We start from the raw sequence: 57671 nt of genomic DNA, 5'->3' as shown, positions 1-57671 counted from the left end.
GGCGCAAAGCATATCGACGCGCTGCGCGAGAACTACGCGGCAGCCGGTCTGCAAACGGGCGCGGACGTGCAACTCGTGCCGTTCATCGACGACATGACGAGCGCTTACTCAAAAGCCGATCTCGTGATCTGCCGCTCGGGCGCGATGACGGTGTCGGAGATTTCAGCAGTAGGCGTGGCTGCGTTGTTCGTGCCGTTCCCGTATGCAGTAGACGATCACCAGACCACTAATGCAGCGTTTCTCGCCGACAACGGCGCGGCGCTGGTCGTGCAGCAACGCGATCTGTCGGCGGAAAAACTCGCCGGCTGGTTGCGCAGCCAGACGCGGGAAAGTCTCGCGGAAATGGCGGAGCGTTCGCGCTCGCTCGCGAAACCCGACGCCACGGAGCAGGTCGCGCAGATTTGCGCGACCGTGGCGGGTTCGATTTCGGGCGCGAGCCCAGAAGGAAAGCAATGAAACACATCGTCAAACACATTCACTTTGTCGGCATTGGCGGTGTCGGCATGAGCGGCATCGCGGAGGTGCTGGTCAACCTCGGCTATCAGGTAAGCGGCTCGGACCTATCGAGCAATGCCATCACCGATCGACTCGCCGCGCTCGGCGCGCGCATTGCGATCGGCCATGCGGCGGAGAACATCGAAGGCGCGAACGCCGTGGTCGTCTCCACTGCGGTGCGCAGCGACAACCCGGAAGTGCTGGCCGCGCGTCATCGCCGCATTCCGATCGTGCCGCGCGCGGTGATGCTCGCTGAGTTGATGCGCCTTAAGCAGGGCATCGCGATTGCCGGCACGCACGGCAAGACCACGACGACGTCGCTGGTGGCGAGCGTGCTCGCCGCGGGCGGGCTCGATCCGACCTTCGTGATCGGCGGCCGGCTGATCAGCGCGGGCGCGAATGCAAGGCTCGGCACCGGCGACTTTATCGTTGCCGAAGCAGACGAGTCGGATGCTTCGTTCCTGAATCTGTTTCCTGTGATCGAAGTCATTACGAACATCGACGCCGATCACATGGATACCTACGGCCACGACTTCGCGCGCCTGAAGCAGGCGTTCATCGAATTCACGCACCGTCTGCCGTTTTACGGCATCGCGGTGCTGTGCGTCGACGATCCGAACGTGAAGGAGATTCTGCCGTTCGTGTCGAAGCCGATCATCCGCTACGGCCTGGCGCCCGATGCGCAGGTACGTGCGGTCAACGTCGAAGCACGCGACGGCAAGATGCATTTCACCGCCATGCGCGAAGACGCGGCGCCGCTCGACATCGTGTTGAACCTGCCGGGCGAGCACAACGTACAGAACGCGTTGGCTGCAATCGCGATTGCGACTGAACTCGAGGTGAAAGATGCCGATATCCAGCGGGCACTCGCGGATTTCAACGGCGTAGGCCGGCGTTTTCAGCGCTACGGCGAAGTGCCGGTTGTGAGCGAGGGCAAGACGAGCGGCGCTTACACACTGGTCGACGACTACGGTCATCACCCTGTCGAAATGGCGGCAACGGTCGCGGCGGCTCGCGGTGCGTTCCCCGGGCGACGTCTCGTGCTCGCGTTCCAGCCGCACCGCTTCACGCGGACACGCGATTGCTTCGAGGATTTCGTCAAGGTGCTGTCGACGGTGGATGCGCTCGTGCTGACCGAAGTCTATTCAGCCGGCGAAGCGCCGATCGTCGCAGCGGACGGCCGTGCGCTCGCGCGCGCATTGCGCGTGGCGGGCAAGGTCGAGCCCGTGTTCGTCGATACGGTGGATGAAGTGCCGGACGCGCTCTCAGCAGTGGTGCGCGACGGCGATGTGGTGATCACGATGGGCGCGGGTTCGATCGGCGGTGTGCCGGGTCGTCTCGCTCTCGAAACGAAGGTGTGAGATGAGCAGCATCCAGTCAGATCAACTCGCCAAACAATTCGGCAAAGTGGCCGTGCTGCTCGGTGGAAATTCCGCTGAGCGCGAGGTGTCGCTCAATTCGGGGCGCCTCGTACTGCAAGGTCTGCGCGACGCCGGCATCGACGCGCATCCGTTCGACCCGGCCGAGCGTCCGCTCGCCGCGTTGAAGGAAGAAGGCTTCGTGCGCGCGTTCAATGCGCTGCACGGCGGTTATGGCGAGAACGGCCAGATTCAGGGCGCGCTCGATTTTTACGGCATCAAGTACACGGGCAGCGGCGTGCTCGGTTCGGCGCTCGGGCTCGATAAATTCCGCACCAAGCTCGTGTGGCAGCAACTCGGTATTCCGACGCCGCCGTTCGAAGCCGTGCTGCGCGGCGACGACTACGAAGCGCGCGCAAAAGATATCGTCGCGAAGCTCGGTTTGCCGCTTTTCGTGAAGCCGGCAAGCGAAGGGTCGAGCGTCGCGGTCATCAAGGTAAAGAGCGCAGACGCACTGCCGGCCGCGCTCGTCGAAGCGGTCAAGTACGACAGGATTGTCGTGGTCGAGAAGAGCATCGAGGGCGGCGGCGAATACACCGCGTGCATCGCGGGCGATCTCGATTTGCCGGTGATCCGCATCGTGCCGGTTGGCGAGTTTTACGACTATCACGCGAAGTACATCGCGAACGACACGCAGTATCTGATTCCTTGCGGTCTGACGCCGGCGGAAGAAGCGCGTCTGAAAGTGCTGGCGCGCACTGCGTTCGACGTGCTCGGCTGCACCGATTGGGGTCGCGCCGATTTCATGCTCGACGCCGACGGCAACCCGTACTTTCTGGAAGTGAATACGGCGCCCGGCATGACCGATCACTCGCTGCCGCCGAAAGCGGCGCGCGCGGTGGGCATCAGCTATCAGGAACTGGTTGTCGGCGTGTTGGCGCTGACGCTCAAGGATTAACCAGCAGCACTAACCGAAGCATTAACCGGGGCAACCCGAAAGCAACACCATGTGGAACAACGTTCGCCAGCTCAATCTCGCCGCCAACGCATTGCATGCGTTGCTGGTGCTCGTGCTGCTGGCGGCAGGCGGTTACTGGCTGATTCAGCGTCCGAACTTTGCGCTGCGCGAAATTCAGATCGACGGGGATACGGAGCACATCAATTCCCCGACTGTCCGCGCAAGCGTAGTGGGGCGGCTGAAGGGCAACTTCTTCACGGTCGATCTCGATGTCGCGCGTCAGGCATTCGAGCAGATGCCGTGGGTGCGCCACGCGAGCGTGCGGCGAGTCTGGCCGAATGCGCTGGCTGTCACGCTCGAAGAGTACAAACCGCTTGGCACGTGGGGCAGCGATCAACTGGTGAGCGTCGACGGCGATCTGTTCACCGCGAACCAGGGTGAGCTCGAAGAAGAATTACCCGCGTTCGACGGCCCCGACGGTACGGCGAAAGAAGTGGTCGCGCGTTATCACGACTTTCAGAAATGGTTTGCGCCGCTGAACGCAACGCCCGAAGAAGTGACGCTGTCGCCGCGTTACGCATGGACGGTGAAGCTGTCGAACGGCATGCAGGTGGAGTTGGGGCGCGAACGCAATCAGGACACGCTGCTCGATCGGAGTAAGCGCCTGACCGCGGCCTGGAACGCGGTGACGCAACGTTGGGGAAAGGATATCGAGTATGCGGACTTGCGCTATCCGAACGGTTTCGCGATTCGTGCCGCTGGCATGCGCTTTATCAGCGAACCCGACAAGGGCAAGAAGTAAACGGACATCACACGCAATGAGCACGCTATGAGTAAAGACTATAAAGATCTGCTGGTCGCCCTCGACATCGGGACGTCGAAGGTGGTGGCCATCGTCGCCGAGCTGAAGGGCGAGGGTCACTACGAGGTGATCGGCCTCGGCCAGAGCGAATCGAAGGGGCTCAAGAAGGGTGTGGTGGTGAATATCGAAGCCACCGTGCAGTCGATTCAGCGCGCGCTCGAAGAAGCCGAACTGATGGCCGACTGCAAGATCACGAACGTCTTCACCGGCATCGCCGGCAGCCATATCCGCAGCTTCAATTCGAGCGGCATGGTGGCGATCAAGGAGAAGGAAGTCACGCAAGCGGATGTCGCGCGCGTGATCGAAACAGCGAAAGCGATCAACATTCCCACCGATCAACAGGTGCTGCATATCCTCACGCAGGAATTCATCATCGACGGTCAGGAAGATGTGCGCGAGCCGATCGGCATGAGCGGCATTCGGCTCGAAGTGAAGGTGCATATCGTCACCGGCGCGGTAAGCGCGGCGCAGAACATCGTCAAGTGCGTGCGCCGTTGCGGGCTCGAAGTGAACGATCTGATCCTGCAGCCGCTCGCGTCGTCGCTCGCGGTGCTGACGGAAGACGAAAAGGAACTGGGCGTGGTGCTGGTCGATATCGGCGGCGGCACGACTGATATTGCGATTTTCAGCGAAGGCGCGATTCGCCATACGGCGGTGATTCCTATTGCCGGCGACCAGATCACGAGCGATATCGCAATGGCGCTTCGCACGCCGACGCCGGACGCGGAAGACATCAAGGTGGATTACGGCATCGCGAAGCAGGCACTCGCCGACCCGGACGAAATGATCGAAGTGCCGGGTCTCGGCGAGCGCGGCCCGCGCACGCTGTCGCGCCAGGCGCTGGCGGCGGTGATCGAGCCACGCGTCGAAGAACTGTTTTCGCTCGTGCAGCAGGTGGTGCGCGAGTCGGGTTACGAGGAACTGCTGAGCTCCGGCGTCGTGCTGACCGGCGGCGCGTCGATGATGCTCGGCATGGTCGAACTGGGTGAGGACATTTTCCTGAAGCCGGTGCGTATCGGCGTGCCCGAATACGCGGGCGGTCTTGCCGACGTGGTGCGCAACCCGCGCTATTCGACCGCGATGGGCCTGCTCGTCGAAGGACGCTCGCAACGCATGCGCGGCCGCAAGGTCGCGGTGCAGTCAGGGTCGATGGGGCAGGTGTTCACGCGCATGAAGGACTGGTTCCTCGGCAACTTCTAACGAATTTGTTTTACCGAGCAAGTTTCAACGGGTTTCAAAGGTTTCGACAGGTTCAGAAATACGCGCTGGTGCCGGCGGCTGGCGCGCGACAGGAGGTTGCCCGATCTCTTGCCGAATAACGGCCGAGTGGCTGAATTTTTTATCTTGACGGAGGCAACATGGAATTCCAGATGCTGGAAACCGAAACGAACGGCACCATCATCAAGGTGGTCGGAGTAGGTGGCGCTGGCGGCAATGCCGTTCAGCACATGATTAACAAGGGCGTCCAAGGCGTCGACTTCATCGTGATGAACACGGACGCGCAGGCTTTGTCGCGTTCGCGCGCCACCGCGGTGATCCAGTTGGGCAATACGGGTTTGGGCGCTGGCGCCAAGCCGGAGATGGGCCACGCCGCAGCGCAGGAAGCACGTGAACGCATCGCCGACGCACTGCGCGGCGCGCACATGGTCTTCATCACGGCCGGCATGGGCGGCGGTACGGGCACGGGCGCAGCACCCGTGGTCGCGCAGATCGCGAAGGAAATGGGTATCTTGACCGTTGGCGTGGTCAGCAAGCCGTTCGAATTCGAAGGCGGCAAGCGCATGCGTGTGGCAGAAGCCGGTTCGCAGCAACTGGAGGATCACGTCGACTCGCTGATCGTCGTTCTGAACGACAAGCTGTTCGAGGTGATGGGCGATGACGCCGAGATGGACAAGTGCTTCCAGTGCGCAGACGACGTTCTGAACAACGCAGTTGCCGGCATCGCGGAAATCATCAACGTCGACGGTCTGGTGAACGTCGACTTCGAAGACGTGAAGACGGTGATGGGCGAACAGGGCAAGGCGATGATGGGCACGGCGACGGTTGCCGGCGTCGATCGCGCACGTCTTGCTGCCGAGCAGGCTGTTGCAAGCCCGCTGCTGGAAGGCGTGGATCTGTCGGGCGCGCGTGGCGTGCTGGTGAACATCACGTCGAGCCGTTCGCTGCGTCTGTCGGAAACGCGCGAAGTGATGAACACCATCAAGAGCTACGCAGCTGAAGACGCCACCGTGATTTTCGGCGCAGTGTACGACGATGCAATGGGCGACGCGCTGCGCGTGACGGTCGTGGCAACGGGTCTGGGCCGCGCAGCGAAGAAGCAGCAATCGGCACCGATGACGCTGTTGCGCACCGGCACCGATAATCAGCCGATCGCCGCGCAACACTCAGCGTACGCAACGCCGTCGCACGCAAGCACGGCCGACTACGGCGCGCTGGATACGCCGGCTGTGTGGCGCACGTCGCGCGACACCGCGGCCTCGCACGTGCAGGCGCTGCAGGAAAAAGGCGTCGATACGTACGACATTCCGGCGTTCCTGCGCAAGCAGGCGGACTGAGCGCACGGGCAGGCTTTCGCTGCCGCGCCGCCGGGTTGTCCTGGCTTTAAGGCGTTGGCGGACGAATGCACGAGCGTGGCGGGTGAACGGCAAACAAGCCGCGTATCGTCGGATTCGCGGCAAGGACAAGTGCCCTCTTCGGAATCGCGAAGCGGCTTGGGCAACTGTCGCCGATTCACTGCGACACGATAGCGTGCGAGCAATGCTTCGCATCGATGCAAAGGACCGAGCATGATTCAAGCTGGTGACAAGCTGCCCGACGCAACGCTCTTCGAGTACGTCGAAGACGAGCGCGCGGGCTGCACGATCGGGCCTAACAGCTTCGACGTGCGCGAGCAGACGACGGGTAAGCGCGTGGTGATCTTCGGATTGCCGGGCGCATTCACGCCGACCTGCTCTGCCAAACATGTGCCGGGCTATGTCGAACACGCCGAGCAGTTGCGCGCGCTTGGCATCGACGAAATCTGGTGTGTGTCCGTGAACGACGCGTTCGTAATGGGCGCGTGGGGACGCGATCTGCACGCCTCGGGCAAGGTGCGCATGATGGCGGATGGCAGTGCGGCTTTCACACGAGCGCTGGGTCTCGAGCAGGATTTGTCGGCGCGCGGCATGGGGATCCGTTCCCAGCGCTACGCGATGGTTGTCGACGACGGCGTGGTCAAGACGTTGAACGTCGAGGCTGCCGGCAAATTCGAAGTGAGCGATGCAAGGAGTATTCTCGCTACGTTGAGCTAGTTATGGCGGCGTCGTCGCCTTCGCCCGGACATGCGGTCAAACGCGTTGTACGGCGGCAACGGTGAAAACGACGCTTTTGTGACAGGCCGTTACGCGGGCCGACGACCGGAAACGCCTCCGTTCCGGACGTCGGCCCGTCACGCTTTCCCCTACGGGCGCCCAATGGATAATGCGGGTAATGCAGCGAAACAGATTGATACGTTCCGTGCAAAGACGCTCCTTAGGGTTATGGAGTATAATTCGCGCTATGGAATAAAAAGTCCCGATTGGGATTTTCAATCGAGCAAAAGATCACCATGTTGAAGCAGCGCACCATCAAATCAATCGTCAAGACCGTCGGCATCGGGTTGCACTCCGGCCGTAAGGTCGACCTGACGCTTCGCCCGGCAGCGCCGGACACGGGCATTGTGTTTTCGCGCGTGGATTTGCCCACGCCGGTGGACATTCCTGCGTCGGCGATGGCGATTGGCGATACACGTCTGGCTTCCGTGTTGCAGAAAGACGGCGCGCGCGTCTCGACCATCGAGCATTTGATGTCCGCCTGCGCCGGTCTCGGCATCGACAATTTGTATGTCGACGTGACCGCCGAAGAAATTCCGATCATGGACGGCAGCGCCGGCTCATTCGTGTTTCTGATTCAATCGGCGGGAATTGAAGAACAGAACGCAGCGAAGAAATTCATCAAGGTCACCAAGCCGGTCGAGATTCGTGACGGCGATAAATTCGCCCGGCTCGATCCGTATTTCGGTTTCAAGCTCAAATTCACGATTGATTTCCGCCACCCCGCCGTGGATAAAACCGGCCAGGCGCTGGAAGTCGATTTCGCCAATACGTCGTATGTGCGCGAAATTGCTCGCGCCCGCACCTTCGGTTTTGCGCACGAAGTGGAAATGATGCGTGAGCTCGGTCTCGCGCGCGGCGGCAGCATGGACAACGCGATCGTGCTCGACGAATACCGCATTTTGAACAACGACGGTCTGCGTTACGACGACGAGTTCGTCAAGCACAAGATGCTCGACGCGATCGGCGACCTGTATGTGGTCGGCCATCCGTTGCTGGCTTCGTACAACGCGTACAAGTCCGGCCACGGACTGAACAACGCGCTGCTGCGCGAACTGCTTGCGCATGAAGATTCGTACGAGATTGTCACTTTCGACGACACGCAGAAGGCGCCGCGCGGTTTCGCTTACGAGACGCAGACGGCTTTTGCGTAAAGAATTTGCGTCAAGTCTTTGGTGAAACTTCCGAAGCAGGCGTACGAAAAAAGCGGCTCATTTGAGCCGCTTTTTCTTTTGTTCAACGATATCTCCGATGCCGCGCCGCCATCTTTGCCAACGCTTCCTGTAGAGGCGACGGCGCGAGCGATTCGCTCAGCGCGTGCAGCGCGTCGGCGCCCACCGGCGTCATGCGCGCCTGCTTGACCGGCGGCGGCTCCTTGGCGGGCTGCGGGCGGACCCGAATGCGCAATGCGTTCACCGGCCAGCCGCGTTGCTGCAAATCCGATAGCAACCGCGGCTCCAGGTGCCGCAGCCGCGCAGCCAGCGCGTTATGGGCGGCAAAGAGCGCCAACACGCCTTCCTTGATAAAGCCGGGTTCCACGCTCGTCGCCAGATAATCGGGCAGCAGCTCGCGCAAGTCCTTCTCCAACGCGGCAATCTGCTCGACGCCCGCGCGCAGCGCGGCAAACGCGTCGGTGCGATTGAGCACTTCGGCGACCGGCTGAGGCCGGCGCGCGTTGAACTGCTTGGGCGGCGGCCTTGAAAACGAGGGGAAACGGCGCATGTTTGACAGTGACGGCGTCTTCGCACCCAATGCGCGAACACGTTCCGATTGTACCGCGCGCGATGCGCCTGGACCCAACCGCATGCACACCGTCGAAGCTTGACGCGGCGGGCTTTGCTGCCCGATCGGCGTCGCGCCACCGACACAGGCGCGGGCGGGGGCGCGTGCTAAAATGCCCGATTCGAATTCACTCTTGGACTAAGCCGCCGAGGCCATTCCGACCCCGGAGCGCGCGTGCGTGAACCGCACGCCGCGCCCCAGCCGAAGCCGCGACGCAGACACCGATCCGATGACCACCGGTTTTCTACAGAAGATTTTTGGCAGCCGCAACCAGCGGCTAGTCAAGCAATATCAAAAGACCGTCACGGCGATCAATGCGCTCGAACCGCAGATCGAGCAATTGACGGACGATCAACTGCGCGCGAAAACGGATGAGTTCCGCCAGCGCGTCGCGGGCGGCGAGTCGCTAGACAAGCTGCTGCCGGAAGCCTTCGCGGTGTGTCGCGAGGCGAGCAAGCGGGTGCTGAAAATGCGCCACTTCGACGTGCAGCTGATCGGCGGCATGGTCCTGCACTACGGCAAGATCGGCGAAATGCGCACCGGCGAGGGCAAGACGCTCGTCGCTACGCTGCCGGTGTATCTGAACGCGCTGTCGGGCCGCGGCGTTCACGTAGTCACGGTCAACGACTACCTCGCGCAGCGCGACGCCGAGTGGATGGCGCGTCTCTACAACTTCCTCGGCATGTCCGTCGGCATCAATCTGTCGCAGATGGATCACGCTGCGAAACAGGAAGCGTACGCCGCCGACATCACGTACGGCACGAACAACGAATTCGGCTTCGACTACCTGCGCGACAACATGGTGTACGAGCCGGAAGCGCGCGTGCAGCGGGCGCTGAACTTCGCGGTGGTCGACGAGGTGGACTCGATCCTGATCGACGAAGCCCGTACGCCGCTGATCATCTCGGGCCAAGCCGAAGATCACACCGAACTATACGTGCGCATGAACGCGCTGCCGCCGCTGCTCGAGCGCCAGATCGGCGAAGAGAAAGCGGACGGCACCGGCGTCGAAAAGCCGGGCGACTACACGCTCGACGAAAAGGGCCGCCAGGTGTTCCTGACGGAATCGGGCCACGAAAAGGCGGAGCGCCTGCTCGCCGAGTGGGGCCTGATCGGCGACGGTGAAAGCCTGTACGCGCCGCAGAACATCACGCTGATGCACCATGTGTACGCCGCGTTGCGCGCGCACACGCTGTTCCACAAAGATCAGCACTACGTGGTGCAGAACGGCGAAGTGATCATCGTCGACGAATTCACCGGCCGTCTGATGGCCGGCCGCCGCTGGTCCGACGGCTTGCACCAGGCTGTCGAGGCGAAGGAGCACGTGAAGATTCAGAGCGAGAACCAGACGCTCGCTTCGATCACGTTCCAGAACTACTTCCGCATGTACGCGAAGCTGGCCGGCATGACCGGCACGGCCGACACCGAAGCGTACGAATTCAACGAGATCTACGGTCTCGAAACAGTGGTGATCCCGACCAACCGTCCGCCCAAGCGGATCGACAAGCAGGATCAGATCTACAAGACGGCGAAAGAACGCTACGACGCGGTGATCCGCGACATCCGCGATTGCTATGAGCGCGGTCAGCCGGTGCTGGTCGGTACGACTTCGATCGAAAACTCGGAACTGCTTTCGCATCTGCTGAAGCAGGCCGGTTTGCCGCACGAGGTGCTGAACGCGAAGCAGCACGCGCGTGAAGCGGAGATCGTCGCGGAAGCGGGGCGTCCGAAGCGCATCACGATCGCCACCAACATGGCCGGCCGCGGCACCGACATCGTGCTCGGCGGCAACGCGGAAAAGCAGGCGTCGTTCATCGAGCAGGACGAAACGATTCCTGACGACGAGAAGCAGCGCCGTATCCAGAAGCTGCACGACGAGTGGCAGACGCTGCACGATCAGGTGAAGGCCGCGGGCGGTCTGCACATCATCGGCACCGAGCGCCACGAATCGCGCCGTATCGACAATCAGTTGCGCGGCCGTGCGGGCCGTCAGGGCGACCCCGGTTCGTCGCGCTTCTATCTGTCGCTGGAAGATCCGCTGCTGCGCATTTTTGCGGGCGACCGCGTGCGCGCAATCATGGATCGCCTGAAGATGCCGGAAGGCGAGGCGATCGAAGCGGGCATCGTCTCGCGTTCCATCGAATCGGCGCAGCGCAAGGTCGAGGCGCGCAACTTCGATATTCGTAAGCAACTGCTCGAATACGATGACGTCTCAAACGATCAGCGCAAGGTGATCTATCAGCAGCGCAACGAACTGCTCGAGGCGAACGACATCACCGAAACCATTGGCGCAATGCGTCATGGCGTGATTGCCGATATCGTTCACCAGTTCGTGCCGGCGGGCAGTATCGAAGAACAGTGGGACGTGCCGGAGCTCGAGGAAGTGCTGCGCAACGAATGGCAGCTCGACCTCGCGATCCAGGAAATGATCAACGAGTCGAACTCGATCGCCTCCGACGAGATTCTGGAAGCGGTGCAAGCCGCCGCGGACGAAGCGTACGAGGCGAAGGTCGAACTGGTTGGCCGCGAATCGTTTAGCGCATTCGAACGCTCGATCATGCTGCAAACGCTCGATCGCAGCTGGCGCGAACATCTGGCCGCGCTCGATCATCTGCGTCAGGGCATCCATCTGCGCGGCTATGCGCAGAAGAATCCGAAGCAGGAATACAAGCGCGAGGCGTTCGAACTGTTCGCCGCCATGCTCGATTCGGTAAAGCTCGAAGTTACCCGCATGGTGATGAACGTGCAGATTCAGTCGCCGGAGCAGTTGGAACAGGCGGCCGAACAGATGGAAGAGCAGGGCGGCCACCTGGAAAACGTCGAGTTCCGTCACGCCGAATTCGCGGAAGCCTCAGCTGCCGCGCCTGCTGCAGCGGAAGCTGCTACCGCCGCAATGATCGGCGACGCAATGAGCCACGCTTCATCGTCGCAAGCGGTGTCGCATGCCGGGTCGGACAACGTGCCGAAGGTCGGCCGCAACGATCCGTGTCCGTGCGGCAGCGGCAAGAAGTACAAGCAGTGCCACGGCAAGATCGCATAATGTCCTGGGCGGCGCGCCACCGAGCGCGCCGCATCGCTTGGCGCGGTCTTTTTTTCACCGTGTTTTGTTGCTGATTCGCGGTGGTCCGGCATCTGGCCGAGCTACCAGTTCCGTTTCCTCAATGCCGGCGCTCGCCGGCATTTTCTTCGACAGGTCGCGACCAATGGCTGTCAATTTCCCCTCGATCGATCCCGCTCAACTGCATCCCGTCGCCGGCGTCACGCTCGGTTGGGCGGAGGCGAACATTCGTAAGCCCAACCGCAAGGACGTGCTGGTCATTTCCGTCGATGAAGGCGCGACAGTAGGCGGCGTCTTCACGCAGAACCGCTTTTGCGCGGCGCCGGTCACCGTGTGCCGCGAGAACCTGGAGCGCGTGCGCGCAGGCGGCAAGCCGATTCGTGCGCTCGTGATCAACACCGGAAATGCGAACGCGGGCACGGGCGAACCGGGCCTCGTGGCGGCGCGTGAAACTTGCGTGGAACTCGCGCGTCTCGCGGACATCGCCCCCGAACAGGTGCTGCCGTTTTCGACGGGGGTGATCCTGGAACCGTTGCCGGTGGATCGCCTGAAGGCTGGCTTGCCTGCCGCGCTCGCGAACCGCAACGAAGCGAACTGGTACGACGCCGCCCAGGCGATCATGACCACCGATACGTTGCCGAAGGCGACCTCGCGCCAGGTCACGATCGAGGGCCATACGGTCACGCTGACCGGCATCAGCAAGGGCGCCGGCATGATCAAGCCGAACATGGCGACCATGCTAGGCTTCCTGGCGTTCGACGCGGCTCTCGCGCAGCCGGTACTCGACGCGCTGATCAAACACGTGGCGGACCGTTCGTTCAACTGCATCACGATCGACGGCGATACGTCCACCAACGATTCGTTCATCCTCATTGCGTCGGGCAAATCGAGCCTGCCGACCATCACGTCCACCGGTTCACCCGCTTACGCAGCGTTGCGCGACGCGGTGACCGAAGTCGCGCAAACGCTCGCGCAACTGATTGTGCGCGACGGGGAAGGTGCGACGAAATTCATAACGGTGCACGTAGAAGGCGGTTCGAGCGTCGGCGAATGCCGCCAGATCGCATATGCAATCGGCCATTCGCCGCTCGTCAAGACGGCCTTCTATGCATCGGACCCGAACCTCGGCCGCATTCTGGCGGCGATCGGTTATGCCGGCATCGACGATCTCGAGGTCGGCAAGATCGATCTGTATCTGGACGACGTGCTGGTCGCGACTGCAGGCGGCCGCAATCCGGCGTACCGTGAAGAAGACGGCCAGCGCGTCATGAAAAAGAGCGAGATCGGCATTCGCGTCGTGCTCGGCCGCGGCAATGCGCAAGCCACGATCTGGACTTGCGATCTGTCGCACGACTACGTGAGCATCAACGCCGACTACCGCTCGTAACCGGGCTCATCATGCGGCCTCTGGCCGCTCATTCATTGTTATGGACAAACTCGAACAGTTTCTGACACGGGCCGAAGCCGTGCTCGTCCGCCTCGAAGCGATGCTTCCGCCCGCCGCGCCTGAGATCGACTGGTCGGCGGCGGTCGCTTTTCGCTGGCGCAAGCGGCAGGGGCGCGGCTATCTGCAGCCAGTGCCGGCGATTTCAGACATCACGCTCGACGATCTGCAAAACATCGATCGTCAGAAAGCGCTGATCGAACAGAACACGCGCCAATTCGTGCACAAGCTGCCGGCCAATAACGTGCTGCTGACGGGCGCGCGCGGCACCGGCAAGTCGTCGCTGATCAAGGCGTGCCTGAACGCGTACGCAAAAGACGGCCTGCGCCTGATCGAGGTGGACAAAGATGATCTGCACGATCTCGGCGATATCGTCGATCTGATCGCGAAGCGGCCTGAACGCTTCGTGGTGTTCTGCGACGACCTCTCGTTCGAAGACGGCGAGTCGGGCTACAAGGCGCTCAAAGTGGCGCTCGACGGCTCGGTCGCCGCGCAATCGGACAACGTGCTCATTTATGCGACGTCGAACCGTCGTCATCTGCTGCCCGAGTACATGAGCGACAACGAGACGTACAAGCACACGTCAGACGGTGAGATTCACCCCGGCGAGCTCGTCGAAGAAAAGATCTCGCTGTCAGAACGTTTCGGGTTGTGGGTCAGCTTCTATCCATTCAAGCAGGACGACTACTTGTCGATCATCGGCCACTGGCTGCGGCATTTCGGCTGCAACGACGCGGAAGTCGAAGCCGCGCGCGGCGATGCGCTGGTGTGGGCGCTCGAGCGCGGGTCGCGCTCCGGGCGCGTTGCATGGCAGTTCGCGCGCGACTGGTCCGGCCGGAAATCTCAGGCATGAGCGAGGCACCGAAGAACGACGTAGGCCGTCCGGTGACGGAAGTCGCTGTCGGGGTGCTGGTGCAGCCGGATGGGCGCTATCTGCTCGCGCAGCGTCCGGCGGGCAAGCCGTACGAGGGCTACTGGGAGTTTCCGGGCGGCAAGCTGGAAGCGGGCGAATCCGTCGAGGCGGCGCTTGCCCGCGAGTTGCACGAAGAACTGGGTATCGAAGTTCAGGCATGCCACCTCTGGCATACGCTCGAACACGATTATCCGCACGCGTACGTGCGGCTCTTTTTCTGCAAGGTGACGCAGTGGAAGGGCGAGCCGCACGGCCGCGAAGGCCAGGCGTTCGTGTGGCAGGCGCTGCCTGCCGACGTTTCGCCGCTGTTGCCGGCGACCATGCCGGTCCTGGAGTGGCTCGCGGCGGAGAAGTGCTGACAACTACGAAGCCACCGTTGCGGCACGGCTTAAGCGGCTCAACACAGTTTAGCAGCGCGGGCGCACGCCGGTCTTATGGAACCTATGGCTGACGGTTGGTCCGCCGCAGTGGGCGCTGTTTCGCTTGCTCATCGCCGCTGAGCGGGTTGTAGCCGTGGGGCCTTCGTGGTCCGCACAGCGGCAACAGCGCCGGCCATCCGGACTGCGCGCCCTGGCTGCTGCTCAATGCGGGTTGTAATCCCCGTCAGGCGTCTCGTCCGACGGCGCTTCCTGATCGGTCCCGCCGATCTTGTACTTCTCGGCGGCCCAGGCGCCGAGATCGATCTGCTTGCAGCGGTCCGAGCAAAATGGGCGAAAGCGGTTTTCAGGTGTCCAGCGGACGTCCTTTCCGCAAGTAGGGCATTTGACGACGGTAGGCATACGGTCAGGCAGTCAGTGCAAGTCGAACAAGTAACGAATATAGGGGCATTTGTCGCCGCTTCAAAGGCGCGGCCGAGCGGGCCGACCGCTCTATTCGAGTCTATGGAGAATTGCGACGGGCCTGCTTACAGGCTGCAAAGCGTCAACTGAAAGGGCACGTCGACATCCACCGCGCGCGGACGCAAATCGCCGTCCTGCACTGTGAAGCGCACCCACAGCATGTACTTGTTGGCGCTGGCCTCGGGAATCACGCGCAATTCAGGTGCCACGCGCACCTGCATCAATTGATACGAGCGGCCCGAGAGCATTTGCTGATAGCTGCCCGCCATTGCCATGACCTTCGATGCCTGGCCGGACTCGCGCGCGAGCCTCAGCACGATGGTGGCCGCGTCGCGCAGCGGCAGCAACGGCGTGACCCACTTGGCGATGTCCTGACGACGCTGATCGGGGTGCAACTGCTGCCACGCATAGTAGGACGGCAGGTCGAATTTGCAGGTGCCGCCCGGAATAATCGCCCGGCTTCGGATGCTTGCAAGCCATTCGTTCTCTGCAAGATGCTGGCCGGTCTTGCCCTGCATCTGCGAAAGCCCCGCCAACGTCTGCTCGATTTCTCCCAGCACGGTTTCCAGCGCGTTCTGCTCGATTCCCGGATTGCCGCGAAAGGGCGCGAGCGTTTGCCGCTGGCGTTCGAGTTCCTTCATCAGATCGGACTTGAGATCGGCGCGACCCGCGACCTCTGAGATTTCGAACAGCGTGGTCAGTGCGACATGGTGTTCCCTGGCGTCTTGCTGCGTCAGAAAGAACGTGAAGCGCTCGAACAGATCTTCGAGGCGCAATAGCGTCCGGATTCGCTCGTTGAAGGGGTACTCGTAAAGGATCAAGCGGGCTCGCCTCGGGCGTGGTCGGTGACGGGAATGCAGGACATTCTAATGCCGTGGGACTACCCTAGCAATCGCGCGCTTTTCGCACGCGTTTCAGCACATTTTTCCGCACGTTTCTCGCGGTTTTCGGCTACTTCGGCATATACGGAGCGTCAAAGTTCAACGATTCGCGCCAATAGGTGGCATACGGTGACATAGGGCACGAGCGGGCTGTTTCTTATCGAGTGCGGGGCGTGCGTTTTTGGCGTCGCTTTTATGTGTGTTGCTTAAGCCCGGCTTCGCCCCCTGCTTGAGAGGCGCGCTTCATATGCCGCCTCACATACCCGCTTCATACGCCTGCGTGACACGCTCTCTCTCTTCACACGCCCACTTCATGCGCCCACTCTGCCGCTCACTCCAAACGCGCATCGCACGCCGGTGACACGCCGCATCACAGGCCGCATCACGCGCGCGCAAGCGACAGATACGCGCGATGCTGTGCATCGACCTGCGCGACCAGCGCATCAAGCGGCGCGTTGTCGTTGACGATCACGTCATCCGCGGCGGCGAGCCGCGCTTCGCGCGTGGCCTGGCGCGCGATGATCGCAAGCACCTGTTCGCGGCTGAAACCATTGCGGTTCATCACGCGCGAGATTTGCGTCTCCACGCTGCAATCCACGGCGAGTACGCGATTCACGCGGTTTTTCCAGGTACCCGACTCGACCAGCAGCGGGACCACAACGATCACATAAGGCCCTGTGGCCTCGTGTTGCTCGCGTTCCGTTTCCGCGCGAATCAACGGATGCGTGATGTTCTCTAGCCGCTTGCGCGCCGCATCGTCGCTGAAGACGAGCGAGCGCATACGTGCACGGTCCAGCGAGCCGTCCGTGGCCACGAACGCATTGCCGAACTCGGCGGCGATCTGCGGCATTGCGATGCCGTGCGGCGCGGTGATGCGATGCGCGATCAGATCGGTGTCGACGAGCGGCACGTCACGCGCCGCGAACAGGTCGGCAACCGTCGATTTGCCGCTGCCGATGCCGCCGGTGAGTCCCACAACGAACATGCTCAGCCTCCGAGAGCCAGGTAAAGCGGTGTGCCGAAAAACAGTGTGAGGACGCCGCCCGCAGCAAGAAACGGCCCGAAGGGCAGTGGCTCTCCGAACCGCATGCGGCCACGCCAGGTCGCCGCGAGACCGACGACCGCGCCCGCCACGGCGGCAACCAGCACGATCTGAGGAAGCGCCGCCCAGCCGAGCCAGGCGCCGAGCGCCGCGAGGAGTTTAAAGTCGCCGTAACCCATGCCGTCGATACCTCGCACGAGCCGGAAGAGCCAATGCACGGCCCATAGCACCAGATAGCCGAAGATAGCGCCGAGCACGGCGTCCTGAAGACTCGCGAACATGCCGTTGAAATTGACGATGATGCCCGCCCACAGGAGCGGCAACGTCATCGAGTCCGGCAGCAGATGGGTGTCGATGTCGATGGCGCTCATTGCTAGCAGGGCCGCGCACAGTCCGAACGCGGCGAGCGCGGCGAGCGTCGGGCCGAATATCGCCAGCGCGCCCGCTGCGAGCCCTGCGCTGGCGATTTCGAGCAGCGGATAGCGCAGGCTCACCCGGGCTTTGCATGCGGAACAGCGACCACGCAGCAGGACGTAGCTGAGCACCGGCAGGTTCTCCCACGCGTGCAGCACATGCCCGCAATGAGGACATGCGCTGCGCGGCACCCACAGGTTGTAGCGCGCCGGCAGACCGTCCTGTTCGAGAGGTTCGTCAGTGACCTCGCTGACTTCAAGGCGCCATGCCCGTTCGAGCATGACCGGCACCCTATGCACGACGACGTTCAGGAAGCTGCCGATCACGAGGCCAAATATGATCGCCAAAGCGAACTGCAACGCGGAGGGCAAGCTACCAAATGCCTGACCGAGAGCGGCTGCGAAATGACCAGACAGCAGGTTCGAAAACGGGGCCGAAAGCAGGCTGGAAGAGGTTTCTGGCACGAGTGAATGAGTTGCCTGCATGGATGAAACGATAGATTCGGCTGCGATGCTACACCACGTTGCCGAGTTGAATAATGGGAAGATACATCGCGATGACAAGCCCGCCGACCAGCGCCCCCAGCACCACGATGACGAGCGGTTCGCACAGGCTCGACAGCGTGCCGATCTTTTCGTCTACCTGACGGTCGGCCAGCGATGCCACGTCGAGAAGCATGGTGTCGAGTGCTCCGGACTCCTCCGCAACGGCGACCGGTTGCACGACCTCGGGCGGGAAGCAGCGCGCCGCGCGCATCGCCGCAGCGAGCCGTTCGCCGCGCCGCAACCGCGCCGCGATGTCCACAGTCGCGTGGTCGAAAAAAGCGTTGCCCGTGGCGTGAGTCAGCGAATCGAATGCATCGGCGAGCGGCGTGCCGGCCGACAGCAAGGTGCCGAGCGCGCGGCTCCAGCGTGCGGCGCAAAGCGTGGCGAACAACGGACCGGCGACCGGCATTGTCAGCGATAAACGCGCGAAGCGGATGCGCGCCGCTTCGGAACGTCGCAGGAGAAACGTCACTGCGGAACAGGCCAAAAATAGGCCCGCGATGGCCGGGATGCTCCATTGCGCGGCACCGGACGACAGCGCCAATACAAACTGCGTTGGCGCGGGCAAACGGGCGCCAAAGCCGTCGAAAATCTGCTTGAAGGTCGGCACCACCCAGACGAGCAAGGCGGCGGTAATTGTCAGAGCGAGCAGCAGAATCGCGACTGGATAGGTCAATGCCGCGCGCACTTTGGCCCGCTGCGCGGCGGCGCGTTCGCGGTCGTCCGCGATTCGCGCGAGAACGGCGGACAGAGCGCCAGCGGCCTCGCCGACTTCGACGAGTTGACAATACAGCGCGTTGAACTGCACCGGATACCGCTGCAATGCGGCCGAAAACCGCAGGCCCGCCGTGATGTCGCGCGCCAGTGCGCCGACGATCCGCGGCATGCCCGGACGGCGCGAACTTTGCGCCTGGGCCAGCAGTTCCAGCGCGGGGGCGAGCGGCAAGCCGGCGCGCAGCAGGCTGGCGAGCTGGCGCGTGAACAACGTGACGTCGGCGGCATTCGTTTTTGGACGAGGCGCTGGCCCTTGGGCCTTCAAGTCGACCACGAACAGGTTGCCGCGTTTGAGCAGCGCGCGAGCGGCGCCCGCATCCGGCGCGATCAGCGAGCCCGCTTTGCGGTTGCCGTCGGCATCGACACCGTGCCACCGGAAGCGCGTATCGGTTGACGCCGGGCGATGTGTCGTGGGAGTACTCATGCGAGCTCGGTGGCGGCGAGTGCTTCGGCGAGACTCGTCGTGCCGTCGCGCACGAGAGCCAACGCGGCGTCGCGCAACGTGCCGACGCGTTCGCTGCGAGCCTGCCGGGCGAGTTCGTGCGTACCCGCGCGCGCGACGATGAGCTCACGCATCGCATCGGACACCGGCATGACCTGATGGACGCCGACGCGGCCGCGATAGCCGATGCCGTGGCAAGCCGCGCAGCCCGTCGCAGCATAGGGATGCCAACCGCGGATCTGGTCCTCGACGAAGCCCGCGGCGCGAAGCGCAGCCGCAGAGTGCGGCGCGGGCGACCGGCACGCCGCGCAAAGGCGGCGCACCAGCCGCTGCGCCGTCACCATGCGCAGCGCGGCCGCGAGGTTGTACGGCGCCACGCCGATGTCGATCAAACGCGCAACAGCGGCTGGCGCGTCGTTCGTGTGCAACGTCGACAGCACCAGGTGGCCGGTTTGTGCGGCCTTCACGGCGACGTCGGCGGTTTCCTCGTCGCGTATTTCGCCGACCATGATGACGTCCGGGTCCTGGCGCAGAAAAGCGCGCAACGCGACGGCGAAAGTCAGCCCGGCCTTTTCACGCACGCTGACCTGATTAATGCCGGCCAACTGGATTTCCGCCGGATCTTCGACGGAACAGAGATTGCGCGCCTCGCTATTGAGAAGATTCAGGAAGCAGTACAACGACAGGGTCTTGCCGCTGCCTGTCGGGCCCGTGACGAGCACGAGACCATGCGGTGCGCGAATCGCGGCATCGACGGCATCGCGCTGCGCTGCATCGAGTCCGAGCAAGTCGAGCGACAGATCTGTTGGCAGCGCGTCGAGCCTGCGCAATACGAGCTTTTCTCCGAACAGCGTGGGCAGGGAGTTGACGCGATAGTCCTCGAGCCGTCCTGGCGACGTGGCGATCCGCAGTCGGCCGTCCTGTGGGACGCGCCGCTCGGCGATGTCCATACGCGCCAGAACCTTCACACGCGTAATGAACGCGTCGCGCAGATGGGCGGGAGGCGTCGCCATTTCATGCAGCACGCCGTCGATGCGCAGGCGCAGGCGCCAGCCGTTTTCCCCCGGCTCGATGTGCACGTCGGACGCGTTGCGGCGTGTTGCTTCCCGCAAAGTGTCAGTCAGAAGACGCACGGCGGGGGCGTTGTCGGGATCGTTGAGCGTTGCCGCGCCGTCGTCGGTTTCGCCGGTGAACGCGCTTGGCTTATTGCGGGAGGCGCTTTCGCTGCCGGCCGGCAGCGGCCGCAGCAAGGCCGCACGTTGAAAAGAAGCTTGCATGAAGAGCCGGCGATGAGCCGCCTGTAGAACACGACGGGTTCATCTTCGAGCAAGGCGGGCGGCGGCGCTATTCGGCCATTCGGCTAATGGCGGGCGGGGTGGGGTTGTGGGATGCTGGTGTACGGCGCACGGTGTACGGCGCACGGCGCACCGCAGTGAAGGGTAAATTGCGCGGCTGATGGGGGACTGAGCGGGCAATGGCCGGGACTAACTGGCGAGCAAGCGGTGAGCGAGCGGCGACTAACTGGCGAGCACCGACGGACCAATGGCAAAACCACCGGGAAGACCACCGTCAGACCCAACCCGCCACTAGCGCGCGACTTGACGGCTGCTCGACTCTCCCCGGTCGGCAACTAACCAAGCAACGCCTTGCCGCCCTTCACGCGCACCGGTGGCCTGAACAGCTTGACAGTGCGGATCGCCTGGTCGTCACTGCGCATGACTTCGAGCTTCACGTCGCCGATTTGCACGCACACGTCGCCATCGGGAATGTCTTCGAGAATTTCGAGAATGAGGCCGTTGAGCGTTTTCGGCCCGTCCGTAGGGAGCGCGAGTTGCAGCCAGCGGTTTAACTCGCGCAGCGGCATGCTCCCCGCGACGATGCATTCGCCGAGTTCGTTCCAGCCGCCGCGCGAATTGGCGCCACGCGGGATCGACGTGGTGAATTCGCCGATCAGTTCCTCGATGATGTCTTCCGGCGTAACGAGCCCTTGCAGCTCGCCGTATTCATTGACGACGAGTGCAATCCGGTGACGGCTCTCCTGAAAGTACTGCAATTGCTGGAACACCGGCGTGCCGGTCGGCACGAAGTACGGCTCGGTGAGCAGTTCGCGCAGCGTCTCGCGCTCCAGTTCCTGGTTGTGCAGAGCCGCGAGTGTCTTGCGAACGTGCAGCACGCCGAGCACGCGGTCGATATCGCCCTGATAGACGATCAGCTTGTTGTGATAGCAGGTTTCGAGTTGATGCAGAATCTGTTCGAACGGTGCGTCGAAGTCGAGCGCCTCGATGCGGCGGCGCGGAATCATCACGTCGTCCACGGAGATGTTTTCGAGGTCGAACAGATTCAGCAGAATGCTGCGGTGTTTGGTCGGCATGAAGCTGCCGGACTCGAGCACGATGGTGCGCAGTTCTTCGGTGGAGAGGCGCTGATCGCGCGCGCCTTGTGTGTTGATATGCAGGATCCGCAAGATGCCAGTGGCGAACAGATTGACGAACCAGACGAGCGGTTTGGCGACCCGCATCATCGGCGCGATCAGCAGGCTGGCGGGCAGTGCGATCTTCTCGGGAAAAGTCGCGCCGACAATCTTCGGCGTGATTTCGGCAAAAACAATGATCAGGAATGCGACGATACCCGTCGCAATCGACAGCACCATGTTGTTACGGCCGAACGTGTGCAATGCAATTGAAGTGGTCAACACCGGAATGATGGTGTTGAACAAATTGTTGCCGATCAGCACGACGCTCAGCAGCTGGTCGGTGTGCGCCAATAGACCCTGAGTGGTCTTCGCGCCCAGCGCATTCTTGCTGGCAAGGTGCTTCAGGCGATGGCGGTTGAGCGCCATCATCGCCGTTTCGGAAATCGAGAAGAAGCTCGAGCAGATAAGCAGCAGGAAGACGGCGCCAATCTGCGCCCATAAGGGAAGTTGTTCCACGCGTCGTGAAGAAGAGAGGGGAAAGGATGGAGAGAATATAGCAGAGGGGCTTGCGCCATCCGCCTGTGGGGATGCCGGCAGCGGGCGCCCATGCTTGAGGTTCGAGCTTGACGCGCAGCCTTACGGAAAATTCGGCCGAAAAAACAAAAAACCGCCGAGCAAGCTGGGCGGTTTTTCTAGCCTTGAACTAACAAGGAAAATCTGGTCGGGGTGAGAGGATTCGAACCTCCGGCCTCTACGTCCCGAACGTAGCGCTCTACCAGGCTAAGCTACACCCCGATGTGTACTGCGGACTCGATTAAGACTAAGCTGGCGTCCGGGTCTCGTTTAAGACTGTCTCGCCGTCGAGTAAGAACATAATTCTATCAGGCTTTCTTTGTAAATGGAATCCGGGAACGAAGAAATTGCGGCTGCGGCCGCCTGTGCTTCCTGTTTCGCGCATTCGAGCGTGTGATCCAGCGCGCCGGAACGCGTGATCGCCTCGAAGATGGTGTCGAAACGGTCGGTGCCGCCTTGTTCGATGGCCTCGCGGGCGAGAGCCGACTGCTCGCGCGTGCCGCGCTCTATCAGGTAAATAAGCGGCAGCGTAGGCTTGCCTTCGCGCAGATCGTCACCGGCATTTTTACCCATCGATTCGGCCGTGCCCGTGTAGTCGAGCCAGTCGTCCATGATCTGGAAAGCGGTGCCGATGCGCCGGCCAAATTCCGCTGCCGCTGCCTCGATTCTGGCATCCGCGCCGGCCAGCACTGCGCCCAGTTGCGCCGCTGCCTCGAAAAGCTTGGCCGTCTTGTAGCGGATCACCTGCATGTAGCGGGCTTCGTCCACATCCGCGTCGTGCATGTTCAGCAGTTGCAGCACTTCACCTTCGGAAATGATGTTGGTCGCTTCCGACAGGATCTCCATGACCCGCATCTTGCCGACGCCGACCATCATCTGGAACGAGCGCGAATAGAGAAAATCGCCGACCAGCACGCTCGCCGCGTTGCCGAACAGCGCGTTGGCGGTCTGGCGGCCGCGCCGCAGATCGGATTCGTCGACCACGTCGTCGTGCAGCAGCGTGGCGGTGTGGATGAATTCGACGACTGCCGCCAGTTCATGCCGATGCCCCGTGGTTTCTCCGAGCGCGCCAGCCACCAGCAGCAGCAGCGCGGGCCGCAGCCGCTTGCCGCCGGCGCTGATGATGTACTCGGAAATCTGGTTGATCAGCATCACCTCGGACGCAAGACGGTGCCGGATGACGCGATTCACCTGCTGCATGTCTTCGGCGATCGGAGCGAGCAGGCTGGCGGCGTTGGAGGAGGGAATGGCAGTCGACGACATGATGGCTGAGTTGGGTAGTGCCGCGAATTATAAGGCGAATCGCGGTTGTTCCGGGTCGCGGACTGCCGCGCGGCGCGCTCGTGGACGCCGCGGGGCGGCGTCCGGCATCCGGCTGCGCGTTACCCGGCCGGAACGCGGGGCCGCTCTCAATCAGTTTTGACCGAGCAGCTAACTCTATGTATAATCACGGGTTTCCGCGCGCGGTGCGTGGGGAAAATGAAAAACGAATGAACACAGAGTGAGGTTTTCAATGTACGCGGTCATAAAAACCGGTGGCAAGCAGTATAAAGTTGCCGTCGGCGAAAAACTTAAAGTAGAACAGATACCGGCAGACATTGACGCTGAAATCACGCTCGACCAGGTTCTCGCAGTGGGCGAAGGCGAATCGATTAAGTTCGGTACGCCGCTGGTCAGTGGGGCTTCCGTCAAGGCTACCGTCGTGTCGCAAGGTCGTCACGCAAAAGTGACCATCTTCAAGATGCGTCGCCGGAAGCACTACCAGAAGCATGGCGGCCACCGCCAGAACTATACCGAACTGCGCATCGACGCGATCAACGCGTAAGCGCACCGGTTAAGGAGCAAATCAAATGGCACACAAAAAGGCAGGCGGATCATCCCGCAACGGCCGCGACTCTGAATCGAAGCGTCTCGGCGTGAAGGTTTACGGCGGCCAGGCTATCAACGCTGGCGGCATCATCGTGCGTCAACGCGGTACGCGTATGCACCCGGGCGAAAACGTTGGTATCGGCAAGGATCACACCTTGTTCGCACTGACGGACGGCCACGTCAATTTCTCGACGAAAGGCGCCGCGAAGAAGCACATGGTCAACGTGATCCCGGCAGCAGTCTGAGTTTACTCAGGCACGGGCTTCAGGACCGGAAAAAGGCCCCGCGAAGTTAGCGGGGCTTTTTTTATTGCCGCGAGGCGGCCATTGGCGCTGGAACTCCCGGCCTTGGCCTATGCCGTTCGGTCGATTGATCACCTCGCGGCGAGCGCGGCAAAATAGAAGCACTCAGCAGTATCCAGCAGCACCATCTGGCAGTACACCACGGGACGGAGTTACGCATGAAGTTCATTGACGAAGCGAGGATTGAAGTCATCGCCGGCGACGGAGGGGATGGCAGCGCGTCGATGCGCCGCGAGAAGTTCGTTCCGTTCGGCGGCCCCGATGGCGGCGACGGCGGACGGGGCGGCAGCGTGATTGCGGTAGCAGACCGCAACATCAACACGCTGATCGACTACCGCTACGCAAAGAAACATATGGCGCGAAACGGCGAGAACGGCCGTGGCGCGGACTGCTACGGCAAGGGCGGCGACGACATCACGCTGCGTATGCCGGTTGGCACCACTATTACCGACATGGAAACCGGCGAACTGATCGCCGATCTGACCGAGCACAACCAGAGCGTGCAGATCGCGCAGGGCGGCGCGGGCGGTCTCGGTAACCTGCATTTCAAATCCAGCACCAACCGCGCGCCGCGCCAGAAAACCGACGGCAAGCCGGGCGAGCGTCGCATGGTGCGCCTCGAACTGAAGGTACTGGCCGACGTCGGCCTGCTCGGCATGCCGAACGCGGGCAAGTCGACGTTTATCTCTTCGGTGTCGAACGCCAAGCCGAAGATCGCCGACTATCCGTTCACCACGCTTGCGCCGAATCTCGGCGTGGTGCGTGTCGGACCGAGCCGCAGTTTCGTGATCGCCGACATCCCCGGTCTGATCGAAGGCGCCGCAGAAGGCGCGGGGCTCGGCCACCAGTTCCTGCGGCACCTGCAGCGCACGGGCTTACTGCTGCACATCGTCGATCTGGCGCCGTTCGACGAAGCGGTGGATCCGGTCGCGGAAGCCAAGGCGATCGTCAACGAACTGCGCAAGTACGACGAGCTGCTGTACGAAAAGCCGCGCTGGGTCGTCCTCAACAAGCTCGATATGGTGCCCGAGGACGAGCGTGAAGCGCGCGTTTCGGCGTTTATCGAGGGCTTTGGCTGGGACGGTCCGGTTTTCGAAATCTCGGCGCTGACCGGTCAAGGTTGCGAGAATCTCTGCTATGCGGTGTTCGACTACATCGCCGCCCATTCGGAAGCGCAGCGCGCGGCCGAAGCCGAAGATCTGGCCGCCGACGTGCGCTTTCGCGAAAAGCCGGAAGCATCGGCCGCCCCCGCCGGCGAGCCCAGTGGCGATCCGCAGGGCTAAGCAACTCGAGCGCCGGGCCTTGGCGGCTTACCGGCGCGCGTCAGGCGTCATCTTGGGAGACTGCGCACAATGCGTTCCGTCATCGCAGATTCACGGCGATTGGTAGTGAAAGTCGGCTCGAGCCTCGTCACGAATGACGGGCGCGGCCTCGATCATGCTGCGATCGGCCGCTGGGCTGCGCAGATTGCCGCTTTGCGCGCGCAAGGCAAGGAAGTGGTGCTGGTAAGTTCCGGCGCCATCGCGGAAGGAATGCAGCGGCTCGGTTGGACAAAGCGTCCACGCGAAATCGACGAACTGCAGGCGGCCGCGGCTGTCGGGCAAATGGGACTCGCGCAGGTCTACGAAAGCCGCTTTGCGGAGCATTCGATCCAGACGGCGCAGATCCTGCTGACTCACGCCGACCTTGCCGACCGCGAGCGCTATCTGAATGCGCGTTCCACGTTGCTGACGCTGCTGCGGCTCGGCGTGGTGCCGATCATCAATGAGAACGACACAGTCGTTACCGACGAAATCAAGTTCGGCGACAACGACACGCTGGGCGCACTGGTCGCGAACCTCATTGAAGGCGACGCGCTGGTTATTCTCACCGACCAGCAAGGGCTCTTTACCGCCGATCCGCGGAAGGACCCGAACGCCACGCTGGTTCAGCAGGCGGATGCCGGCGCTCCGGACCTCGAAGCGATGGCCGGCGGCGCCGGTTCCAGCCTTGGTCGCGGCGGCATGCTCACCAAGATTCTCGCGGCCAAGCGCGCCGCGCATAGCGGAGCAAACACGGTGATCGCGAGCGGGCGCGAAGCGGACGTGCTGTCGCGGCTGGCCTCGGGCGAAGCGATCGGCACGCAATTGATCGCGCGCACGGCGCGCATGGCAGCGCGTAAGCAGTGGATGGCCGATCACTTACAGGTGCGCGGGCATGTCGTGATCGACGACGGCGCCGTCGAGAAGCTCACAGCAGGCGGCAAGAGCTTGCTGCCTATCGGCATTGTCGGCGTGCAGGGAGCGTTTGCTCGCGGTGAGGTGATCGCTTGCCTGAACGCGGCCGGTCGGGAAGTGGCGCGCGGCCTCACAAACTACAGCAGTGCTGAAACGAAGTTGATCCAGCGGCGTCCGAGCGGCGAGATTGAATCGGTGCTGGGCTATATGTTGGAGCCGGAGCTGATTCATCGCGATAATCTCGTGCTGGTTTGATTTGCCGTCCGCCTCACGCGTAAGATATAAAAAAGCCGTTCCCGCATTTGCTGGAACGGCTTTTTTGTCAGCGGAGCAGCCGAGTGTCAATGGATCAACGACGCCGCCGTGCGCTTATAGCGGATGTTGTCCACAATCGACTTCGCGCTCCCGGTAGGGATCTTGTTCGCGCACAAATAATCCTGATACAGCACCGCGTGATATGCGTTCAGTGCGCCGTTCTCGATACGCGTGAAGTCGTTCGCGACCGTTCGGTCCCAACCGTCGTGATCCGCGTTCAGGCCGGCGTACAGGCGCCATTCATAGGTGTCGCAGCGGATGCCCTCGTAGTTCACGTTGCGGGCGCCACTCGGGCTCGTCACGACCACGGTATAGCGCACGACGCCGTCCGAGCCGACAGTAAGGGAATTCCCGTCGATCGCGAAATGCAACGGCGTATTGCCCGACACCTCGAAAGGCAGCAGATTCGAGTTCTGCGGCAGCGGCGGCAAGGTATCGACCTTGTTTTCGACCCAAGTGGTCGGCCGGTCGAGCAGGTACGCAAACGTGCTGTCGTCCTTGTTGGTGGGTTTGCCGGCGCTCGAACAGCCAGCCAGCAGGGCGCCGGTGGCGACGCACGCCACGACGAGAGCAAGTGCTTTCAATATGGTTTCCTCGAAAAAGCGGGCGCAGCTTGAGGAGCCGCGCCCGCATAAGGCGACATAGGCGGCATGGACAGCCGCGCAGAATGGTTAATTACGCATGCCCTGACGGAGCATTGCACCCGCGGCCTCGCGAGCCGATTCGTCCTCGAGTTCCGATACGGCGCCTGCCTCGTTCCCCGGGCTGGCGTTTTCGCCGCAATCAGACACGCGTGTGGTGTGAACCGAAGTTTCGATCCTGACGGACGTTACCGTGGTCACCGTCATTACCGTGGAATCCGGCGGACTTTCCATTGACGACGCTATCCTGGGATAACGCGCTCCAGAGTGCCCACCGGGTCTTTCCGCACGCGGCGCAGTCCGGCGCATGAAACGGGATAGCTCCGTCAGCGCCAACTGATACACATCCCGCTTGAACTCGATCACACAGTCGAGCGGCACCCAGTACTCGTTCCAGCGCCAGGCATCGAACTCCGGGTGGTCGGTGGCGCGCAAGCAGATGTCGCAGTCGCGCCCCACCATTCGGAGCAAAAACCAGATTTGTTTCTGGCCGCGGTAGTGACCGCGTACCTCGCGCTTGATGAACTTGTCAGGCACCTCGTAACGCAACCAGTCGCGTGTGCGGCCGATCACCTTGACGTGCTCAGGAAGCAGACCGGTTTCTTCGTGTAACTCCCGGTACATCGCTTGCACGGGGGTCTCTCCGTACTTGATGCCCCCCTGCGGAAACTGCCAGGAATGTTCACGGAGCCGTTTGCCCCAAAACACCTCGTTGTGCGCGTTCAAGAGGATGATGCCGACGTTCGGGCGAAAGCCTTCACGATCCAGCATACAACCACCTTCGAATCCTTTAAAATTGCTTTGATTATAAACAGATAACGGACCTGACGCACCGATTCGCACCAGATTGGAACGATTCGCCGCAAAAGGGTTGGGTTTGCGGTAGCCTGTCCGTCTTCCCGTACCTTATCCCGTGTGCAAAAGGCTTTGCGCGGAGGCTGGGGCGCCCCGGTGGCAGTCCTTGCGCCGCACTGGCGAACCGGGCGGTGCCCGGCGCCGTAGCCGTGTCGATTTCCCGTTTTACCCTTTCGGGCGGTCCCTCCGGAGCCGCCGCTTTTGGAAAATCTGAATGAAAGCTTCCCGTTTCTTTATCGGCACCCTGAAAGAAGCTCCGGCAGACGCCGAGATCGTCAGCCACAAGCTCATGGTGCGTGCCGGCATGATCCGCCGCGTCGCCGGCGGCATCTATAACTATCTGCCGATCGGCCTGCGCTCGATTCGCAAGGTGGAAGCCATTGTGCGCGAGGAAATGAACCGGGCAGGCGCGATCGAGTTGCTGATGCCGGCCGTGCAGCCGGCCGAGCTGTGGCAGGAGTCCGGCCGCTGGGAAAAATACGGTCCCGAACTGCTGCGCTTCAAGGACCGCAAGCAATCCGACTTCGTGATCGGACCGACCCACGAAGAAGTGGTGACGGACATCGCGCGTGGTCAGATCAAGAGCTACCGTCAGTTGCCGGTCAACTTCTACCAGATCCAGACGAAGTTTCGCGACGAGATTCGTCCGCGTTTCGGCGTGATGCGCGGCCGCGAGTTCATCATGAAAGACGCGTACTCGTTCGACAAGGACGCAGCGGGCCTGCGCGAGTCGTATCGCAAGATGTACGACGCGTACGTGCGCATTTTCACGCGGCTGGGTCTCGATTTCCGCGCGGTGGCGGCGGATAACGGTTCTATCGGCGGAAGCGGCTCGCATGAATTCCACGTGATCGCCGAAACCGGCGAAGACGCAATCGCCTATTGCCCGACCTCCGATTTCGCCGCGAACGTCGAAGCGGCGGACGCGCTCCCGCTCTACGCTCAGCGCGCGGCTCCTGCCGAGGAAATGAAGAAGACACCGACGCCGGGCAAGGCAAAGTGCGAGGCCGTGGCCGAACTGCTCAACATTCCGCTTGAGCGCACCATCAAGTCGATCGTGCTCGCTACCGAAAACAAAGGCGCCGAACCGACCATCTGGCTGCTGATGCTGCGCGGCGATCACGATCTGAACGAGATCAAGGCAAGCAAGCTGCCGGGCCTTGCCGATTTCCGCATGGCGACCGAGGCTGAGATCATCGAGACCTTCGGCACGCCGCCGGGCTATCTCGGCCCGCTGAACACCAGGAAGCCGGTGAAGGTCGTCGCGGACCGCACGGTCGCGAACATGAGCGACTTCGTAGTGGGCTCGAACGAAGTGGACTACCACACCACGGGCGTGAACTGGGGCCGCGATCTGCCGGAACCGGTCGTCGCGGACATTCGCAACGTGAAGAAGGGCGATCCGTCGCCGGACGGCAAGGGCGTGATCGACATTTGCCGCGGCATCGAAGTCGGCCATGTGTTCCAGCTCGGCACCAAGTATTCGGAAGCGATGAACGCGACGTGCCTCGACGAAAACGGCAAGCCGCAGCCGATGGAAATGGGCTGTTACGGCATCGGCATCACGCGCATTCTCGGCGCCGCGATTGAACAGAATTTCGACGACAAGGGCATCATCTGGCCGGAATCGATCGCGCCGTTCGAGGTCGTGCTGTGCCCGATGGGCTATGACCGCAGCGAAGCAGTGCGCGAGCAGGCCGACAAGCTATACGCGGCGCTGGTCGAAGCGGGCATCGACGTGATTCTCGACGATCGCGGCGAGCGCCCCGGCGTGATGTTCGCCGACTGGGAACTGATCGGCGTGCCGCATCGCCTCGTGATCGGCGACCGTGGCCTCAAGGAAGGCAAGCTCGAATATCAGGGTCGCCGCGACGCCGAGGCGACCCTACTGCCCGTCGATGAAGCCGCGCAAACGATCATCGCGAAGGTTCGCGCGGCGCTGGCGCGCTAAGCGGGGCGGACGGTGGAGTACACCTTCCTCTCCGCGACCGTCCTGCTGATTCTGATCACCGATCCGCTCGGCAACATTCCGCTCTTCATCAGTTGCCTGCGCGGTGTGTCGCCGAAGCGGCGCACCGCAGTGATCCTGCGCGAGGTCGCGATCGCGTTTGCGATCCTGCTGGTGTTCATGGTGGTCGGGGACGCGTTCTTGCGCATGATGAGTCTCACCGACCAGTCGTTGCGTATCGGCGGCGGCATCGTGTTGTTTCTGATTGCGCTGCGCATGGTGTTCCCGCATCCGGACGGCCCGTTCGGCGGCGACGTGCGCGGCGGCGAGCCGTTGATCGTACCGCTCGCCATTCCGGCGCTGGCGGGGCCGTCGGCGCTCGCGACCGTGATGCTGCTGACGTCGCAGGCGCCTGGCAAGATGTTCGAATGGATCGGCGCGCTTACCGTCACGATGATCGTCTGCGCAGCCGTGCTGATGCTGGCCGAGCGTATTCAGGCGTGGCTCGGCGAGCGCACCATGATGGCGTTCGAACGGCTGATGGGACTCGTGCTGGTGGCGATTTCAGTGGAAATGATGCTCGGCGGTATCCGCGCGTTTGTGCATCAACTGTGAGTGAGGCGCGTTGTTGGTGAGGAGGTCAACCGGGCGACACGGTGCAGATCTCTGAACTGAGTTGAGCTCATCTCGCAGTCTTTCACGCAACAAAAAGCGGCCCCGCAGGCCGCTTTTTTCATCTGGTCAATTCCGCGCCGCGCAAGACAGCGCGGCGACGAATCGGACAACTCAAGCGCCTTCAGTCAGCGCGCGAATGGTGGGCAGGTTGCGCCAGTAGCCTTTCGCATCCATGCCGCAGCCGAACACATAGCGGTCCGGCACTTCGAAGCCGCAGTAATCCGGGCGCAACGGCTTGGCTTTCGGAATGATCTTTTCGCACAGCACCGCGCTCAAGAAACGCTTTGCGCCCATCGCGAGAATGCGGTCGCGGATCGCCGCCATCGTCTCCCCTTCGTCCAGGATGTCGTCGAGCACCAGCACCACGCGATCCTTCACCGATTCAGCCGGCGCCACGCGCCATTGCATCTCATTGCCACCCTTGGTGGTGTTGCGATAGCGGGTGAGGTGGATGTAGTCGAACTCGAGCGGAAAATCGAGGTGCGGCAACAGCATGCCGGTGAAGACCGCCGCGCCGCCCATTACCGACAGCACGAGCGGAAAGTCCTCGCTCATTTCGTTGCGGATGGCGGCAGCCATGCCGCTGATCGACGCATTGACCTCGTCGGCCGAAACGATTTCTTCGGAATGGCTAAAAATGTGGAGGGCTTCTTCGCGGTTCATGACGTCTGACGGGCGGTGACTGTATACATAGTGTGAGTGAGAACGCCCCGAAGGAAGTCCCCCTTGGTGACGGCGGCGGCCGGTGGGTCCGCAACCCGCGCGCCGCCATCTTGCTAAAGCTTAGCGCATGCCGGGCAGCATACCCTTCATGCCGCGCATCATCTTTTGCATATTGCCGCCCTTCAACTTCTTCATCATGGTGCGCATCTGATCGTACTGGTTCAGCATGCGGTTCACTTCCTGCACCTGGACGCCCGCGCCTGCCGCGATGCGGCGCTTGCGCGTGGCCTTGATGAGATCCGGCTTGGCGCGCTCGAGCGGCGTCATCGAATTGATGATGCCTTCCATGCGGCGCATCTGCTTTTCGGCCTGGCCCATGTCGGCGCCGGCGGCGGCTTGCTGGAATTGCGCGGGCAGTTTGTCCATCAGCGACGAGAGGCCGCCCATGCCCTTCATTTGCGTGAGCTGCGCGCGGAAATCGTTGAGGTCGAAGTCGCCGCCTTTCTTGACCTTGTCGGCGAGCTTCTGCGCGGCTTGAACATCTACGCCGCGTTGCGCTTCTTCGACGAGGGCGAGAATGTCGCCCATGCCGAGAATCCGGTTCGCCATACGATCCGGATAAAACACTTCGAGGCCGTCGAGCTTTTCCGCGACGCCGACGAACTTGATCGGCTTGCCCGTGACGTGACGCACCGAGAGCGCCGCGCCACCGCGCGAGTCGCCGTCGAGCTTGGTGAGCACCACGCCGGTGAGCGGCAACGCGTCGCTAAACGCTTTCGCAGTGTTGACCGCGTCCTGACCGAGCATCGCGTCGACGACGAAAAGCGTTTCCGCCGGCTTCAACGTGGTGTGCAGCGCGGTGATTTCCTGCATCATCGCTTCGTCGATACCGAGACGGCCGGCCGTGTCGACCAGCAGCACGTCGTGATAGTGACGCCTGGCCCAATCGACTGCGGCGCGCGCGATGTCGACCGGCTTCTGATCCGGCTCCGACGGGAAGAAGTCCGCGCCAACCTGCTCGGTCACCGTCTTCAACTGCGCGATAGCAGCGGGGCGATAGACGTCGCACGAAACAGTCAGGACCTTCTTCTTGTACTTCTCGCGCAGCAGTTTGGCGAGCTTGCCGACCGTGGTCGTCTTACCCGCGCCTTGCAGACCGGCCATGAGGATGACGGCCGGCGGCGTGACGGCGAGGTTCAGTTCAGCGGCCTTGCCTTCGTAGTCGCCGCCGATCACCGCGGTCAGCTCGCGCTGCACCACGCCGACGAGCGCCTGACCCGGCGACAGGCTGCTGATGACTTCCTCGCCGAGCGCTTTCTCCTTCACCTTCGCGATGAACTCGCGCACGACGGGCAGCGCCACGTCCGCCTCGAGCAGCGCGAGGCGCACTTCGCGCAGCATTTCCTGGGTGTTCGCCTCGGTGAGCCGGGCTTCGCCGCGCAGCGTCTTGACGACGCGCGCCATCCGTTGAGTCAGATTGTCGAGCATGGGGAGCGATGAACAGTGCGGCCCGGGCGGGCGCGAAGTGGAAGACGTCGCGGAGCAGGGGCCTAGTGTAAACTTCGAATATGGATATTGTACTGTATGCCCTCACCGCGCTCCTGTACGGCGGACTCGCCGTGGCCGGCTGGCGCTCGCACCGGCACGCCGGCTCGCGCCCCATGCTGGAAAGCGTTCCGCCGATGCCGGCCGCCGCAACCACCGGCGCGACCGCGCGAGCACAGTCCGGCTTTGCCGGCTCGGCAGCTTCGGGCATGAGCTCGTCGGGCCGCGCGTTGCTGTTCGTCGCGCTGCTCGCGCACGGCGTACTGCTGCATACCACGATCTTCCCGCAGAACGCGATGGTGTTCGGCTTCGCGTTCGCGCTGTCCGCGATGTTCTGGCTCGGCGCCGGCATCTACTGGATCGAAAGTTTTTTCTTTCCGCTCGACGGTCTGCGTCTGCTCGTGTTGCCGCTTGCGTGCGTCGCCTCGTTATTGCCGCTCGCGTTCAACGGCGTGCGCGTGCTGCCGTATTCGGCGGCACCCATGTTCAAGCTGCACTTTCTGATCGCGAACATCGCCTATGGTCTGTTCGCAATCGCGGCGCTGCACGCCGTTCTGATGCTGCTCGTCGAGCGGCGTCTCCACGCAATGCGCGGCGGTATCGCGCAGCGGAATGTGGCCGCAGCGGGCAACGGCTGGCTGTCCAGTTGGCTCGACACGCTGCCGCCGCTGCTCACGCTCGAGAAGCTGCTGTTCCGTCTGATCGGCGCGGGCTTCGTGCTGCTCACGCTGACGCTCGTATCGGGCATTCTGTTTAGCGAGCAACTGGTCGACCGGGCGCTGCGGCTCGATCACAAGACCGTGTTCGCGATTCTTTCGTGGGTGATGTTCGGCGCGCTCCTGACGGCGCGCAGGGTGTCCGGCTGGCGCGGCCGTGCCGCATTGCGCTGGGTGCTGGCGTCGTTCGTCGCGTTGCTGCTGGCGTACGTCGGCAGCCGTTTTGTTTTCGAGGTGCTGTTGCACCGTGCCGTAGTGTGAGCGTGTCCCATGCGACAAATCTTTTTGCTGATCTTGTTATTCTTCGTCGGCCAGTGGCTCGTGAAGGCGCTGCGCCGTCATGACGCGCACACGGCGCAACGCACGGGCGCCGGCGGCGCACCGGGCACCGCCAGCAATGGCGATGGCAACGGCGCCGCGCGTCCCGCGCAGGCGCCGCAACTGGCCGAGCCAATGATCCGTTGTGTCGAGTGTGGCGTGCATGCGCCGAAGAGCGACTCGGTGGTGGTCGCCGGACAGCCGTTCTGTAGTGCCGCGCATGCGCAGCGGCACGGCACGCGACCCACGGGCCGCGACGCTCGATGAGCGTCGAGCTCGCCGTCGACGCAGACGGTTGGGTTGCACAAGCACGCAAACTGCCCTCGCCGAATTTCGAGGCACGGCCGCAAGGCGCGGTGCCGACGCTGATCGTGGTCCACAACATCAGCCTGCCACCCAACGAGTTTGGGGGCACGGCGATTGCCGAACTGTTCCTCAACACACTCGATTGCGACGCTCATCCGTATTACGACGCGCATCTGCGCGGCGTGCGGGTGTCCGCGCATTTCGTGATCCATCGCGACGGCGCGCTCGAACAGTTCGTGTCCTGCAATGAGCGCGCATGGCACGCGGGCCCGTCGAATTTTTTCGGCCGCGAGCGCTGCAACGATTTCTCCATCGGTATAGAACTGGAAGGCAGCGACACGACTGCTTTCGAGGCGGCGCAATACCGCACGCTTGGCGCGCTCGTGAACGCGCTGACGGCTCGCTATCCGATCGAAGCGCTTGCCGGGCACTCCGACATTGCGCCCGGTCGCAAGACCGATCCAGGACCACATTTCGAGTGGCCGCGTCTGCAACGGGACACGTTGCTCGCGGATCGGTATTTCCCCTATCTCAAGTTTTCCGAAACGCCGTAACGGCACTTCGCGCGAGCTCGCGTGAGCGCCGCAGAGCGAGGCCCTGCCTGCTTCTGCGGCGAGGCCGCTTCGCGCCGCGCGATCTAAAAGTCAAGTCTTCAAAAGCAAATAAAAGCGTTTGACCTGTCTCGAATCTCCACTATACTTGGTGCCACAAATTCGGTTCTGCACTATATCTTGTGTGTCTGTGCATAACCTTGTGAATAACCGAGTGTATAAGTGCGTGCACAAGTGAGTGCATAAGTCCGCGGCGCCCCGCTCTCCGAGTACGGCGCCGCAAGCATTCCAGGCAGCGAAAAATAATTCCTGCGGCGCAGCCGGACAAGACCAGCCGGCGGCAACCAGAAACATCAGGAAAGGGGCTGAGAGTGATCGTGACACCTACGACGAAGACCGTTTTCAATTCGAATCAGGCTTCATCGCAGTCGCGTGCCGTCAGCCGCCCAAGTAGGTCTTTTTCCTGCACCCCCTCGTTTGCGCACGCGGCGGCGCAGCGTTCGTTTTAATCCGCGGCACTCGCCGCAACATTTCCAGGACCAGGAGCTTTGCACATGCAAACCACCGACAATGTGACGACCCGGTATGAGGGATCACCGACTGGCCAGGCTTTCGGCCAGGCACAAGGCGCTCAGGCGCTGGCGCCGCAAGTGACGTACGCCGACTACAAGGTGATCCGTCGTAATGGCAGCGTGGTGTCGTTCGAACCGTCGAAGATCGCCATCGCCGTGACGAAGGCATTCCTCGCCGTCAACGGTGGTCAGGGCGCGGCGTCGGCGCGTGTGCGCGAGCTGGTCGAGCAACTCACGCAGAACGTGGTGCGCGCGCTCGTGCGCAGCCGTCCGAACGGCGGCACGTTCCATATCGAAGACATTCAGGATCAGGTCGAACTCGCGCTGATGCGCGGCGGCGAGCACAACGTCGCACGTGCCTACGTGCTGTATCGCGAGAAGCGCACGCAGGCGCGCGCTCACGACGACCACGCGGCCGGCAGCACGCCGGGCCTGAACGTCACCGACAACGGCGTGACGCGGCCGCTCGACATGGCTGCGCTGCGCGGCATCATCGAGTCCGCTTGCGCGAACTTGGGCGACGCCGTGAGCGCGGAGCCCATCGTCGCCGAAACGGTGAAGAATCTGTACGACGGAGTGCCGATGAGCCAGGTCTACGACTCGGCGATTCTGGCTGCCCGTACGATGATCGAAAAAGATCCGGCCTATAGCCAGGTCACCGCTCGCATCCTGCTGCACACCATCCGCCGCGAGATTCTCGAAGAAGAAGTCACGCAAGCCGAAATGGGCGAGCGCTACGCGGAGTACTTCCCGCAGTTCATCAAGCGCGGCGTGCAAGCGGAGCTGCTCGACGACAAGCTGCTGCAGTTCGACCTGAAGCGCCTCGGTGCTGCGCTCGACAACAGCCGCGACCTGCAATTCGGCTACCTCGGTCTGCAAACGCTGTATGACCGTTACTTCCTGCATCACGACGGCGTGCGTATCGAAATGCCCCAGGCATTCTTTATGCGTGTCGCAATGGGGCTGTCGCTGAACGAGATCGACCGTGAAGCGCGCGCCATCGAGTTTTACAACGTGCTGTCGAGCTTCGACTTCATGTCGTCCACGCCCACGCTGTTCAACTCGGGCACGCGCCGCTCGCAACTGTCGTCGTGCTATCTGACGACGGTCGACGACGACCTCGACGGCATCTACGAAGCGCTGAAGGAAAACGCATTGCTCTCGAAGTTCGCCGGCGGTCTCGGCAACGACTGGACGCGCGTGCGTGCGCTCGGTTCGCACATCAAGGGCACCAATGGCAAGTCGCAAGGCGTCGTACCGTTCCTGAAGGTCGTCAACGACACGGCAGTGGCCGTGAACCAGGGCGGCAAGCGCAAGGGCGCCGTGTGCGCGTACCTGGAAACGTGGCACCTCGACATCGAGGAATTTCTCGAGTTGCGCAAGAACACCGGCGACGACCGTCGTCGTACGCACGACATGAACACGGCGAACTGGATTCCCGACCTGTTCATGAAGCGCGTGATGGAAGGCGGCGACTGGACGCTGTTCTCGCCGTCCACCTGCCCGGACCTGCACGACAAGTTCGGCGCCGAGTTCGAAGCGGCTTACACGGCTTACGAAGACAAGGTCGCACGCGGCGAGATCAAGCTGTTCAAGAAGCTTCCGGCAGCGCAACTGTGGCGCAAGATGCTGGGCATGCTGTTCGAAACGGGCCACCCGTGGATCACGTTCAAGGATCCGTGCAATGTGCGCTCGCCGCAACAGCACGTCGGCGTCGTCCACTCGTCGAACCTGTGCACGGAAATTACGCTGAACACGAGCGACACCGAAATCGCCGTCTGTAATCTCGGCTCGGTGAACCTCGTCGCGCATCTGAAGGAGCAGGCCGACGGCACGCTCGCGCTCGACCACGAGAAGCTCAAGCGTACGGTCAGCGTCGCGATGCGCATGCTCGACAACGTGATCGACATCAACTATTACGCAGTTGCCAAGGCGCGTAACTCGAACCTGAAGCATCGTCCGGTCGGCATGGGCATCATGGGCTTCCAGGACTGCCTGCATCTGCTGCGCACGCCGTACGCATCGGAAGAAGCGGTGAAGTTCGCCGACACGTCGATGGAAGCGGTCTGCTACTACGCTTACTACGCGTCGACCGAACTGGCGCAAGAGCGCGGCCGTTACTCGAGCTACCGCGGCTCGCTGTGGGATCGCGGCATCCTCCCGCAAGACTCGGTCAAGCTGCTGGCCGACGCGCGCGGCGGCTACGTCGAAGTCGATTCGAGCGAGTCGATGGACTGGACGGAGCTGCGTGAGCGCATCGCCACCTACGGCATGCGCAACTCGAACTGCATCGCGATCGCGCCGACGGCGACGATCTCGAACATCATCGGCGTGTCGGCTTGCATCGAGCCGACGTTCCAGAACCTGTATGTGAAGTCGAACCTGTCGGGCGAATTCACGGTGGTCAACGACTACCTGGTGCGCGATCTGAAAGCGCGCGGCCTGTGGGACGAAGTGATGGTCGCCGATCTGAAGTATTTCGACGGCACGCTCTCGCGCATCGACCGCATTCCGGCCGACCTGCGCGCGATCTACGCGACCGCGTTCGAACTCGATCCGGTGTGGCTGGTCGAAGCGGCCTCGCGTCGTCAGAAGTGGATCGACCAGGCACAGTCGCTGAACATCTACATGGGCGGTGCATCGGGTAAGAAGCTCGACGAGATCTACAAGCTCGCATGGGTGCGCGGTCTGAAGACCACGTACTACCTCCGCACGATGGCGGCAACGCACGTCGAGAAGTCGACGGTCGCTCACGGCGCGCTCAACGCAGTGAGCTCGGGCGGCGGCGAAGGCACGGGCGGTGTCGGCGGCGGCGCGGCAGGCGGCTTTGGCGCGAGCGGCGGCGTAGCCGGTAATGGTGGCGGCCTTCAGGCAGCAGCGGCAGTGCCGGCAGTCGCCGTGGAAGCCGCGCCCGAAGCGGACGGTCCTGTCTGCATGATGCGTCCGGGCGACCCTGGCTTCGACGAATGCGAGGCTTGCCAGTAAGCATCAAGGAGCAAGCGGGTTCGTTGCTTGCTGACGGGTTCTAGGTAGTGACCCGCATGCCGCGATCAATGAACCTGATAGAGATGAAGCAGATGTAAAGCGATGTGCGGTGCGGCAAGCGAGAGATAGATGAAGTCAGCGAGGCCGCACCGCTCATCGTCAACCGGGCAACGAAGCGAAGCAGCTAGGCGAAGCTAAACGACAAAGCAACGAAGCAACGAAGCAACGAAGCGACGAGTCGGCACTTCACGAAGCACGCGAGACAACAGCAGGCCGCAAGGCCCCGCGCTTCACCAACGCTTCGACCGACGGAGCGAACAACGCAGTCGGCCACACACATCGCTCGACATTGCATTGAACTTCATCTCGCTCGCGCGGACGAACCGGCAACGCGCAGAGAAGTGCAAGACACAGCAAACGCACTCCGCAAGACAGATAGATAGAGCAGCGAAACGACGCTTGAACGCGTTGCTCTTCGAGTTCGCGAAGCACCTCGACGACACACGTTCAACTCGCTTCACACGAAGCAACGTACACAGTCTGTTGAACAAAGTGTTGTATGAACGTAGCAACGCGAATCGAAAACAGGATTTTTCGCAAGCGGACTCTTTTATCGCTCGTGAAAAGATGGTACAAACCGTTCTAAATTGATGGTGACATTTATGCTCAACTGGGATGACGAGATCACTGCCGTAACTCCCTCGAGCGCTACGCAACAGAACGTGTTGCGCAACGCTGCGGGACCGGCTGTCGGTTCGCAAGTCGGAACGCGTTCCGCTCCTCATGCTCCCTCGGCTCAAGACATCTTCGCGAACGACATCGCTGTCGCTCCCGCTGCTACCGTTGCTCATGCTGCTGGAACGGCTGCCGTTTCAGAAGCGCGAGTGAATGTCGCCGACAAGCGCATCATCAACGGCCAGACTGACGTTAATCAGTTGGTGCCGTTCAAATACAAGTGGGCCTGGGAAAAGTATCTGGCTGGTTGTGCCAACCACTGGATGCCACAAGAAGTGAACATGTCGCGCGACATCGCCCTCTGGAAAGACCCGAACGGGCTGACCGAAGACGAGCGCCGCATCGTCAAGCGCAACCTGGGCTTCTTTGTGACGGCCGATTCCCTTGCCGCCAACAACATCGTGCTGGGCACCTACCGCCACATCACGGCGCCCGAATGCCGCCAGTTCCTGCTGCGCCAGGCGTTCGAAGAGGCGATCCACACGCACGCCTACCAGTACATCGTCGAATCGCTTGGCCTCGACGAAGGCGAAATCTTCAACGCGTATCACGAGGTCTCCTCGATCCGCGCGAAAGACGAATTCCTCATTCCGTACATCCACGTGCTGACCGATCCGGCCTTCAAGACTGGCACGCTCGAAGCAGACCAGACGCTGCTGCGTTCGCTGATCGTGTTCGCCTGTGTGATGGAAGGCCTGTTCTTCTACGTCGGCTTTACGCAAATCCTGGCGCTCGGTCGTCAGAACAAGATGACCGGCGCGGCGGAACAGTACCAGTACATCCTGCGCGACGAGTCGATGCACTGCAACTTCGGCATCGACCTGATCAACCAGATCAAACTCGAAAACCCGCAACTCTGGACGGCTGAGTTCCGCGCGGAAATCCGCGAGATCTTCCAGCAAGCGGTCGAGCTCGAATATCGTTACGCAGAAGACACGATGCCGCGCGGGGTGCTCGGCCTCAATGCGTCGATGTTCAAGAGCTATCTGCGCTTCATCTGCAACCGCCGTTGCCAGCAGATCGGTCTCGATCCGCTGTACCCGAACGAGGAAAACCCGTTCCCGTGGATGAGCGAGATGATCGACCTGAAGAAGGAGCGTAATTTCTTCGAGACGCGAGTGATCGAATATCAGACTGGCGGCGCGCTGACCTGGGAGTGATCCGGGTTCGTGTCGTAGATGCATTCATCGATGGGGATGCCGTGGGCTTTGCCGCGGCAATTATGTTTAGGAGCTGAACCGCCTGATGCAAAGCGTGCCCGGTGCGCCGCGTGCCTTCGCGGCCCACAAACATGACAGGCACTTTGCGAACCCTTCAGTGGGATGGGCAAACTTCCCCCCGGAAAAAGCCGCCGACGTTTTCGCCGGCGGTTCGATCAAGCAATTGCCGGTGTTGAAACCCAACACCGATGACATTTGGCGCGCGGTGCCTTTCGGCACGGCGCGCCTTACCGCATTCATTAGCGTAAGCGCGCGGCACCTGCGTACGCCGATGAATAGCCCGCTTCGTAGCGCGCGCCCTGAGAAGCGTCCGCGGGAAGCGGGTTTTGACGAAGGGTGTAGTTTGAACTGACTCTCATCTGAAAACCTGAAGGAGAAAATGATGGCAACTGCAAAGAAAGCCGCCGCTAAGAAGCCTGCAGCAAAGAAGGTCGCAGCAAAGAAGGCAGCTCCGGCGAAGAAGGCAGCACCGGCAAAGAAAGTAGCAGCGAAGAAGGCAGCGCCGGCCAAGAAGGTCGCGGCAAAGAAAGCAGCACCGGCTAAGAAGGTTGCAGCGAAGAAGGCTGCACCGGCTAAGAAGGTTGCAGCGAAGAAAGCCGCACCGGCAAAGAAAGTAGCAGCGAAGAAGGCAGCGCCGGCGAAGAAGGCCGCAGCGAAGAAGGCAGCACCGGCCAAGAAGGCGACTGCGAAGAAGGCTGCACCGGCTAAGAAGGCCGCTGCGAAGAAGGCCGCGCCTGCGAAGAAGGCTGCTGCTAAGAAAGCCGCACCTGCGAAGAAGGCTGCTGCCAAGAAGGCTGCGCCTGCGAAAAAGGCTGCTGCTAAGAAGGCTGCGCCTGCCAAGAAGGCTGCTCCTGCGAAGAAGGCCGCTGCTCCTGCGAAGAAGGCCGCGCCTGCGAAGAAGGCTGTCGCCAAGAAGGCTGCGCCTGCACCCGCTGCGACTTCTGTTTCGAGCGCGCCGGCGGCGACGGTGAAGACCGCGCTGAACCCGGCAGCGGCATGGCCGTTCCCGACGGGCAGCCGTCCGTAATCGGGCAACAAGCCGTAGAAGTACTTCGACGCATCCTTCGATGTGTCCGATGATCGAGTGGCGCTTAACGTAGTCTCGCGAGCGCTACCCGGTCGGGGTCCCGTTGCCGGGTTTCGGCGACGGGATTTTTTTCGTCGGTGCAAATCGTCGAGCGCTGAATGCCGAACGCCGAACGCTGAACGTAAAGCGCCACATGTCGTTCACCGACTGCCACCGCGCGCCAATGCGCAGGCGAAAAAAACGCATGCACAGGGGAGGGCATGCGTGTGAGGTCGACGCGGCCGCGTCAAACTGGCCGCTCGAGAGGGGAAAGCCTAGTGCGTGACGCGCGTGACGCCGCCGCTGGAAAGAAGGCGAACGCGGTCGCCCGCGCGGAAGATCTCGCCGGTGGAGCTTTGCGTGATCGCACGGATGTCGCCGTTGTCGAGTCGCACGGTGATCTCGAGACCGTCGCGCACGGCCACGCCGTTCTCCACCGAGTTGCCGGCCACCGCGCCCGCGAGGCCGCCGATAATGCCCGTGACGATCGAGCCGCGTCCGCCGCCGATCGCGCTACCCGCCACCGCGCCCAACGCGCCGCCGCCGATTGCGCCGAGACCGCTAGGCTGACCGTTATTCGAACTGATCTTCACTGCGCGCACACTGTCGACCGTGCCCATGCGGACCGTTTCCTCGCGCTGTGCCTGCGACGCCGTATAAACGTCCGCAGAACTGCTGTTATATGCACACCCCGACATGGCCAGTGAACCGGCGATCAAGGCGGCCACTATCAGGCGACTCGTTGTTCTCATTCCCTAACTCCAGTAGCTTCGGTATTACGGCAGGTCGTACCCGAACGCCTGCTTGAACCGTTCGTTGATCTGCGCCCGGGTGGGTGCATAATTTTGCGGACCCTGATGTTCGATCTTCAGCGCGCCCATCAGGCTAGCGAGACGGCCGGTGGTCGCCCAGCCCAGCTTCTTCTCGATGCCGTACAGCAAGCCGCCGCGAAAGGCGTCGCCGCATCCTGTCGGGTCGAGTACTTGCTGTGCCTTGACGGCCGGAATCTCTTCGACGCCGCCCGCGTGATGAATCTGCGCGCCGTGTTCGCCGAGTGTGACGATGAGCGCTTCAACCTTGCCGGCAATTTCCTCGATTGACCAACCCGTCTTGTTGCTCACGAGTTTGGCTTCGTAATCGTTGACAGCTACGTAAGTCGCAAGTTCAATCATGCGCCGCAGTGCAGCACCGTCGAAGAGCGGCAAGCCTTGACCTGGATCGAAGATAAACGGCACGCCCCCTGCCGCCAGGTGCTCGGAGTGTTGAACCATGCCGTCGTAGCCGTCAGGCGCGACGATGCCGAGTGTGATGCCTTTCGCTTCGTCCGCGCGGTTCAGGTGTGACTGCATCATCGCGCCCGGATGGAATGCGGTGATCTGGTTGTTCTCGAGGTCGGTGGTGATCATGGCCTGCGCCGAATAGGTGCCCGGCACGACCAGCACGTTTTCTGTCGACAGCCCCAGTTGCGCGAAACGGTCCATGTAGAGCTGCGCGTCGACGGCACCGAGCGCGCCCATGATGCGCGCGTCGCCGCCCAGCAGGTTCAGCGAATACGCGATGTTGCCCGCGCAGCCGCCGAACTCGCGGCGCATCGTCGGCACGAGGAAACTCACGTTCAGGATGTGGACCTGCTCCGGCAGGATGTGCTCCCGGAACCGGCCCTCGAAGGTCATGATGTTGTCGTAGGCGAGCGAGCCGCAAATCAGCGTAGCCAAGGCGAGCGTTCCTGTAAAAAAATGTGTAGGGAAGATGTGACAGCGCCGCGCGTGAAGCGCGGCGCCGGAGTCTTCGTGCGCTGGGGTTTTACTTCAGCGCGGCAAGTGCTGCGTCGTAGTTCGGTTCGTTCTTGATTTCTCCGACCAGTTCCGCATGAACGACCTTGTCGTTCTCGTCGATCACGACAACGGCGCGCGCCGTCAGACCCGTCAGCGGGCCGCTCGTCACGTCGACGCCGTACGCTTGCGCGAACTCATGGCCGCGGAAGGTGGAGGCCGTCACGACATTCTCGATGCCTTCCGTCGTGCAAAAGCGCGAGGCGGCGAACGGCAGGTCGCCCGACACGACGATGACAGCCGTGTTGGTCAGCTTCGCCGCGGCTTCGTTGAACTTGCGGGTGGAGGTCGCGCAGGTCGGCGTGTCGAGGCTCGGGACGATGTTCAGCACCTTGCGCTTGCCGGCGAAATCGGCGAGCGACAGCGGCTTGAGATCCTTGCCGACCAGCGAGAAAGCGGGAGCCGCCTGGCCCACCGACGGGAACGTGCCGGCTACTTCGATCGGGTTACCACCCAGCGTGACTTGACTCATGTTGTTGTGCTCCGAAAGTTCGTCTGTGATGACGGTGAACGCGCCCGCTTCACGCGAGGCGCGCAGGGATGCGTTACGGATAAAAAATCTGTACGCGGAAATTGGAGGCGACGGCGTTGCCCGTATCGAGGTGCACGATCATGGTCTGCGTCATGTGCGGCGGCAGACCCGCCGCGATCGGCGTGCCGGGCGCGACGTAGTCTTGCGGAAACAGCACGCGGCGCAACGCCACGTTGTTCTGATCGTCGAGCAGCGTGAGTTCGATTGCCGGGTAGGCGAGCGCGACGTTGAAGCGGTTACGCAGCGGCATCCGCAATTCGAGCTTGTGCGGTCCGTCGATTTGCCGCAGATCGGACGGCTCGACCTGCAAGCCGTCGATATCGTGCGGCGCCGTGAGGTGGCAACCAAGTTGCGCGCACGCCTTCGTGTACAGCATCTGGGTGCCAGGCAGATAGACGAGTATGGTTTCGCGCTGCCACCACGCGAGTTGCGCGAGCAATGCGATGACGAGCAGCACCGCCGCCACCGATCCGCCGACGATCCATGCGAGGCGGCGCGGTTCGGCGGCACGCGTTTCCCGCACCACGGGAAATGGATCGATGTCGTCGTTGACCGGCTGCACCGAGAACGGCTCACCGCTCGGCGTGGCAGCCGCACGAGTCGGGCCGCGCAGATCGGGATCGGCGGGATCGGCGGAATAGGGATGTGGGTGTGTGGCGCCCAGGCCAGCCGCGCCTACGCCGGTCGTCCCGAAGTGCGGTTCGTTATCGGGAAATCCGTGGAAGGACGCGGACTCTTTGAGCACCGGTTCGTCCTCGGAAAAATCGGACGGGCGCTCGGTCTTGTGCCAGACGCGTGGCGCTTCTTCAGCGGGCGGCTCGGCTTCGTAGGCGAAGGGTTCGAGTGGCGCGTCGGCGAGGACGGGTTCGTGATCGACTGGAGCAGCAGTGGCGGACGTGCCGGTGGGCAACGTGGGCTCCATCGCGGCCCGGCCGGGTGCGTGAGGAGTGCGTGCACCGGCATGGCGCGGCGGAGGCGCTACGCTCTCTGTATTGTGACCGAAGCGCTCCTCGAAGAGCGGCGTGGGCCGGGGAGCCCACGGATCCCACGCGGCGGGGCTGAAGTCCTCGCCGCTCGGCCGGACGCCCGAGAGTGCCTCGATTGCCGCCGCTGCGGAGACCTGTCTGGCGGTGGAGAAGTCGCCGCCTTCGCTAATGTCGAAGAGGCTGCTGGATGCGTCGAATACTTCTTGGCATTGCCCGCAACGCACGAGGCCGCGGCGCAGCGCCAACTGCGCCGGTTGCAGGCGGAATACGGTTTCGCAGAAGGGACAGCGCGTCGCCAGAAGCATATTGAGCCGGTTAGCCGAGGGGCCGTTGGTTGGACAATACGCCTTATTCTAATGGCTTTCGCGGCGCGTTCCCGTTAAGCATACCCAGCCTTCGTGTTCGCGCCACACGCCTATGTCGATCCATCGCGCGTACACCTGCGCGACTTCGTCAGCCTGGCGCGCGAGAATGCCCGAGAGCGCGATGCGGCCACCCGGCTTGACCTTCGACGAAAGCATGGAGGCCATCAGTTTGAGCGGATTGGACAGGATATTGGCGACCACGATCTCGAATTCGCCGGCCGGACATTCGTCGGGCAAACCGTAGGTGACTTCGGCGCGGTTGCGCTCGCTGTTGTGACGCGCCGACTCGACCGCTTGCGGGTCAATGTCGATGCCGTACACCGGATCGGCGCCGCACTTCCTGGCGAGAATCGCGAGGATGCCGGAGCCGCAACCGTAATCGAGCACGGATTGCCCAGGCTGCACCGATTGCTCGAGCCATTCCATGCACAAACGCGTGGTCGGATGGCTGCCCGTGCCGAACGCGAGGCCCGGATCGAGTTCCAGTACCAGTGCATCCGGGTCCGGCGCGTCGTGCCACGACGGCACGACCCAGATGCGCTCGCCGATGGGAATCGGATCGAATTGCGATTGCGTGAGCCGCACCCAATCCTGTTCCTCGACTTCACGCACGGTGAACGACGGCGCCGCCGCAAGGCCGACCTCGTTCGCTGCGGCCGCGAGCAGCACCGCCGGTTCATGTTCGGCAGCGAGCAGCGCGATCACGCGCGAGCGCTGCCAGGCCGTACGATCGGGGGTGAGACCGGGCTCGCCGAAAAGCGGCTGCTCGTCGGGCGTATCGGCGTCCGCATCTTCGACCGATACGGACAGCGCGCCCAACTCGAGCAACGCGTCGGACAATTCCTCCGCGTGCTCGCGCGCCAATTCGGCGACCAGTTCCCGGTAACTCATGACTTACGCTTCTTCCGGCGCGGCCTGCAGCTTCGCGGCCAACCGGTTTTCGAGGTAGTGAATGCTCGTGCCGCCTTCGACAAACTTTGCGTCCAGCATCAGTTCGCGATGCAGCGGGATGTTCGTCTGAATGCCTTCCACGACCATTTCCGACAGCGCGATGCGCATCCGCTTGATTGCCTGCTCGCGCGTCGCGCCGTAAGCGATCAGCTTGCCGATCATCGAATCATAGTGCGGTGGCACGAAATAGCCATTGTAGGCATGCGAATCGACGCGGATGCCGGGACCGCCCGGCATGTGCCACGACGTCAGGCGCCCCGGCGACGGAATGAACTTGAACGGATCTTCAGCGTTGATCCGGCATTCGATCGCATGACCCTTGAACACGATGTCGCGCTGACGGAAGGCGAGTTTTTCGCCGGCCGCAATGCGGATCTGTTCCTGCACGATGTCGACGCCTGTGATCAGTTCGGTCACAGGGTGCTCGACCTGCACGCGCGTGTTCATTTCGATGAAGTAGAACTCGCCGTTTTCGTACAGGAACTCGAACGTACCGGCGCCAAGATAGCCCATCTTCTTGCACGCATCCGCGCAACGATCGCCGATGCGATCGATCAGACGGCGCGCAATGCCCGGCGCCGGTGCTTCCTCGATCACTTTCTGGTGACGGCGCTGCATCGAGCAATCGCGCTCGCCGAGCCAGACGGCGTTCTTGAACGAATCCGACAACACCTGAATTTCGATGTGCCGCGGGTTTTCCAGGAATTTCTCCATGTAGACCTGCGGATTGCCGAATGCACGGCCCGCTTCTTCGCGCGTCATGTTGACGGCGTTGACGAGCGCGGCTTCCGTGTGAACCACGCGCATGCCGCGGCCACCGCCGCCGCCGGCAGCCTTGATGATGACCGGATAGCCGACTTGCCGCGCAATTTTCACGATCTCTTTCGGATCTTCCGGCAATGCGCCTTCGGAACCCGGCACGCACGGCACGCCGGTCTTGATCATGGTTTGCTTGGCGGTCACCTTGTCGCCCATCATCCGGATGGTTTCCGGACGCGGCCCGATGAAGGTGAAGCCGGATTGCTCGACACGCTCGGCGAAGTCGGCGTTTTCCGACAGGAAACCGTAGCCCGGGTGGATCGCTTCGGCGTCTGTGACTTCCGCCGCGCTGATGAGCGCGGGCATGTTCAGGTAGCTGAGGTTGGAAGGCGCCGGGCCGATGCAAACCGCTTCATCGGCGAGCTTGACGTACTTGGCTTCCTTGTCGGCTTCCGAATAGACGACGACCGTCTTGACGCCGAGTTCGCGGCAGGCGCGCTGGATGCGAAGCGCGATCTCGCCACGATTGGCAATGAGAATTTTTTCAAACATAGCGGGTTTTCGACTCATCAATGGGCGCCGGGTTGCTGACAACGCGGGCTGCCTCAGAGGATCGGGCGCGCGCCGTGTACGACGGGCGCGCAAGGCGGCATGCGCCAATAAGGCGCAGTGCGCGCCGCGTTAGCCGACCACGAACAGCGGTTGGCCGTATTCGACCGCCTGGCCGTTTTCGACGAGGATTTCCTTCACGACGCCGGACTTGTCCGACTCGATTTCGTTGAGCAGCTTCATCGCTTCGATGATGCAGATGGTCTGGCCTTCCTTGACCGTGTCGCCCACCTGGACGAACGGATCGGCGCCCGGCGACGGCGCGCGGTAGAACGTGCCCACCATCGGCGAGGTCACGACATGACCTTGCGGAGCGGCGGCGGCCGGCGTGGCCGGAGCGGCTGCTGCCGCGGCGGTCGCCTCGCCGGCGGCCGGGGCCGGCTGCGAATACTGCGGCGCATACGAAGCGGACGGTTGCACGTAAACCGGCGGCGCATTCTTGACGATGCGAACCTTGCCCTCGCCTTCGGTCACTTCGAGTTCCGAGATGCCGGACTCCGACACGAGGTCGATCAGAGTTTTCAGTTTACGTAGATCCATCAGGAAGCCCCTTTCAATGCGTGGAAGTGCCGGCGTGCGTGCGGCCGGCGCAAATTAGACGTGTTTGGAGTTCAGCTGCGCGACGAACCGGCAGCCAGCCGGTCGAGCGCAAATTCGAGTGCGTACAGATAACCCTTCCAGCCGAGGCCGCAGATCACGCCCTCAGCCTGGTCGGAGAAATACGAGTGATGCCGGAACGGTTCGCGGCGATGCACGTTCGACAGATGAATCTCGACGAACGGGATACCGACGCCTGCGAGTGCGTCGCGGATAGCGACGCTCGTATGCGTATACGCGGCGGGATTAATCAGGATGAAATCGGTTTTTTCTGTGCGCGCGGATTGAATGCGATCCACCAGAGCGCCCTCATGATTGCTCTGGAACGACGCGAGTTCGACCCCGGCGTCCGCCGCGCGGTCGGCCAACGCCTGATCGATCTGTGGCAGCGTCACGCGGCCATAAACCTCGGGTTCTCGGGTGCCGAGAAGGTTGAGGTTGGGGCCGTGCAGTACCAGCAGTCGCGTCATGGTCGCTTCTTTTTCCGTGGAATTGGGCGCACTTTAGCGCTGATTAGAGAAACTTGTCTAGTTTCCTGCGCGGAGGCGGCGTTCGGGACACGTTTTTGGGATGGTCGCGGAGGCTCAATTCCTCGCAATTCCGCCCGAATTTCGCGCAATTGCGCGCCTTTGGTCGGAAAATCATTGCCAAAAGATTGAGTGATTTAGAGCGCGTCGAGCGTGTGTTTCAGCGCTGTGGGATCGATCTGCCCCAATTTTGTCGAGCGGATGTTGCCCTTTGCGTCGATCACGACGGTGAACGGTAAGCCGCCCGCCGTATTCCCGAACGCTCGCGCGAGATCTGCGCCACCGAAGCCCGTAACGTAGACCGGGTAGGCTACTTTCACTTTTTGCAAGAACGCTTGGACATTTTTCTCGGAATCTACGCCAAGTCCTACGAACTGGATGCCTTTTTTCACGTAGTCGCGCTGAAGCTGCGACAGCGCCGGCATTTCCTCGACGCACGGCCCGCACCACGACGCCCAGAAATTGACGACGACGGGGCGTCCTTTGAGCACAGATAGCGATCCGGGCTTGCCGTCGGCAGTAGTAACAGGCGCGGCCCACAGTTGAGCGACGGCGCCCTCCTTCGACGCAGAACCGGCGGCATGAGCGGTGGACGTCAGACCGTCTTCGCCGTTCAGCCAGTGGTTGGCAAGCACGCCGCTTCCGGCTGCGACGCCGGCGACGAGCGCGCCAAGCAAAATCCTTCTGATGTTCATCATGCGTGTCTAGTTGGTGGACGGTGCGACGCCGCTTCCGTCAAGCAGCGACTGAACGGTCTGAAGATTCGCGCGCGCGGTGCGGCCACGCGCGTCGGCTCTGACGGCGCCGCGCAGGTCGTCCGCCTCATAAAGCGCGACGTGAATGCCGACCGGGTCCGAGTCGCGCCCTTCGCTCGCGGGACGCCACAAGAAGCTGAGCGTCTCGACGTAACCGCGACCCGCAAAGTGGCGCGTTTCGGAGACGTCGTATTGAATGTTTGCGTTCAGGAAGTAGATGGCGACTTCCTTCGGGTTGTCGCAGAACACCTGGAGATGAATATCGGAATGTTCGCCAGCCGTGCCGCCGAGCACTGCGCCCGTCAAATACGGATTAAAAGGCGCGAGCCGCTCCATCCATTCGACCGCAACGCGACGCAGGCGGCGCAGCAGCACGGGCTGGCTGTCGCCCTGAAAGAGCGATTGATACTCGCGGATTTCTTCTTCGATTTGATCGTTATCAGGCAGCCATTCACCGGCAACACGGCTTTCCCCAACAATTTGCCGGGCTGCTTTACGCTTGGCCGTCGCATAGTCGAGACCGTCTTCGGCGATCAGGCGCGCAGCGGCAATGGCGATTTCCTCGCGCACGCGCTGCGGATCAAAATGTGATTTGCGAACCATCCCTCAATCATACTAGAGATTGATGACAGCCCTTTCCGGGGCTCTGGGCGGCTGCCGGGCGGGCCGGAGGCGGCGAGTGCGCATAGGCGTTCGGGAGGCGTCGGTTACAATAGCGTCCTTTGCGGGCGGCTGTTTGCGCCGCTCGCCGCTCTCTCATCCCTCTCAGGAAAACGCCGGGCCGCCCCACCAGTTTTCTTGCCCCTTCGGGGGCTGTCGCGTAGCGACAGGTAGGGGCCCTTCCAGGAAAACGCCCGCGCGGCACGACAGGCTTATGCACATCCACATCCTCGGTATCTGCGGCACGTTCATGGGTGGTCTCGCGGTCCTCGCGCGCGGCGCGGGCCACACGGTGACAGGCTGCGACGCCGGCGTCTATCCGCCGATGAGCACGCAACTCGAGGCCCAGGGCATTCGTCTGATCGAGGGCTACGACGCGGATCAATTGAATGGTCTGAACGCCGACCTGTTCGTGATCGGCAACGTGGTATCGCGCGGCAATCCGCTGATGGAAGCGATTCTCGACCGTGGTCTGCCGTACGTGTCCGGCCCCCAATGGCTCGGCGAGCACGTGCTGAACGGCAAATGGGTGCTCGCAGTGGCCGGCACCCACGGCAAGACAACCACCAGTTCGATGCTGACATGGCTGCTCGAAGACGCGGGTCTGAATCCCGGCTTTCTGATCGGTGGTGTGCCGCTCAATTTCGGCGTGTCGGCGCGGCTTACCGATTCGAGCTTTTTCGTGATCGAAGCAGACGAGTACGACACGGCCTTTTTCGACAAGCGCTCCAAGTTTGTCCATTACCGGCCCAAGACCGCGGTTCTGAACAATCTGGAATTCGATCACGCCGACATCTTCCCCGATCTCGCGGCGATCGAGACGCAGTTCCATCACCTGATCCGCACGGTGCCGCGCATTGGCCGCGTGGTGACGAACGGTCGCGAGGATGCGCTCGAGCGCGTGCTGACGCGCGGCTGCTGGAGCGAAGTCGAGCGGGTTGGCGTGCAAGGCGGCTGGGAAACCCTGCCTGCGGAAGACGGCGTGCCGGTCGACGAACGGTTCGCCGTGTATCACAACGCCGAGCGTGTCGGCGTAGTGGAGTGGCAGGNGCAGGGTGAGCACAATCGCATGAACGCACTCGCGGCGATTGCCGCTGCGCGCCATGTCGGCGTGCCGCCGGCGCAGGCCGCGAAGTCGCTGGCGAGCTTTCGCAACGTTAAGCGGCGTATGGAAGTGCGCGGCAGCGTCGACGGCGTGACCGTGTACGACGACTTCGCTCATCATCCGACCGCGATCGACACCACGGTGGCTGGCCTGCGGGCGCGCGTCGGCCGCGACAACACACGGATTCTGGCCGTGCTGGAGCCGCGCTCCAACACGATGAAGCTCGGCGTGATGAAGGCGCAACTGCCGGCCAGTCTTGCCGACGCCGATCTGGTGTTCGGCTACGGTGCACCGAACGGGCGCGACGCGCTCGGCTGGAACCTTGGTGAAGCGCTCGCGCTGCTTGGCGCCAAGGCACGAGCCTTCGACAATCTCGACGCGCTAGTCAAAGCCGTAGTGCACGCAGCGCGCCCCGGCGACCAGATTCTCGTGATGAGCAACGGCGGCTTCGGCGGCGTGCATCAGAAGCTGCTCGACGCCCTGTCCGCGCGAGGCGCTTCGTGATCCTGTATCTGCACGGTTTCCGTTCTTCGCCGAATTCGTTCAAGGCGCGCGTGCTGGCGGCGCGGCTCGTGGAACTCGGCCGCAGCGACGAATGGTGCTGCCCGATGCTGCCGGTTTCGCCGTTTGAGACGGTCGCGCTCGCTGAGTCGCTGGTGGCGGCAGCCGGCACGAACCGCGTGACGGTGATCGGCAGTTCGCTCGGCGGCTACTTCGCCACCTATCTGGCGGAAAAGCACGGCTGGCCGGCCGTGTTGCTGAACCCAGCCGTTGTGCCGCAGCGTGACCTGAGCGCGTATCTCGGCGAGCAGCCGTTGTGGCATGGCGGCGGCAGCATCGTCGTCGAACCGCATCATCTTGACGAACTGCGCGCGCTAGGTGTGACGTCGATCACGCGCCCCGAACGTTATTATTTGCTGGCTGCCACCGGCGACGAAGTGCTCGACTATCGCGAAATGCTTGCGCACTATCCCGGCGCGCGCACTACGCTGATCGAAGGAAGCGACCACGCGATCAGCGAGTTCGCCGACTATGTCGACGATGTGCTTGCGTTTTGCGACGCAGAAGACGTCGAGCCGCCGGCGCCGCGCGAGGCTGCTTGACGCGCAGTGGCGGCGTGCGGGACGAGGCTTGAAAGCGAGCCTTGGGAAGCGGACTTTAAGAGGGGCCTTGGAGAGTGGCGTTCGAAAGGGATTTGAGAGCGGGCCTCGGAAATGAGCGTTCGAAGCCCAGTTTGAGCGAGGGCGTTCGGTTCGAAGTGGGCCTTGAAACCGGGCCTTGAAACCGGGCCCCGGAAGTGGCCTTTGAGACCGGGGCTCGAACGTGAGCCTTCGAAGAGAGCTCGACACCGTGCCTTGTAAGTAGGCGTTCGAGGTAGGCTTCGAAGGAGGCTTCGAGAGCGGGCCTTGGAAGTAGGCATTCGGAGCGAGCGTTGAAACCGGCCCTTGGAAGTGGCCTTTGAAACCGGTCCCCTTGAAAGTGAGCCTTCGAAAAGACCTTGCGAGCTTGCCCTGGAAGTGGGCCTTGAAACCGGCCCTTCGAAGTCGCCCGGGAACATAACCCGGAACCGGGCGCCCCGGCAGCAAAGCGCTGCCGGTCATCAGATTCATGCCGCTAGTGCACGCGTTGTGCGCTGCGGATCCATTATCACGAACACGTTGCCGTGCCGCGCACGCGGCGGATGCAAGTCAGACGAGAGTATTGAGTGAACGTTTTCTTTGAGGAATCGGGCAGTTTCAAGGCCGGCAGCGTGCTGGCGCGCCAGGGCGATGCGTTTCAGGTCGAATTGCCGGGCGGACGGCGCGCGAAGGTGCGCGCCAAAGACGTGCTGATCGAATTCGAAAAGCCGGGCGCGGCCGACCTGATGCAGCAGGCCGACGCCGTTGCGCAGGAGATCGACCTGGACTTCCTGTGGGAATGCGCGCCCGACGACGAGTTCCCGTTCGTCACCCTCGGCGCGGAATACTTCGGCGAGCGCTTCGGTCCGGTCGAGCGCGCGGCGCTGGTGTTGCGCATGCACGGCGCGCCGGTGTATTTCCGCCGCAAGGGCCGCGGCATGTATCAGCGTGCGCCGCAGGAGCAACTGAAAATGGCGCTGGCGGGCCTCGAGCGCAAGCGCCAGCAGGCGCTCGTGCAGCAAGGCTACGAGGAAGAACTGAAGGCCGGCCGCTTGCCGGAGGCATTCACGGGCAAGACGGCGCTCGCGCTGCTCACGAAGCCTGACAAGAACACGATCGAGTACAAGGCGCTCGAAGCCGCCGCGGCTGCGCGCGGCATTTCGCAGGCGCGTCTCATGCTCGAATGCGGCGCCATTCCGTCGGCGCGCGCACTGCACGAAGCGAAGTTTCTGTCCGAGTTTTTCCCGCACGGCACCGGCTTTCCGCCGGTCACGCTCGGCAGCTTGCCCGACGATCTGCCCGGAGCCGACGTGCAGGCGTTCTCGATCGACGACATCACGACCACTGAAATCGACGACGCGTTTTCCGTCGAGCATCTCGCCGACGGCCGCGTGCGGATCGGCGTGCACATTGCCGCGCCCGCCCTCGGCATTCAGCGTGGCGACGAAGTCGACGCGATCGCACGCACGCGCTTGTCGACCGTCTACATGCCGGGCGACAAGATCACGATGCTGCCTGATAGCGTCGTCGATGCGTTCACGCTCGCCGAAGGCGGCTTGCGTCCGGCGCTGTCACTGTATGTGATCGTCAATCGCGAGACGCAGGAGATCGTCGCGAGCGAAACGCGCGCCGAGCGCGTGTTCGTGAAGAATAATCTGCGCCACAACACGCTCGACGAACTCGTCACCGAAGAAGCGCTCGCCGCCGGCACGGGCGACTATCCGCACAAGGAAGATATCGCCGTCTTGTGGCCGTTCGCGCAGGCGCTGTTCGAAAAGCGCCAGGCGGCGCGCGCCGGTTACGGGCTGCGCCGCGAAGTGCAGCGCAATACCGACTTCAACTTCTACGTGGACGGCGAGCACATCACGATCACGCCGCGCCGTCGCGGTTCGCCGCTCGACACGATCGTCGCCGAGCTGGCGATTCTGGCGAATTCGTCGTGGGGCGCGTTCCTGCACGACCACGGCGTGCCCGGCATCTATCGCACGCAGCGCGCGTTCGGCGCGCCGACCGGGCCGAAGCGCACGCGCATGCAGACCAACGCCGCGCCGCACGAAGGGCTCGGCGTCACGCAATACGCGTGGAGCACGTCGCCGCTGCGCCGTTACGTCGACCTCGTGAATCAGTGGCAGTTGCTCGCGTGCGTGCAGCACGGCGTGACCGCGAAACTGGCTGCGCCGTTCAAGCCGAAAGACGCCGATCTGTTCGCCGTCGTGCAAGGTTTCGACGACACATATAGCGCGTACGCCGATCATCAGCGTCGCATGGAATATTTCTGGTGTCTGCGCTGGCTGAAGCAGGAAAACCGCAAGCAGGTGGTGGCGTCCGTCGTGAAGGGCGATCTCGTGCGGCTTGAAGAGATTCCGTTGCTGCTGCATGTGCCGGGGCTCGGCGTGCATGCACGCGGCACGCGTCTGCAGATGGAGGTGATGTCCATCGACGAATTGACCGTCGAGGCGTCCGTGCGTCTTCTGCATGTGCTCGACGCGCCGACCGTCACGAGCGGCAATGAAGCTGACGAGGCGGAGGAAGGGGAGGGGGGCGAGGAGGGCGAAGAGGAAATCGTCGAGGCGTCCGATGAAAGCGCCGAAAGCGAAGCAGAGGCGCAAGCGGAAGCCGATGTCGACGGCGCGCCTCGGGGCGAAACCGCGGCGGACGGGGCGGATAACGCCGACAACGACAGTAGCGCAAGTGATGCCGCCACCGAGCGGCACATCGCGGAACCGGGACGATGAACGGGGAAGAAATGAAAGACCGTTATGCGGTGATCGGCAATCCGGTCGGCCATAGCAAATCGCCGTTCATTCACAGCCGCTTTGCCGCGCAGACCGGCGAGGCTGTCGAGTACGGCGCGTTGCTCGCGCCGGTGGACGCTTTCGTGCCGCACGTGCGCGGCTTTATCGAAGCGGGCGGTCGCGGGCTGAACGTGACGGTGCCGTTCAAGCTCGACGCGCACGCTTTCGCCGACAGCCTGTCGCCGCGCGCGGCCGCTGCCGGCGCGGTGAACACCTTGCGCGTCGATACGAGCGGCGTCTATGGCGACAATACGGACGGCTTCGGGCTCGTGCGCGACATCGAGGTGAATCTCGGCGTTCCGCTGAAGGGCGCGCGCGTCCTGTTGCTCGGAGCAGGCGGCGCCGCGCGCGGTGTAGTGCTGCCGATGCTCGAACGCGCGCCGCATACGTTGACCATCGTCAACCGGACGGCGGCCAAGGCCGAGGCGCTGGTCGATCAGTTCGCGCAAGCCGCAGCCGACGCCGCATGCCGTCTGAGCGGCGGCAATGCGAAAGCGATCGAGCGAGGCACATACGACGTGATCGTGAACGCGACGGCGGGCAGTCTCGAGGCATCGTTGCCGGAGTGCGACGAGCGCGCATTCGGCAGCGGTTCGCTCGCCTACGACATGATGTACGGCGCGCACCCGACGGTCTTCATGGAGCATGCACAGAAGCTCGGCGCACGCGGCGCCGATGGCCTCGGCATGCTGGTCGAGCAGGCGGCGGAATCGTTTTACGTCTGGCGGGGCGTGCGGCCCGACGGCGCGCCTGTGCTGGCGGAATTGCGCGCGTTGCTGACGGCGCCGTCGCACGCGTGAAGCCGGCTTTCGTCAGACGGACCACGAATACGAGGACTGACACACGATGACAACGACGCGGCGCACGAGCCGGCCAAGTCCGGCGCGATGGATCGTTTATCTTGTCGCCGTGCTCGTCTTCGCGTGGCTTGTCACGCAGGTGTTTTACTTCGCGCAGATTGCGGTGTGGAACTATGTGAATCCGCGCTCGACGGCTTATATGCGTTCCGACGCGTGGCGCTTGTCGCAGGAGCGGCCGGATCTGTCGATGCAGCACACGTGGGTGCCGTATGACCAGATTTCGCGCAATCTGAAGCGGGCGATCATTGCCTCTGAAGACGCAAACTTCGTCAACAACAACGGCTATGAAACCGACGCGATCCTCCAGGCGTGGGAGCGCAACAAGGCGAAGGGCAGGATCGTTCGAGGCGGCTCGACGATCACGCAGCAACTCGCGCGCAACCTTTTCCTGTCGCGTGAGAAGAGCTATATCCGCAAGGGGCAGGAACTGATCATCACGTGGATGCTGGAGACCTTGATGGACAAGGAGCGCATCTTCGAGATCTATCTGAATTCCGTTGAGTGGGCCAATGGCGTTTATGGCGCCGAGGCTGCGGCGCGTTACTACTATAAGACTTCGGCGACCGGGCTCAGTGCGGCGCAGTCGGCGCGGCTCGCTGTTATGTTGCAGCAGCCTAAGTACTACGATGAACATCGAGGGTCGCGGTATCTGGCGCAGAGGTCGCGGGTTATTGCGCGGAGGATGGGGGCGGCTGAGTTGCCGGACTAGGGTTTTAGCTGCGGTGTGCGGTTTTCGACCCCTTTGGCCTTTCCTTGAATTGGCCGTGGTCTATTGGTGTTGCCTCTGTGCGGGGCGGCACTTACTTTCTTTGCCGCCGCAAAGAAAGATAAGCAAAGAAAGCGGCTTCACACCGCCAGCTCATAGGTGGATCCCCCGGCTTGGAAGGGGCAGTGGTGCATCTGGAATCTGTGTTCCCGCACACTCCGCGTTAGTGACAAAGCAGTCATTCTTCCGGCGTCGCTTTGCGCGCCGCGGCGGTCGTTCTGAAAACCGCGGGTTCTTTGCTGTCGCCGTTCAGCGCTCCTGATTCGCCGTCTGTCTTTTGTACGGAGCTGCTTGCGCTCGGCGAGGGCGCAGCACGTCGCGAATTCGCTCCCCTCCTTTTGCGCGGGTAATCTGCAATTTGGCGCCCCTCCCGGTGGTGCTGACGTGCTTCGTCGGTGTGCGGCGCTATCGACGTATCGTCATTCCCGACCACTTGCCGTCCGGCGCGTGACGCTCATCTCGGGGCGCACTGCGCCCCGAGATGAGCGTGATCACCAAACAAATCCGATCAACGTCGCCGAGGCGAAGCCGACGGCCCGCTGCGCCGACGCAAGCCGCTGGTTGAGAGCAGACCCTTCCGGCGAGCACGCAGTGTGAGGCGGGACGTATGACTGCCTTGTCACTGGCGCCGAATGTGCGGGAGCACGGATTCCAGATGCACCACTGCCCCTCCCGAGCCGGGGGATCCACCTACGAGCTGGCGGTGTGAAGCCGCTTTCTTTGCTTATCTTTCTTTGCGGCGGCAAAGAAAGTAAGTGCCGCCCCGCACAGGGGCAACACTAATAGACCACTGCCAATTCAAGGAAAGGCCAA

General features: G+C 62.6%; 53 protein-coding genes and 1 tRNA gene (1 of these 54 running past the window's edge). 30 read left to right on the top strand and 24 right to left on the bottom strand.

The window, feature by feature from the left end; translation table 11 throughout:
• The 8 genes from murG to lpxC all read left to right on the top strand — a co-directional run.
• Positions 1–456: the 3' portion of an undecaprenyldiphospho-muramoylpentapeptide beta-N-acetylglucosaminyltransferase gene (gene murG / locus F759_RS0125285; RefSeq protein WP_027802325.1), read on the top strand. 663 nt of this gene lie to the left of the window's left edge; only the last 456 of its 1119 coding nucleotides appear in the window; its start codon lies beyond the left edge, outside the window; it ends in the stop codon at positions 454–456.
• Complete coding sequence (gene murC / locus F759_RS0125280; protein WP_027802324.1) at positions 453–1856, top strand: UDP-N-acetylmuramate--L-alanine ligase; 1404 nt, start codon at positions 453–455, stop codon at positions 1854–1856. The genes murG and murC overlap by 4 nt, the downstream gene beginning before the upstream one ends.
• Position 1857: 1 nt before the next feature.
• A complete protein-coding gene (locus tag F759_RS0125275; RefSeq protein ID WP_027802323.1) occupies positions 1858–2811 on the top strand; it encodes a D-alanine--D-alanine ligase in 954 nt (317 codons plus the stop codon).
• Positions 2812–2860: 49 nt separating this feature from the next.
• Positions 2861–3613, top strand: coding sequence for a cell division protein FtsQ/DivIB (locus F759_RS0125270; protein ID WP_027802322.1), 753 nt, complete (start codon positions 2861–2863; stop codon positions 3611–3613).
• Positions 3614–3640: 27 nt separating this feature from the next.
• Positions 3641–4873, top strand: a complete 1233-nt coding sequence (gene ftsA / locus F759_RS0125265) for a cell division protein FtsA (RefSeq protein WP_013340575.1) — start codon at positions 3641–3643, stop codon at positions 4871–4873.
• Positions 4874–5031: 158 nt separating this feature from the next.
• The gene (ftsZ, locus tag F759_RS0125260; RefSeq protein ID WP_027802321.1) at positions 5032–6228 is read left to right on the top strand and encodes a cell division protein FtsZ; all 1197 of its coding nucleotides are present in this window, start codon (positions 5032–5034) and stop codon (positions 6226–6228) included.
• Between the two features lie 231 nt (positions 6229–6459).
• Entirely contained in the window at positions 6460–6963 is a 504-nt protein-coding gene (locus F759_RS0125255; protein WP_027802320.1) for a peroxiredoxin, read from the top strand.
• A gap of 296 nt (positions 6964–7259) precedes the next feature.
• The gene (lpxC, locus tag F759_RS0125250; protein WP_027802319.1) at positions 7260–8177 is read left to right on the top strand and encodes a UDP-3-O-acyl-N-acetylglucosamine deacetylase; all 918 of its coding nucleotides are present in this window, start codon (positions 7260–7262) and stop codon (positions 8175–8177) included.
• 82 nt (positions 8178–8259) lie between these two features.
• On the opposite strand, the gene F759_RS0125245 is transcribed toward lpxC, so the two are convergent.
• The gene (locus F759_RS0125245) at positions 8260–8745 is read right to left on the bottom strand and encodes a DciA family protein (RefSeq protein ID WP_027802318.1); all 486 of its coding nucleotides are present in this window, start codon (positions 8743–8745) and stop codon (positions 8260–8262) included.
• A 289-nt stretch (positions 8746–9034) separates the two neighbouring features.
• Between F759_RS0125245 and secA the strand changes: the two genes are divergently transcribed.
• The 4 genes from secA (at position 9035) to mutT (ending at position 14579) form a co-directional block, all read left to right on the top strand.
• Complete coding sequence (gene secA, locus F759_RS0125240) at positions 9035–11845, top strand: preprotein translocase subunit SecA (protein WP_027802317.1); 2811 nt, start codon at positions 9035–9037, stop codon at positions 11843–11845.
• 163 nt (positions 11846–12008) lie between these two features.
• Positions 12009–13250: a bifunctional glutamate N-acetyltransferase/amino-acid acetyltransferase ArgJ gene (argJ, locus tag F759_RS0125235; RefSeq protein WP_027802316.1), complete on the top strand. Its 1242-nt coding sequence runs from the start codon at positions 12009–12011 to the stop codon at positions 13248–13250.
• 40 nt (positions 13251–13290) lie between these two features.
• Entirely contained in the window at positions 13291–14160 is an 870-nt protein-coding gene (locus F759_RS0125230) for an ATP-binding protein (RefSeq protein WP_027802315.1), read from the top strand.
• Positions 14157–14579, top strand: coding sequence for an 8-oxo-dGTP diphosphatase MutT (gene mutT, locus F759_RS0125225; RefSeq protein WP_027802314.1), 423 nt, complete (start codon positions 14157–14159; stop codon positions 14577–14579). The genes F759_RS0125230 and mutT overlap by 4 nt, the downstream gene beginning before the upstream one ends.
• 222 nt (positions 14580–14801) lie before the next feature.
• Here the strand turns inward: mutT and yacG are convergent, their stop codons facing one another.
• From yacG to F759_RS0125180, 9 genes are all read right to left on the bottom strand, one after another.
• Complete coding sequence (gene yacG / locus F759_RS41225) at positions 14802–14999, bottom strand: DNA gyrase inhibitor YacG (protein WP_027802313.1); 198 nt, start codon at positions 14997–14999, stop codon at positions 14802–14804.
• Between the two features lie 125 nt (positions 15000–15124).
• Positions 15125–15880 (bottom strand): cell division protein ZapD, encoded by a 756-nt coding sequence (gene zapD / locus F759_RS0125215; protein WP_027802312.1) that lies wholly within the window; start codon positions 15878–15880, stop codon positions 15125–15127.
• Positions 15881–16322: 442 nt separating this feature from the next.
• A complete protein-coding gene (gene coaE / locus F759_RS0125210) occupies positions 16323–16925 on the bottom strand; it encodes a dephospho-CoA kinase (protein WP_027802311.1) in 603 nt (200 codons plus the stop codon).
• A 2-nt stretch (positions 16926–16927) separates the two neighbouring features.
• Positions 16928–17881, bottom strand: a complete 954-nt coding sequence (locus tag F759_RS0125205; RefSeq protein WP_027802310.1) for a prepilin peptidase — start codon at positions 17879–17881, stop codon at positions 16928–16930.
• 28 nt (positions 17882–17909) lie between these two features.
• Positions 17910–19139, bottom strand: a complete 1230-nt coding sequence (locus tag F759_RS0125200; protein ID WP_027802309.1) for a type II secretion system F family protein — start codon at positions 19137–19139, stop codon at positions 17910–17912.
• Positions 19136–20434 carry a GspE/PulE family protein gene (locus tag F759_RS0125195; RefSeq protein WP_027802308.1) on the bottom strand — a complete coding sequence of 433 codons (1299 nt, stop codon included), beginning with the start codon at positions 20432–20434 and terminating at the stop codon, positions 19136–19138. Before F759_RS0125195 ends, F759_RS0125200 begins: the two co-directional genes overlap by 4 nt.
• 353 nt (positions 20435–20787) lie before the next feature.
• A complete protein-coding gene (locus tag F759_RS0125190) occupies positions 20788–22086 on the bottom strand; it encodes an HlyC/CorC family transporter (protein WP_027802307.1) in 1299 nt (432 codons plus the stop codon).
• 202 nt (positions 22087–22288) lie between these two features.
• A tRNA-Pro gene (locus F759_RS0125185) sits at positions 22289–22365 on the bottom strand.
• A gap of 48 nt (positions 22366–22413) precedes the next feature.
• Complete coding sequence (locus F759_RS0125180) at positions 22414–23406, bottom strand: polyprenyl synthetase family protein (RefSeq protein ID WP_027802306.1); 993 nt, start codon at positions 23404–23406, stop codon at positions 22414–22416.
• Positions 23407–23656: 250 nt separating this feature from the next.
• On the opposite strand from F759_RS0125180, the gene rplU reads away from it, so the two are divergent.
• The 4 genes from rplU to proB all read left to right on the top strand — a co-directional run bounded on the left by rplU (position 23657) and on the right by proB (position 26785).
• On the top strand, positions 23657–23968 hold the full coding sequence (gene rplU / locus F759_RS0125175) for a 50S ribosomal protein L21 (RefSeq protein ID WP_007180329.1): 312 nt from the start codon (positions 23657–23659) through the stop codon (positions 23966–23968).
• A 25-nt stretch (positions 23969–23993) separates the two neighbouring features.
• The gene (gene rpmA, locus F759_RS0125170; protein WP_027802305.1) at positions 23994–24257 is read left to right on the top strand and encodes a 50S ribosomal protein L27; all 264 of its coding nucleotides are present in this window, start codon (positions 23994–23996) and stop codon (positions 24255–24257) included.
• 215 nt (positions 24258–24472) lie between these two features.
• Entirely contained in the window at positions 24473–25597 is a 1125-nt protein-coding gene (gene cgtA / locus F759_RS0125165) for an Obg family GTPase CgtA (protein ID WP_027802304.1), read from the top strand.
• A gap of 69 nt (positions 25598–25666) precedes the next feature.
• Positions 25667–26785 carry a glutamate 5-kinase gene (gene proB / locus F759_RS0125160; RefSeq protein ID WP_027802303.1) on the top strand — a complete coding sequence of 373 codons (1119 nt, stop codon included), beginning with the start codon at positions 25667–25669 and terminating at the stop codon, positions 26783–26785.
• Positions 26786–26871: 86 nt separating this feature from the next.
• Here proB and F759_RS0125155 read toward each other — a convergent pair whose 3' ends face one another.
• Together F759_RS0125155 and F759_RS0125150 are read right to left on the bottom strand one after the other, a co-directional pair.
• Positions 26872–27429, bottom strand: coding sequence for a CNP1-like family protein (locus F759_RS0125155; protein ID WP_027802302.1), 558 nt, complete (start codon positions 27427–27429; stop codon positions 26872–26874).
• A gap of 87 nt (positions 27430–27516) precedes the next feature.
• Positions 27517–28257: an RNA pyrophosphohydrolase gene (locus F759_RS0125150; RefSeq protein ID WP_027802301.1), complete on the bottom strand. Its 741-nt coding sequence runs from the start codon at positions 28255–28257 to the stop codon at positions 27517–27519.
• 298 nt (positions 28258–28555) lie between these two features.
• Between F759_RS0125150 and F759_RS0125145 the strand changes: the two genes are divergently transcribed.
• On the top strand, positions 28556–30292 hold the full coding sequence (locus tag F759_RS0125145; protein ID WP_027802300.1) for a proline--tRNA ligase: 1737 nt from the start codon (positions 28556–28558) through the stop codon (positions 30290–30292).
• A 12-nt stretch (positions 30293–30304) separates the two neighbouring features.
• Entirely contained in the window at positions 30305–30904 is a 600-nt protein-coding gene (locus F759_RS0125140; protein WP_027802299.1) for a MarC family protein, read from the top strand.
• A gap of 171 nt (positions 30905–31075) precedes the next feature.
• Here the strand turns inward: F759_RS0125140 and F759_RS0125135 are convergent, their stop codons facing one another.
• Complete coding sequence (locus tag F759_RS0125135) at positions 31076–31627, bottom strand: hypoxanthine-guanine phosphoribosyltransferase (RefSeq protein ID WP_027802298.1); 552 nt, start codon at positions 31625–31627, stop codon at positions 31076–31078.
• Between the two features lie 120 nt (positions 31628–31747).
• The gene (gene ffh, locus F759_RS0125130) at positions 31748–33115 is read right to left on the bottom strand and encodes a signal recognition particle protein (protein WP_027802297.1); all 1368 of its coding nucleotides are present in this window, start codon (positions 33113–33115) and stop codon (positions 31748–31750) included.
• Between the two features lie 80 nt (positions 33116–33195).
• Between ffh and F759_RS0125125 the strand changes: the two genes are divergently transcribed.
• The 7 genes from F759_RS0125125 to F759_RS0125090 all read left to right on the top strand — a co-directional run bounded on the left by F759_RS0125125 (position 33196) and on the right by F759_RS0125090 (position 41602).
• Complete coding sequence (locus tag F759_RS0125125; protein ID WP_027802296.1) at positions 33196–34149, top strand: cytochrome C assembly family protein; 954 nt, start codon at positions 33196–33198, stop codon at positions 34147–34149.
• A 9-nt stretch (positions 34150–34158) separates the two neighbouring features.
• A complete protein-coding gene (locus tag F759_RS0125120; protein WP_027802295.1) occupies positions 34159–34473 on the top strand; it encodes a PP0621 family protein in 315 nt (104 codons plus the stop codon).
• The gene (gene ampD, locus F759_RS0125115) at positions 34470–35066 is read left to right on the top strand and encodes a 1,6-anhydro-N-acetylmuramyl-L-alanine amidase AmpD (RefSeq protein ID WP_027802294.1); all 597 of its coding nucleotides are present in this window, start codon (positions 34470–34472) and stop codon (positions 35064–35066) included. The genes F759_RS0125120 and ampD overlap by 4 nt, the downstream gene beginning before the upstream one ends.
• Positions 35067–35617: 551 nt before the next feature.
• On the top strand, positions 35618–38620 hold the full coding sequence (locus tag F759_RS0125110) for a ribonucleoside-diphosphate reductase subunit alpha (protein ID WP_027802293.1): 3003 nt from the start codon (positions 35618–35620) through the stop codon (positions 38618–38620).
• Between the two features lie 662 nt (positions 38621–39282).
• Positions 39283–40515 (top strand): ribonucleotide-diphosphate reductase subunit beta, encoded by a 1233-nt coding sequence (locus F759_RS0125100; RefSeq protein ID WP_084534340.1) that lies wholly within the window; start codon positions 39283–39285, stop codon positions 40513–40515.
• 85 nt (positions 40516–40600) lie between these two features.
• On the top strand, positions 40601–40927 hold the full coding sequence (locus tag F759_RS0125095) for a hypothetical protein (protein ID WP_027802290.1): 327 nt from the start codon (positions 40601–40603) through the stop codon (positions 40925–40927).
• A 30-nt stretch (positions 40928–40957) separates the two neighbouring features.
• Positions 40958–41602: a histone H1-like DNA-binding protein gene (locus F759_RS0125090; RefSeq protein WP_027779655.1), complete on the top strand. Its 645-nt coding sequence runs from the start codon at positions 40958–40960 to the stop codon at positions 41600–41602.
• Between the two features lie 314 nt (positions 41603–41916).
• Here F759_RS0125090 and F759_RS0125080 read toward each other — a convergent pair whose 3' ends face one another.
• The 10 genes from F759_RS0125080 to F759_RS0125035 all read right to left on the bottom strand — a co-directional run bounded on the left by F759_RS0125080 (position 41917) and on the right by F759_RS0125035 (position 50157).
• Positions 41917–42393 (bottom strand): outer membrane lipoprotein, encoded by a 477-nt coding sequence (locus F759_RS0125080; protein WP_027802288.1) that lies wholly within the window; start codon positions 42391–42393, stop codon positions 41917–41919.
• 24 nt (positions 42394–42417) lie between these two features.
• On the bottom strand, positions 42418–43356 hold the full coding sequence (locus tag F759_RS0125075) for a carbohydrate kinase family protein (protein WP_027802287.1): 939 nt from the start codon (positions 43354–43356) through the stop codon (positions 42418–42420).
• 88 nt (positions 43357–43444) lie between these two features.
• On the bottom strand, positions 43445–43945 hold the full coding sequence (tpx, locus tag F759_RS0125070; RefSeq protein ID WP_027802286.1) for a thiol peroxidase: 501 nt from the start codon (positions 43943–43945) through the stop codon (positions 43445–43447).
• 73 nt (positions 43946–44018) lie between these two features.
• Positions 44019–45296, bottom strand: coding sequence for a DUF3426 domain-containing protein (locus F759_RS0125065; RefSeq protein WP_027802285.1), 1278 nt, complete (start codon positions 45294–45296; stop codon positions 44019–44021).
• A gap of 48 nt (positions 45297–45344) precedes the next feature.
• Positions 45345–46247: a 50S ribosomal protein L11 methyltransferase gene (gene prmA / locus F759_RS0125060; protein ID WP_027802284.1), complete on the bottom strand. Its 903-nt coding sequence runs from the start codon at positions 46245–46247 to the stop codon at positions 45345–45347.
• Between the two features lie 3 nt (positions 46248–46250).
• Positions 46251–47618 (bottom strand): acetyl-CoA carboxylase biotin carboxylase subunit, encoded by a 1368-nt coding sequence (gene accC / locus F759_RS0125055; RefSeq protein WP_027802283.1) that lies wholly within the window; start codon positions 47616–47618, stop codon positions 46251–46253.
• Positions 47619–47747: 129 nt separating this feature from the next.
• The gene (accB, locus tag F759_RS0125050) at positions 47748–48215 is read right to left on the bottom strand and encodes an acetyl-CoA carboxylase biotin carboxyl carrier protein (protein ID WP_027802282.1); all 468 of its coding nucleotides are present in this window, start codon (positions 48213–48215) and stop codon (positions 47748–47750) included.
• Between the two features lie 71 nt (positions 48216–48286).
• A complete protein-coding gene (aroQ, locus tag F759_RS0125045; RefSeq protein ID WP_027802281.1) occupies positions 48287–48742 on the bottom strand; it encodes a type II 3-dehydroquinate dehydratase in 456 nt (151 codons plus the stop codon).
• Between the two features lie 194 nt (positions 48743–48936).
• Positions 48937–49494, bottom strand: a complete 558-nt coding sequence (locus F759_RS0125040) for a TlpA family protein disulfide reductase (RefSeq protein WP_027802280.1) — start codon at positions 49492–49494, stop codon at positions 48937–48939.
• Positions 49495–49503: 9 nt separating this feature from the next.
• The gene (locus F759_RS0125035; protein ID WP_027802279.1) at positions 49504–50157 is read right to left on the bottom strand and encodes a hypothetical protein; all 654 of its coding nucleotides are present in this window, start codon (positions 50155–50157) and stop codon (positions 49504–49506) included.
• Between the two features lie 271 nt (positions 50158–50428).
• On the opposite strand from F759_RS0125035, the gene mpl reads away from it, so the two are divergent.
• The 5 genes from mpl (at position 50429) to mtgA (ending at position 56801) form a co-directional block, all read left to right on the top strand.
• The gene (gene mpl / locus F759_RS0125030; protein ID WP_027802278.1) at positions 50429–51823 is read left to right on the top strand and encodes a UDP-N-acetylmuramate:L-alanyl-gamma-D-glutamyl-meso-diaminopimelate ligase; all 1395 of its coding nucleotides are present in this window, start codon (positions 50429–50431) and stop codon (positions 51821–51823) included.
• A complete protein-coding gene (locus tag F759_RS0125025) occupies positions 51820–52422 on the top strand; it encodes a YqiA/YcfP family alpha/beta fold hydrolase (protein ID WP_027802277.1) in 603 nt (200 codons plus the stop codon). The genes mpl and F759_RS0125025 overlap by 4 nt, the downstream gene beginning before the upstream one ends.
• Before the next feature lie 602 nt (positions 52423–53024).
• Complete coding sequence (locus tag F759_RS0125020) at positions 53025–55172, top strand: ribonuclease catalytic domain-containing protein (RefSeq protein ID WP_027802276.1); 2148 nt, start codon at positions 53025–53027, stop codon at positions 55170–55172.
• The gene (gene aroE / locus F759_RS0125015) at positions 55169–56032 is read left to right on the top strand and encodes a shikimate dehydrogenase (protein ID WP_027802275.1); all 864 of its coding nucleotides are present in this window, start codon (positions 55169–55171) and stop codon (positions 56030–56032) included. Before F759_RS0125020 ends, aroE begins: the two co-directional genes overlap by 4 nt.
• A 46-nt stretch (positions 56033–56078) precedes the next feature.
• On the top strand, positions 56079–56801 hold the full coding sequence (gene mtgA / locus F759_RS0125010) for a monofunctional biosynthetic peptidoglycan transglycosylase (RefSeq protein ID WP_027802274.1): 723 nt from the start codon (positions 56079–56081) through the stop codon (positions 56799–56801).
• Positions 56802–57671: the final 870 nt, after the last annotated feature.

It is taken from the genome of Paraburkholderia dilworthii (assembly GCF_000472525.1).
Lineage (GTDB): Bacteria > Pseudomonadota > Gammaproteobacteria > Burkholderiales > Burkholderiaceae > Paraburkholderia > Paraburkholderia dilworthii.
Note: the sequence above shows the minus strand (reverse complement) of the source record. Positions and strands in the feature narration are given on the sequence as shown.

Bases quoted from the DNA above. Each gene is read 5' to 3' on its own strand.
- ftsZ (WP_027802321.1), top strand. From the start codon at position 5,032: ATGGAATTCCAGATGCTGGAAACCGAAACGAACGGCACCATCATCAAG.
- ampD (WP_027802294.1), top strand. From the start codon at position 34,470: ATGAGCGTCGAGCTCGCCGTCGACGCAGACGGTTGGGTTGCACAAGCA.
- F759_RS0125080 (WP_027802288.1), bottom strand. From the start codon at position 42,393: ATGAGAACAACGAGTCGCCTGATAGTGGCCGCCTTGATCGCCGGTTCA.
- rplU (WP_007180329.1), top strand. From the start codon at position 23,657: ATGTACGCGGTCATAAAAACCGGTGGCAAGCAGTATAAAGTTGCCGTC.
- F759_RS0125145 (WP_027802300.1), top strand. From the start codon at position 28,556: ATGAAAGCTTCCCGTTTCTTTATCGGCACCCTGAAAGAAGCTCCGGCA.
- F759_RS0125205 (WP_027802310.1), bottom strand. From the start codon at position 17,881: ATGCAGGCAACTCATTCACTCGTGCCAGAAACCTCTTCCAGCCTGCTT.
- murC (WP_027802324.1), top strand. From the start codon at position 453: ATGAAACACATCGTCAAACACATTCACTTTGTCGGCATTGGCGGTGTC.
- F759_RS0125090 (WP_027779655.1), top strand. From the start codon at position 40,958: ATGGCAACTGCAAAGAAAGCCGCCGCTAAGAAGCCTGCAGCAAAGAAG.
- proB (WP_027802303.1), top strand. From the start codon at position 25,667: ATGCGTTCCGTCATCGCAGATTCACGGCGATTGGTAGTGAAAGTCGGC.
- F759_RS0125245 (WP_027802318.1), bottom strand. From the start codon at position 8,745: ATGCGCCGTTTCCCCTCGTTTTCAAGGCCGCCGCCCAAGCAGTTCAAC.
- F759_RS0125100 (WP_084534340.1), top strand. From the start codon at position 39,283: ATGCTCAACTGGGATGACGAGATCACTGCCGTAACTCCCTCGAGCGCT.
- mutT (WP_027802314.1), top strand. From the start codon at position 14,157: ATGAGCGAGGCACCGAAGAACGACGTAGGCCGTCCGGTGACGGAAGTC.
- F759_RS0125040 (WP_027802280.1), bottom strand. From the start codon at position 49,494: ATGAACATCAGAAGGATTTTGCTTGGCGCGCTCGTCGCCGGCGTCGCA.
- F759_RS0125230 (WP_027802315.1), top strand. From the start codon at position 13,291: ATGGACAAACTCGAACAGTTTCTGACACGGGCCGAAGCCGTGCTCGTC.
- coaE (WP_027802311.1), bottom strand. From the start codon at position 16,925: ATGTTCGTTGTGGGACTCACCGGCGGCATCGGCAGCGGCAAATCGACG.
- F759_RS0125180 (WP_027802306.1), bottom strand. From the start codon at position 23,406: ATGTCGTCGACTGCCATTCCCTCCTCCAACGCCGCCAGCCTGCTCGCT.
- F759_RS0125065 (WP_027802285.1), bottom strand. From the start codon at position 45,296: ATGCTTCTGGCGACGCGCTGTCCCTTCTGCGAAACCGTATTCCGCCTG.
- secA (WP_027802317.1), top strand. From the start codon at position 9,035: ATGACCACCGGTTTTCTACAGAAGATTTTTGGCAGCCGCAACCAGCGG.
- F759_RS0125135 (WP_027802298.1), bottom strand. From the start codon at position 31,627: ATGAACCGCGAAGAAGCCCTCCACATTTTTAGCCATTCCGAAGAAATC.
- mtgA (WP_027802274.1), top strand. From the start codon at position 56,079: ATGACAACGACGCGGCGCACGAGCCGGCCAAGTCCGGCGCGATGGATC.
- accB (WP_027802282.1), bottom strand. From the start codon at position 48,215: ATGGATCTACGTAAACTGAAAACTCTGATCGACCTCGTGTCGGAGTCC.
- F759_RS0125035 (WP_027802279.1), bottom strand. From the start codon at position 50,157: ATGGTTCGCAAATCACATTTTGATCCGCAGCGCGTGCGCGAGGAAATC.
- ftsA (WP_013340575.1), top strand. From the start codon at position 3,641: ATGAGTAAAGACTATAAAGATCTGCTGGTCGCCCTCGACATCGGGACG.
- F759_RS0125095 (WP_027802290.1), top strand. From the start codon at position 40,601: ATGCAAAGCGTGCCCGGTGCGCCGCGTGCCTTCGCGGCCCACAAACAT.
- yacG (WP_027802313.1), bottom strand. From the start codon at position 14,999: ATGCCTACCGTCGTCAAATGCCCTACTTGCGGAAAGGACGTCCGCTGG.
- argJ (WP_027802316.1), top strand. From the start codon at position 12,009: ATGGCTGTCAATTTCCCCTCGATCGATCCCGCTCAACTGCATCCCGTC.
- rpmA (WP_027802305.1), top strand. From the start codon at position 23,994: ATGGCACACAAAAAGGCAGGCGGATCATCCCGCAACGGCCGCGACTCT.
- prmA (WP_027802284.1), bottom strand. From the start codon at position 46,247: ATGAGTTACCGGGAACTGGTCGCCGAATTGGCGCGCGAGCACGCGGAG.
- aroQ (WP_027802281.1), bottom strand. From the start codon at position 48,742: ATGACGCGACTGCTGGTACTGCACGGCCCCAACCTCAACCTTCTCGGC.
- F759_RS0125195 (WP_027802308.1), bottom strand. From the start codon at position 20,434: ATGCAAGCTTCTTTTCAACGTGCGGCCTTGCTGCGGCCGCTGCCGGCC.
- F759_RS0125255 (WP_027802320.1), top strand. From the start codon at position 6,460: ATGATTCAAGCTGGTGACAAGCTGCCCGACGCAACGCTCTTCGAGTAC.
- aroE (WP_027802275.1), top strand. From the start codon at position 55,169: ATGAACGGGGAAGAAATGAAAGACCGTTATGCGGTGATCGGCAATCCG.
- tpx (WP_027802286.1), bottom strand. From the start codon at position 43,945: ATGAGTCAAGTCACGCTGGGTGGTAACCCGATCGAAGTAGCCGGCACG.
- F759_RS0125200 (WP_027802309.1), bottom strand. From the start codon at position 19,139: ATGAGTACTCCCACGACACATCGCCCGGCGTCAACCGATACGCGCTTC.
- F759_RS0125110 (WP_027802293.1), top strand. From the start codon at position 35,618: ATGCAAACCACCGACAATGTGACGACCCGGTATGAGGGATCACCGACT.
- F759_RS0125270 (WP_027802322.1), top strand. From the start codon at position 2,861: ATGTGGAACAACGTTCGCCAGCTCAATCTCGCCGCCAACGCATTGCAT.
- ffh (WP_027802297.1), bottom strand. From the start codon at position 33,115: ATGCTCGACAATCTGACTCAACGGATGGCGCGCGTCGTCAAGACGCTG.
- F759_RS0125125 (WP_027802296.1), top strand. From the start codon at position 33,196: ATGGATATTGTACTGTATGCCCTCACCGCGCTCCTGTACGGCGGACTC.
- lpxC (WP_027802319.1), top strand. From the start codon at position 7,260: ATGTTGAAGCAGCGCACCATCAAATCAATCGTCAAGACCGTCGGCATC.
- F759_RS0125275 (WP_027802323.1), top strand. From the start codon at position 1,858: ATGAGCAGCATCCAGTCAGATCAACTCGCCAAACAATTCGGCAAAGTG.
- cgtA (WP_027802304.1), top strand. From the start codon at position 24,473: ATGAAGTTCATTGACGAAGCGAGGATTGAAGTCATCGCCGGCGACGGA.
- F759_RS0125150 (WP_027802301.1), bottom strand. From the start codon at position 28,257: ATGCTGGATCGTGAAGGCTTTCGCCCGAACGTCGGCATCATCCTCTTG.
- F759_RS0125120 (WP_027802295.1), top strand. From the start codon at position 34,159: ATGCGACAAATCTTTTTGCTGATCTTGTTATTCTTCGTCGGCCAGTGG.
- accC (WP_027802283.1), bottom strand. From the start codon at position 47,618: ATGTTTGAAAAAATTCTCATTGCCAATCGTGGCGAGATCGCGCTTCGC.